53 protein-coding genes and 1 other RNA gene (2 of these 54 running past the window's edge) are annotated in these 57043 nt (G+C 57.0%); 23 read left to right on the forward strand and 31 right to left on the reverse strand.

What is annotated here, in order from left to right; translation table 11 throughout:
* Together AACY26_RS11005 and AACY26_RS11010 are read right to left on the reverse strand one after the other, a co-directional pair.
* Window positions 1-1047, reverse strand: the 5' portion of a protein-coding gene (locus AACY26_RS11005) for a sensor domain-containing diguanylate cyclase (protein ID WP_339513908.1). 789 nt of this gene lie to the left of the window's left edge; only the first 1047 of its 1836 coding nucleotides appear in the window; the start codon lies at window positions 1045-1047; its stop codon lies beyond the left edge, outside the window.
* A 95-nt stretch (window positions 1048-1142) separates the two neighbouring features.
* Window positions 1143-1598, reverse strand: a complete 456-nt coding sequence (locus AACY26_RS11010; RefSeq protein ID WP_339513910.1) for an EVE domain-containing protein — start codon at window positions 1596-1598, stop codon at window positions 1143-1145.
* A gap of 237 nt (window positions 1599-1835) precedes the next feature.
* Between AACY26_RS11010 and AACY26_RS11015 the strand changes: the two genes are divergently transcribed.
* On the forward strand, window positions 1836-1967 hold the full coding sequence (locus tag AACY26_RS11015; RefSeq protein ID WP_339513911.1) for a hypothetical protein: 132 nt from the start codon (window positions 1836-1838) through the stop codon (window positions 1965-1967).
* Between the two features lie 33 nt (window positions 1968-2000).
* On the opposite strand, the gene AACY26_RS11020 is transcribed toward AACY26_RS11015, so the two are convergent.
* The 4 genes from AACY26_RS11020 to AACY26_RS11035 all read right to left on the reverse strand — a co-directional run bounded on the left by AACY26_RS11020 (window position 2001) and on the right by AACY26_RS11035 (window position 3383).
* Entirely contained in the window at window positions 2001-2597 is a 597-nt protein-coding gene (locus AACY26_RS11020; protein ID WP_339513913.1) for a 5-formyltetrahydrofolate cyclo-ligase, read from the reverse strand.
* Window positions 2598-2652: 55 nt separating this feature from the next.
* Window positions 2653-2831, reverse strand: a non-coding RNA gene (ssrS, locus tag AACY26_RS11025) — 6S RNA.
* A gap of 31 nt (window positions 2832-2862) precedes the next feature.
* Entirely contained in the window at window positions 2863-3177 is a 315-nt protein-coding gene (locus AACY26_RS11030) for a cell division protein ZapA (protein WP_087518675.1), read from the reverse strand.
* Window positions 3174-3383, reverse strand: a complete 210-nt coding sequence (locus tag AACY26_RS11035; protein WP_339513916.1) for a TIGR02449 family protein — start codon at window positions 3381-3383, stop codon at window positions 3174-3176. The genes AACY26_RS11030 and AACY26_RS11035 overlap by 4 nt, the downstream gene beginning before the upstream one ends.
* 282 nt (window positions 3384-3665) lie before the next feature.
* On the opposite strand from AACY26_RS11035, the gene AACY26_RS11040 reads away from it, so the two are divergent.
* The 10 genes from AACY26_RS11040 to gcvP all read left to right on the forward strand — a co-directional run bounded on the left by AACY26_RS11040 (window position 3666) and on the right by gcvP (window position 16221).
* Window positions 3666-4220, forward strand: coding sequence for a YecA/YgfB family protein (locus AACY26_RS11040; RefSeq protein WP_339513917.1), 555 nt, complete (start codon window positions 3666-3668; stop codon window positions 4218-4220).
* Between the two features lie 32 nt (window positions 4221-4252).
* Entirely contained in the window at window positions 4253-5584 is a 1332-nt protein-coding gene (gene pepP, locus AACY26_RS11045) for a Xaa-Pro aminopeptidase (RefSeq protein WP_339513919.1), read from the forward strand.
* Window positions 5577-6776: a 2-octaprenyl-6-methoxyphenyl hydroxylase gene (gene ubiH / locus AACY26_RS11050; RefSeq protein WP_339513921.1), complete on the forward strand. Its 1200-nt coding sequence runs from the start codon at window positions 5577-5579 to the stop codon at window positions 6774-6776. Before pepP ends, ubiH begins: the two co-directional genes overlap by 8 nt.
* The gene (locus AACY26_RS11055) at window positions 6773-7261 is read left to right on the forward strand and encodes a DUF4442 domain-containing protein (protein ID WP_339513923.1); all 489 of its coding nucleotides are present in this window, start codon (window positions 6773-6775) and stop codon (window positions 7259-7261) included. Before ubiH ends, AACY26_RS11055 begins: the two co-directional genes overlap by 4 nt.
* 9 nt (window positions 7262-7270) lie before the next feature.
* Window positions 7271-8491, forward strand: a complete 1221-nt coding sequence (locus AACY26_RS11060) for a 2-octaprenyl-3-methyl-6-methoxy-1,4-benzoquinol hydroxylase (protein WP_339513925.1) — start codon at window positions 7271-7273, stop codon at window positions 8489-8491.
* Between the two features lie 138 nt (window positions 8492-8629).
* Window positions 8630-9631, forward strand: a complete 1002-nt coding sequence (locus AACY26_RS11065) for an extracellular solute-binding protein (protein ID WP_339513927.1) — start codon at window positions 8630-8632, stop codon at window positions 9629-9631.
* Between the two features lie 76 nt (window positions 9632-9707).
* Window positions 9708-11324, forward strand: coding sequence for an ABC transporter permease (locus tag AACY26_RS11070; RefSeq protein ID WP_339513929.1), 1617 nt, complete (start codon window positions 9708-9710; stop codon window positions 11322-11324).
* 204 nt (window positions 11325-11528) lie between these two features.
* On the forward strand, window positions 11529-12611 hold the full coding sequence (gene gcvT / locus AACY26_RS11075) for a glycine cleavage system aminomethyltransferase GcvT (RefSeq protein WP_339513931.1): 1083 nt from the start codon (window positions 11529-11531) through the stop codon (window positions 12609-12611).
* Between the two features lie 141 nt (window positions 12612-12752).
* Window positions 12753-13136: a glycine cleavage system protein GcvH gene (gene gcvH, locus AACY26_RS11080; protein ID WP_339513933.1), complete on the forward strand. Its 384-nt coding sequence runs from the start codon at window positions 12753-12755 to the stop codon at window positions 13134-13136.
* Window positions 13137-13344: 208 nt separating this feature from the next.
* Window positions 13345-16221: an aminomethyl-transferring glycine dehydrogenase gene (gcvP, locus tag AACY26_RS11085; protein WP_339513935.1), complete on the forward strand. Its 2877-nt coding sequence runs from the start codon at window positions 13345-13347 to the stop codon at window positions 16219-16221.
* 35 nt (window positions 16222-16256) lie between these two features.
* Here gcvP and AACY26_RS11090 read toward each other — a convergent pair whose 3' ends face one another.
* The 3 genes from AACY26_RS11090 to AACY26_RS11100 form a co-directional block, all read right to left on the reverse strand.
* Window positions 16257-16706 (reverse strand): NfeD family protein, encoded by a 450-nt coding sequence (locus AACY26_RS11090; protein WP_339513937.1) that lies wholly within the window; start codon window positions 16704-16706, stop codon window positions 16257-16259.
* Entirely contained in the window at window positions 16706-17629 is a 924-nt protein-coding gene (locus AACY26_RS11095) for an SPFH domain-containing protein (protein ID WP_339513939.1), read from the reverse strand. Before AACY26_RS11095 ends, AACY26_RS11090 begins: the two co-directional genes overlap by 1 nt.
* 156 nt (window positions 17630-17785) lie before the next feature.
* Complete coding sequence (locus AACY26_RS11100) at window positions 17786-19570, reverse strand: GspE/PulE family protein (protein WP_339513941.1); 1785 nt, start codon at window positions 19568-19570, stop codon at window positions 17786-17788.
* Between the two features lie 300 nt (window positions 19571-19870).
* On the opposite strand from AACY26_RS11100, the gene AACY26_RS11105 reads away from it, so the two are divergent.
* Complete coding sequence (locus AACY26_RS11105) at window positions 19871-20368, forward strand: hypothetical protein (protein WP_339514115.1); 498 nt, start codon at window positions 19871-19873, stop codon at window positions 20366-20368.
* 307 nt (window positions 20369-20675) lie between these two features.
* A complete protein-coding gene (locus AACY26_RS11110) occupies window positions 20676-21335 on the forward strand; it encodes a tetratricopeptide repeat protein (RefSeq protein WP_339513943.1) in 660 nt (219 codons plus the stop codon).
* Window positions 21336-21678: 343 nt separating this feature from the next.
* Here AACY26_RS11110 and AACY26_RS11115 read toward each other — a convergent pair whose 3' ends face one another.
* The 4 genes from AACY26_RS11115 to AACY26_RS11130 form a co-directional block, all read right to left on the reverse strand.
* The gene (locus AACY26_RS11115; protein WP_339513945.1) at window positions 21679-22005 is read right to left on the reverse strand and encodes an antibiotic biosynthesis monooxygenase family protein; all 327 of its coding nucleotides are present in this window, start codon (window positions 22003-22005) and stop codon (window positions 21679-21681) included.
* A 30-nt stretch (window positions 22006-22035) separates the two neighbouring features.
* Window positions 22036-23025: a zinc-dependent alcohol dehydrogenase family protein gene (locus AACY26_RS11120; protein WP_339513947.1), complete on the reverse strand. Its 990-nt coding sequence runs from the start codon at window positions 23023-23025 to the stop codon at window positions 22036-22038.
* 152 nt (window positions 23026-23177) lie between these two features.
* On the reverse strand, window positions 23178-23480 hold the full coding sequence (locus AACY26_RS11125) for an ArsR/SmtB family transcription factor (protein ID WP_339513949.1): 303 nt from the start codon (window positions 23478-23480) through the stop codon (window positions 23178-23180).
* Between the two features lie 206 nt (window positions 23481-23686).
* Entirely contained in the window at window positions 23687-24304 is a 618-nt protein-coding gene (locus tag AACY26_RS11130) for a LysE family translocator (protein ID WP_339513951.1), read from the reverse strand.
* Window positions 24305-24367: 63 nt separating this feature from the next.
* On the opposite strand from AACY26_RS11130, the gene AACY26_RS11135 reads away from it, so the two are divergent.
* Window positions 24368-25282: a LysR family transcriptional regulator gene (locus AACY26_RS11135; protein ID WP_339513953.1), complete on the forward strand. Its 915-nt coding sequence runs from the start codon at window positions 24368-24370 to the stop codon at window positions 25280-25282.
* 106 nt (window positions 25283-25388) lie between these two features.
* Here the strand turns inward: AACY26_RS11135 and AACY26_RS11140 are convergent, their stop codons facing one another.
* A complete protein-coding gene (locus AACY26_RS11140; RefSeq protein ID WP_339513955.1) occupies window positions 25389-26555 on the reverse strand; it encodes an MFS transporter in 1167 nt (388 codons plus the stop codon).
* 94 nt (window positions 26556-26649) lie between these two features.
* On the opposite strand from AACY26_RS11140, the gene AACY26_RS11145 reads away from it, so the two are divergent.
* Window positions 26650-27543: a LysR family transcriptional regulator gene (locus tag AACY26_RS11145; protein WP_339513957.1), complete on the forward strand. Its 894-nt coding sequence runs from the start codon at window positions 26650-26652 to the stop codon at window positions 27541-27543.
* Between the two features lie 153 nt (window positions 27544-27696).
* Entirely contained in the window at window positions 27697-28671 is a 975-nt protein-coding gene (locus tag AACY26_RS11150; protein WP_339513959.1) for a serine hydrolase domain-containing protein, read from the forward strand.
* A gap of 58 nt (window positions 28672-28729) precedes the next feature.
* On the opposite strand, the gene AACY26_RS11155 is transcribed toward AACY26_RS11150, so the two are convergent.
* Complete coding sequence (locus AACY26_RS11155) at window positions 28730-30049, reverse strand: serine hydrolase domain-containing protein (protein ID WP_339513961.1); 1320 nt, start codon at window positions 30047-30049, stop codon at window positions 28730-28732.
* Between the two features lie 382 nt (window positions 30050-30431).
* On the opposite strand from AACY26_RS11155, the gene AACY26_RS11160 reads away from it, so the two are divergent.
* Window positions 30432-31148, forward strand: a complete 717-nt coding sequence (locus AACY26_RS11160; protein WP_339513963.1) for a class I SAM-dependent methyltransferase — start codon at window positions 30432-30434, stop codon at window positions 31146-31148.
* Window positions 31149-31205: 57 nt separating this feature from the next.
* On the opposite strand, the gene AACY26_RS11165 is transcribed toward AACY26_RS11160, so the two are convergent.
* On the reverse strand, window positions 31206-32570 hold the full coding sequence (locus AACY26_RS11165) for a CYTH domain-containing protein (RefSeq protein WP_339513965.1): 1365 nt from the start codon (window positions 32568-32570) through the stop codon (window positions 31206-31208).
* A gap of 110 nt (window positions 32571-32680) precedes the next feature.
* On the opposite strand from AACY26_RS11165, the gene AACY26_RS11170 reads away from it, so the two are divergent.
* The 4 genes from AACY26_RS11170 (at window position 32681) to argA (ending at window position 37535) form a co-directional block, all read left to right on the forward strand.
* Window positions 32681-33358: a TIGR00153 family protein gene (locus AACY26_RS11170; RefSeq protein ID WP_339513967.1), complete on the forward strand. Its 678-nt coding sequence runs from the start codon at window positions 32681-32683 to the stop codon at window positions 33356-33358.
* Between the two features lie 39 nt (window positions 33359-33397).
* Window positions 33398-34666 (forward strand): inorganic phosphate transporter, encoded by a 1269-nt coding sequence (locus AACY26_RS11175; RefSeq protein WP_339513969.1) that lies wholly within the window; start codon window positions 33398-33400, stop codon window positions 34664-34666.
* A gap of 240 nt (window positions 34667-34906) precedes the next feature.
* Window positions 34907-36073 carry an acetylornithine deacetylase gene (gene argE, locus AACY26_RS11180; RefSeq protein WP_339513971.1) on the forward strand — a complete coding sequence of 389 codons (1167 nt, stop codon included), beginning with the start codon at window positions 34907-34909 and terminating at the stop codon, window positions 36071-36073.
* Between the two features lie 163 nt (window positions 36074-36236).
* Window positions 36237-37535: an amino-acid N-acetyltransferase gene (gene argA, locus AACY26_RS11185; RefSeq protein WP_339513973.1), complete on the forward strand. Its 1299-nt coding sequence runs from the start codon at window positions 36237-36239 to the stop codon at window positions 37533-37535.
* A 115-nt stretch (window positions 37536-37650) separates the two neighbouring features.
* On the opposite strand, the gene AACY26_RS11190 is transcribed toward argA, so the two are convergent.
* From AACY26_RS11190 to AACY26_RS11220, 7 genes are all read right to left on the reverse strand, one after another.
* Entirely contained in the window at window positions 37651-39030 is a 1380-nt protein-coding gene (locus AACY26_RS11190; protein WP_339513975.1) for a nucleobase:cation symporter-2 family protein, read from the reverse strand.
* A 140-nt stretch (window positions 39031-39170) separates the two neighbouring features.
* Complete coding sequence (ilvD, locus tag AACY26_RS11195) at window positions 39171-41018, reverse strand: dihydroxy-acid dehydratase (RefSeq protein WP_339513977.1); 1848 nt, start codon at window positions 41016-41018, stop codon at window positions 39171-39173.
* Between the two features lie 303 nt (window positions 41019-41321).
* A complete protein-coding gene (locus AACY26_RS11200) occupies window positions 41322-42173 on the reverse strand; it encodes an ABC transporter permease (protein ID WP_339513979.1) in 852 nt (283 codons plus the stop codon).
* A 3-nt stretch (window positions 42174-42176) separates the two neighbouring features.
* Window positions 42177-43409, reverse strand: a complete 1233-nt coding sequence (locus tag AACY26_RS11205; protein WP_339513981.1) for an ABC transporter permease — start codon at window positions 43407-43409, stop codon at window positions 42177-42179.
* Window positions 43410-43489: 80 nt separating this feature from the next.
* Window positions 43490-44563 carry an ABC transporter substrate-binding protein gene (locus AACY26_RS11210; RefSeq protein ID WP_339513983.1) on the reverse strand — a complete coding sequence of 358 codons (1074 nt, stop codon included), beginning with the start codon at window positions 44561-44563 and terminating at the stop codon, window positions 43490-43492.
* A 127-nt stretch (window positions 44564-44690) separates the two neighbouring features.
* A complete protein-coding gene (locus AACY26_RS11215; protein ID WP_339513985.1) occupies window positions 44691-45809 on the reverse strand; it encodes an ABC transporter ATP-binding protein in 1119 nt (372 codons plus the stop codon).
* Between the two features lie 373 nt (window positions 45810-46182).
* Complete coding sequence (locus AACY26_RS11220; protein ID WP_339513987.1) at window positions 46183-47379, reverse strand: class I SAM-dependent rRNA methyltransferase; 1197 nt, start codon at window positions 47377-47379, stop codon at window positions 46183-46185.
* A gap of 121 nt (window positions 47380-47500) precedes the next feature.
* On the opposite strand from AACY26_RS11220, the gene mutM reads away from it, so the two are divergent.
* Both mutM and AACY26_RS11230 read left to right on the forward strand, forming a co-directional pair.
* Complete coding sequence (gene mutM / locus AACY26_RS11225) at window positions 47501-48313, forward strand: bifunctional DNA-formamidopyrimidine glycosylase/DNA-(apurinic or apyrimidinic site) lyase (RefSeq protein ID WP_339513989.1); 813 nt, start codon at window positions 47501-47503, stop codon at window positions 48311-48313.
* Window positions 48314-48497: 184 nt separating this feature from the next.
* Complete coding sequence (locus tag AACY26_RS11230; RefSeq protein ID WP_339513991.1) at window positions 48498-48845, forward strand: multidrug transporter; 348 nt, start codon at window positions 48498-48500, stop codon at window positions 48843-48845.
* A gap of 230 nt (window positions 48846-49075) precedes the next feature.
* On the opposite strand, the gene AACY26_RS11235 is transcribed toward AACY26_RS11230, so the two are convergent.
* From AACY26_RS11235 to doeB, 8 genes are all read right to left on the reverse strand, one after another.
* The gene (locus AACY26_RS11235; protein WP_339513993.1) at window positions 49076-49846 is read right to left on the reverse strand and encodes a maleate cis-trans isomerase family protein; all 771 of its coding nucleotides are present in this window, start codon (window positions 49844-49846) and stop codon (window positions 49076-49078) included.
* 1 nt (window position 49847) lies between these two features.
* The gene (locus tag AACY26_RS11240; protein ID WP_339513995.1) at window positions 49848-50792 is read right to left on the reverse strand and encodes a cyclodeaminase; all 945 of its coding nucleotides are present in this window, start codon (window positions 50790-50792) and stop codon (window positions 49848-49850) included.
* On the reverse strand, window positions 50779-51774 hold the full coding sequence (gene eutB / locus AACY26_RS11245) for a hydroxyectoine utilization dehydratase EutB (protein WP_339513997.1): 996 nt from the start codon (window positions 51772-51774) through the stop codon (window positions 50779-50781). The genes AACY26_RS11240 and eutB overlap by 14 nt, the downstream gene beginning before the upstream one ends.
* A 68-nt stretch (window positions 51775-51842) precedes the next feature.
* Window positions 51843-53249, reverse strand: coding sequence for an aspartate aminotransferase family protein (locus AACY26_RS11250; protein WP_339513998.1), 1407 nt, complete (start codon window positions 53247-53249; stop codon window positions 51843-51845).
* 47 nt (window positions 53250-53296) lie between these two features.
* Entirely contained in the window at window positions 53297-54769 is a 1473-nt protein-coding gene (locus AACY26_RS11255; RefSeq protein ID WP_339514000.1) for an NAD-dependent succinate-semialdehyde dehydrogenase, read from the reverse strand.
* 182 nt (window positions 54770-54951) lie between these two features.
* Window positions 54952-55428 (reverse strand): Lrp/AsnC family transcriptional regulator, encoded by a 477-nt coding sequence (locus tag AACY26_RS11260; RefSeq protein WP_339514002.1) that lies wholly within the window; start codon window positions 55426-55428, stop codon window positions 54952-54954.
* Window positions 55429-55553: 125 nt separating this feature from the next.
* The gene (locus AACY26_RS11265; protein WP_339514004.1) at window positions 55554-56588 is read right to left on the reverse strand and encodes a TRAP transporter substrate-binding protein; all 1035 of its coding nucleotides are present in this window, start codon (window positions 56586-56588) and stop codon (window positions 55554-55556) included.
* A 38-nt stretch (window positions 56589-56626) separates the two neighbouring features.
* Window positions 56627-57043, reverse strand: partial view of a N(2)-acetyl-L-2,4-diaminobutanoate deacetylase DoeB gene (gene doeB, locus AACY26_RS11270; protein ID WP_339514006.1) — the 3' end only. It continues 642 nt past the right edge of the window; only the last 417 of its 1059 coding nucleotides appear in the window; its start codon lies off the right edge, out of view; its stop codon occupies window positions 56627-56629.

Consider the following 57043-nt stretch of genomic DNA (forward strand, 5'->3'; position numbering starts at 1 on the left):
ATGGTTCATGTAGAGGATTTCGCGGTTATGCGGGTTGACGATAAACAAGCCATCCGTACTGGAGTCCGTCAGGTCAAGAACCAGCTGCAAGCGTTCGCGGCTCTCTAGAAGCACGCTTTCTATATGTTCGCGGTGTGATATTTCCTGGTTGAGGCGTCGGTTGGTGCGTTGCACGTCGGTTGCGCGCTGATGGCTTTGCAGCGCCAATGCCAGCGCGGCAACCAGCAAGGTGCTGATGATTAGGCTGGCGCTGAGGACAAAGGTCGGCAGGGGCGAACGCAGCTCATCGAGCAGTCTTTGGCTGGGTTTCAAGATGATAGAGAAATTCTGGTTATTGAGCAGGTGCAGGGCAATGACCTGTTCAAAATCAGCCTCTGTGCTGGGTTGTTCGCGGCTGTAGATGGGTTTGCCGTTTTCCATCAGGTAGGCGCTGAAATAATCGCGATCAACTTCTGATAGCAGTTGATCCATGAGTTGTTCGACTTTGAATACACCTTGGACAAAGCCATCGAATACCCGCTGGCCTTGCTCATTTTTTATAAATAACGGGGTGTACAAGACGAAGCCGCGCCCGCCTTGAACCAGGGCAAAGCTGTTTGAAAACTGGGCAGTGCCGGTATCGCGGGCGCGTAATGCAAGTGGGTAATTGGGGTGATCGGGTTTGAGGACGAAGTCGAGCGCCGCTTCGTTGCCGCTAGTGGGCACCACCCAACGCATGTGCAGGTCTGGGCCAAGCCACTGAATCGATTGGTAAGCCTTGAAGTGATCCAGGGAAAAGCGGCTTTCAAGCAGCCATTCATCTTGTGGGATACGCCCACGGTGATTCCATAACTGGGCGATGCGATGCAGGTCATCAACCTGTTCATGCAGGCTGCCTTGCAAGCGTCTTGCGAGATCTTTAGCCTGGAAATCGACGCGTTCGGCAATGGACTTCTGTTGGTCTCTAACCATCTGCTGCCAAACGGTCAGGCTGGCAAAGTAAAGCCCACTTAATAGCACTGCCAGTGCAAATCGAGCAATCCATGTCTGTGGCAGGCGTTGCGCCATATAGCTGAGTCCGATGTGTGGGTGGTGGGCGTCTTGTTGTTATTGGGTTGGAACAGCCAAGGCTGGCAGCCCTCAAGGCGAGCGCATCCTTAGGTTTAGCCTGGACGCATGTGCATGATTGTTTGCCAGTGGGTATCCGCGACCGGCATGACTGAAAGACGGCTACCTTTTTGCACAAGCGGCAAGTCGATTAGCCCTTGCTGTGCTTTCAGGTCGGCAAGGCTAATAACCTGCTTGAAGGCTTCTACGAATTCGATGTCGACGGCACTCCATGGATTTTTCTCGGCAGTGGCTTTTGCATCAAAGTAATGGCTTTTATCATCAAGTGCGGTTGGGTCGGGATAGGCTTCGCGGCTGATGCGCGCGATGCCTGCAATACCGGGTTGTGGGCAACTTGAGTGATAGAAAAAGAATAAATCCCCGGTTTTCATGCTGCGCATAAAGTTGCGTGCTTGATAATTACGCACCCCATCCCAGCGTGCAACCGTTAAGCGTTGCAGGTCATGAATTGAAAATTCGTCCGGTTCTGATTTCATCAGCCAATTGGGCATGAACTTTGCTCCATCAATTTAGTCCCTAACTCGTTAAGGATACCTGCATAGCGGTAAGTCGCAGGGTCTCGGATCGTAAGGCGTCCAGCAGTTGACCGTTGGGCACTTGCAATTGCCGGGCGCTAAGCACAAGTCCACAATGCCAGCGCTTTTGTGGGTTTGGTAGTTGCTAGTTCTATAAAAAAAAATGCCGCCGGTAACACCGTGCGCAGATTGCCTCAAAGGGGGAGGCATTCAATGAGACGTAAACCAGATTTGTTGTGGGTGTTAGTGATTTTGTTTGGCTTGGGTGTGGTTACAACCGGTTATACACAGAGCCTGTGGGATCGTCAGGCTGATACTGCAGTGAGTGAGTCACAGCAGTCCTAGTTTTGTGGAAGGCGCTGCAGGACGCAGCGCTGCTCAATACCACTTCCGGTCCGTTACCGTCGCATTAAGCGGTACATCCCAACTGGCCATGGCCAGTCTTTTTACCTGCTGGCATTCATGGGCGAGACCCAGAAGTGTCGGTTTGTGACAATTCTTGCGCCTTGTGCGATAAGCCAAGCTGCGATCATAGAAACCGCCACCCATGCCGAGGCGTCCGCCTTCGCTATCAAAGCCGACCAACGGTAGCAAAATTAAATCCAGCGCCCAGACCTTGCGTTGTTGCGCAGGATTGGCGCGTGGCTCGGGTATCCCAAAACGATTGGCTCGCAACTTATCTGCTGGGCGAATGCGCTGGAACACCATTTTGGTGCGTGGCCAGGCATTGAGAACGGGCAGGTAAGTAGCTTTGCCGCGCCTCTGGGCGGCGCGCAACAGCAGTTGCGGATCTATCTCGCCATCATTTGGCAGATACAGGGCGATGTGCTTGGCGCGGCGAAATACGGGGTGCTGCGCGAGTTGCCGATACAGGTTGCGTGCCGCGCGACGTTGCTCGCAAGGCGAGAGGTCGCGCCGCGCCTGACGTAATGTTCGGCGTAACTGGTTGCGACTGAGAAGGGCTGGATCGAGCATCAAAAACATCTGCAAGATCGCGTGCTGCCAAGGTCGGCAACACACATGAATGGAGTGACTCCCCGACGTGCCGCTGTCGGTGTAGCCCTTGAACCCGAAAGTTCAAGGTGGAGGTTGAAGGAGGCGTTAAGGCTTTCCGTCGAGCGGACATGCACACCGGCCCCAGCTTGCAACCCCCGGGGTTGTGCGTATCGGCTCAGGGACATGACCAACTGGCGCACACTTCAGGGAGCGGGGGCCAGTATACCTGAAAGCATCGCTTTGATCAGCCCGGCTGACCACCTACGTCATCTGCCAGTGCGTTATCGACCCTTTGCAGCAGGTCACGTACCTGTTCGCGGGTTGATGAAGTCTGCTGATCCAGGTCGCTTTGCTTGTGCAACAGTTCGTGGGTGATATTAAGTGCAGCCATCACCGCTACCCGGTCGGCGCCTATGACTTTGCCACTGCTGCGAATCTCACGCATTTTGGCGTCCAGATAGCGCGCGGCGCCCTCTAGATTGGCGCGTTCGTTCTGCGGGCAATTGATGCAATATTCTTTATCGAGGATCTGAACGTTTACGGTATTCGACTGTGTCATGAGTCCTGCTCCAGGGCTTTAAGGCGCGAAATCATTGATTCGACCTTATGCCGGGCCAATTCGTTCTTTTCAATCAGATGAGCGCGCTCCCCGCGCCATGCTTGCTCGTGTGCAATCAGTACTCGGTTTTGAGCCTTGAGCTGCTCGACACGCTGGACAAGTAGTTCCAGTTTACTCGTCAGGGCTTGCAAATCGGCGTCTTCCATGGGGTCTCGCTAGGGCAAGGATTGATATTGGGCTAGAAGCGTTTAACTTTAGGATATAGGCGTGATGCGGTTCGGGGTCAAACTGCATGTGCCAATATACGACGCGGTGGTCATCCTGCAGGCCTTGGTCGGTAGTTGCAATGTCCCTGGCTGGCAACTTGAGACTGCCGATCAGCAATTTGGTTGCCCACTGGCGTAGCGTCGATGGTCTTGGTGTGCCTGCCAATGCTAGGATACCAAGCCTCTATTCTAGTGATTGCGCCGTCTGGCGCCTAGTAATCTATGCCAACTTCTAGCTCTCCCTATTCTGCATTCGCCGCGTTGCTGACCAGCAACGGTTTTTCTATTTCTCCTGCTGAGCTGCAAGGCTTGCTGCTGGGTCGCAGCTGTGCCGGTGCGGGGTTCGAGGTCGACAGCTGGATGGTCGATGCCGCCGAGCTGCTCGGTGCCGCGCCTGTTGATAACGTGCGCCAGGCGCTGATCGGCCTGCAGGAAATGGTCAAGACCGAACTCACCGGCAGTGAGGTCACCGTCGTCTTGTTGTTGCCATCCGATGATGCACCGCTGAGCGAGCGTGCTGCGGCCCTTGGTCAGTGGTGCCAGGGCTTCCTGGGTGGTTTTGGTCTGGTGGCCGGTGACACCGCGCTAAGCACTGAAGCAATGGAAGTCTTGCAAGACCTGTCGGCAATCGCCCAGGTGCAAAACGCCTTGGAAGAATCCGAGGAAGGTGAAAGTGACTATATGGAAGTCATGGAATACCTGCGCGTAGCGCCGTTGCTGTTGTTCAGCGAGTTTGCCAAACCTGAAGCGCCGGCCGAGAAGCCGTCGCTGCATTGATTTTAAGTCTCAACGAGCGGAATCCGTCAGCCATGATCAGCATCCCAAAGTCGGAATATGCCCGTCGGCGCAAGGCGCTGATGGCGCAGATGGAACCCAACAGCATCGCAATTTTGCCTGCTGCCCCGGTGTACATCCGTAATCGCGACGTCGAGCACATCTTCCGCCAAGACAGCGACTTTCAATACCTCTCCGGCTTTCCTGAGCCCGAGGCGGTGATTGCGCTGATTCCGGGGCGTGAGCATGGCGAGTACGTTTTGTTTTGCCGTGAGCGTGATCCCGAGCGTGAGTTGTGGGACGGTTTGCGCGCAGGCCAGGACGGCGCCATGAGCCGTTTTGGTGCAGATGACGCGTTCCCGATTGGCGATATCGACGACATCCTGCCGGGGTTGATTGAAGGCCGCGAGCGGGTTTATTACTCGATGGGCACCAACCAGGAATTTGACCGCCACCTGATGGACTGGATCAATGTGATCCGTTCCAAGGCGCGTCAGGGTGCGCAGCCGCCGAATGAGTTTGTCGCGCTCAACCACTTGCTACACGACATGCGCCTGTACAAGAGCGCCAACGAGGTCAAGGTGATGCGTGAAGCCGCCGAGATTTCGTCACGCGCCCATGTGCAAGCCATGCGCGTAAGTCGCCCCGGTTTGTTTGAGTTTCACCTTGAAGCCGAGTTGGATTACGAGTTCCGCAAGGGCGGGGCAAAAATGCCTGCTTACGGCTCCATAGTCGCGACGGGCAAGAACGCCTGCATCCTGCATTATCACGAGAATGATGCGGTGCTGAAGGACGGCGATCTGGTGCTGATCGATGCAGGCTGCGAGATCGATTGCTACGCCAGCGATATCACCCGCACATTCCCAGCCAACGGCAAGTTTTCGCCTGAGCAAAAAGCCATTTACGAGCTGGTGCTGGCCTCGCAAGAAGCTGCTTTCCTTGAGATCGCCCCCGGTAAACACTGGAATCAGGCGCACGAGGCCACGGTGCAAGTCATTACCGCAGGTTTGGTTGAGCTGGGTTTGCTTGAAGGCGATGTGGATGAGCTGATCGCCAGCGAAGCCTACAAGGCTTTCTACATGCACCGCGCCGGTCACTGGTTGGGCATGGATGTACACGATGTTGGCGACTATAAGGTCGGTGGCGAATGGCGCGTGCTTGAGGTCGGTATGGCGATGACGGTTGAGCCGGGTATCTATATTGCCCCGGACAATCAAAATGTCGCGAAAAAATGGCGCGGCATCGGCGTGCGCATTGAAGATGACGTGGTCGTCACCAAGAAGGGCTGCGAAATCCTTACCACCGGCGTACCGAAGACGGTTGCCGAAATCGAGGCCTTGATGGCTGGAGCGCCCCAACTTGCCTGAATCAACGCCGCGCGTCGAACTGGCAATCATTGGCGGCGGCTTGGTTGGCGCCAGCCTGGCGCTGGCGCTACAAGGCGAGGCGAAAAAACGTGGCTGGCAAATTTGCCTGATCGAAGCCTTTACGCCGGGCTCGGGTTATCAGCCCAGTTATGACGCCCGCTCGACGGCGTTGTCTTATGGCTCGCAGCAAATCTATCAGCGCCTGGGCATCTGGCCGCAAATTGCCAAGCATGCCGAGCCGATCCAGCACATCCATGTCTCTGACCGCGGGCGCTTTGCTGCTGCCCGCTTGAGTGCAGCAGAAGAGGGCGTACCCGCCCTGGGGTACGTGGTCGAGAACGCCTGGATTGGTGAGTGCCTGTGGCAGGCGCTGGACCAATCGGTAGTGAGCTGGCGCAGCCCTGCACAAGTTACTCGCCTTGACGCGTTGGGCGATGGCTATCGGCTCACCCTGCAGGATGGTGTTGTACTCGACTGCGACCTGGCCATTCTTGCCGAAGGCGGTCGCTCAGGCTTGCGCGAGCAGTTGGGCATCAACGTCAAGCAAACGCCTTATGATCAGAGCGCCTTGATCGCTAACGTCAGCACCCGCGAAGCCCATGCTGGCCAGGCCTTTGAACGGTTCACCGATGATGGACCTATGGCCATGCTACCGCTGGCGGGCAACCGCAGCGCATTGGTCTGGACCCGTTCAACCGCAGATGCCGAGCGCTTGCTGGGGTTGCCGGACGCTGCGTTCATCGCTGAACTGCAGCTGGCTTTTGGTTACCGTCTCGGTGCCATCAGCCAAATAGGCGAGCGGCATCTGTATCCGCTGGCGCTGGTTGAGGCACAAGAACAGATTCGCCCGCACCTTGTGGTGCTGGGCAATGCTGCGCACAGCCTGCATCCCATCGCCGGGCAGGGCTATAACCTGTCATTGCGCGACACCATCGCCCTGGCAGACTGCCTGCTTGACAGTGCCGCGCCGCTCGGTGATTTCACCACGTTGCAAGGCTATCTGCGCAGCCAGCAGCTTGATCAACAGTTGACCGTGGGGTTTTCCGACCAAGTGACGCGCTTGTTCAGCTCTGGCGAGCCTTTGCGTGTTGCCGGGCGTAACCTCGGGTTGCTTGGGCTTGATCTGTTGCCACCGGCCAAGCGCTGGTTTGCGCGTCAGGCCATGGGCTTGGGTACGCGATCGCAACCATGAGCCAACACTCGAAAAAAACGGCGCGCAAGGCGCGTTTGCTGCGTTGGGCGATGAATCTGTATCCGCCGTATTTGGGCGCGGGTATTCGTGTGCGGCATATCAGCGCTGACTTTCAGCGTGTCCAGGTAAAAATGGGCCTGGGCTGGTATAACCGTAATTACGTCGGCACCCAATTCGGCGGCAGCCTGTATTCGATGACCGACCCATTTTTCATGCTGATGCTGATGGAAAATCTGGGTGCTGATTACATCGTTTGGGATAAAGCTGCGAGTATTGATTTTATTGCACCGGGCAAAGGCCCGGTGTTTGCCGAGTTCAGCATTGATGATGGCCTGCTCGACACTATTCGCGCGCGCACTGCCGAGGGTGAGAAGTACTTGCCCGAGTTGCAGGTTGAGGTGCGTGACGGTGCAGGTACCTTGGTCGCCAAGGTGCACAAAACCTTGTATGTGCGGCTAAAACCGCGCGCCAGGCAGGCCGCTTAAGGAATGAATATGCACGCGGATATGATCATTGTCGGCGCTGGAATGGTTGGCAGTACGCTGGCGCTGGCCATGCAGTCGAGCGGCCTGGAGATTCTGGTTATCGACGGCGGCCCGATGCGCCTGGAACCATTCGATGCGGGTGCACCGTTCGAGGCGCGGGTCAGTGCCTTGTCAATGGCCAGCCAGCGGGTGCTTGAGCGGCTCAATGTGTGGCCGGGAATTGCCGCCCGCCGCAGCAGCCCATACCGCGACATGCATGTCTGGGATGGCGCTGGCACCGGCAATATCCACTTCAGCGCCGCCAGCGTGCATGCCGAAACACTGGGGCATATTGTCGAGAACCGCGTTGTGCAAGATGCGCTGCTTGAACAGCTGCATGAAAGCACTATCGGTCTGCTGGCCAACGCCAAGCTGGAGCGACTGCGCCGCTCTGGTCGTGAGTGGTTGTTGACCCTTGAAGATGGTCGCGAACTGCGTGCGCCGCTGCTGATTGCTGCCGATGGCGCCAACTCGGCGGTGCGTCGTTTGGCGGGCACTGCCACCCGTGAGTGGGATTATCTGCACCACGCGATCGTCACCAGCGTGCGCACTGAAAAACCGCATAAGGCCACAGCATGGCAGCGTTTTACCGATGACGGTCCGCTGGCGTTCCTGCCCCTGGTCAGTGACCAGCCAGATCAGCATTGGTCGTCGATTGTCTGGTCGGCAGTACCCGCCGAAGTTGAGCGCTTGATGGCGCTGGATGAGTCGCAATTCTGTGTCGAACTAGGCAAGGCCTTCGAGCAACGCCTGGGCAGGGTGCTGCATAGCGACCGCCGGGTTGCCATTCCGCTGCGTCAGCGCCATGCCAAGCGCTACATTGAGCAAGGACTGGCGTTGATCGGTGATGCCGCGCACAGCATTCATCCTCTGGCCGGGCAGGGCGTCAACCTTGGCTTCCTTGATGCCGCCGTGTTGGCGGATGTCTTGTTACACGCCCTTGAGCGGGGTGAGTCGCCAGCCGATGAGCGTGTACTGAGCCGCTACGAGCGTCGGCGCATGCCGCATAACCTGGCGATGATGGCCGCGATGGAAGGCTTTGAGCGCTTGTTTCAGGCCGACCCTTTGCCAGTACGCTGGCTGCGTAACGCAGGGCTCAACTGGGTTGATGACATGCCTGAAGCCAAGGCGCTGTTCGTGCGTCAGGCCTTAGGCTTGAGTGGCGAACTGCCAACGCTAGCCAAGCCTTGATCCGCATGGCCTGAAACCTGGGCGCGTGGTGCCGTGTAATTCGCCGTAACATCTGCGGGCAGTCGTTTGTTGTGATGCCAAATGCTATTCAATATCATTTGCGCCTTAACTTACCGACTATACCAAGAGGCAACGCCCATGCAGCCAAGCAAGCGATTACTCGCCGCCTTTACCCTGACAGCCCTTGCCGGTGGTGCTCAAGCCGCCGATGAAGTGGTGGTTTACTCTTCGCGGATCGACGAGCTGATCAAGCCTGTGTTTGATGCATACACCGCCAAAACCGGCGTGCCGATCAAGTTCATCACTGACAAAGAAGCGCCATTGATTGCACGGCTCAAGGCTGAAGGTGCCAACACCCCAGCTGACATGCTGATCACCGTAGATGCGGGCAACCTGTGGCAGGCTGAGCAGGCGGGTGTGCTGCAACCGTTCAAGTCGGCAACCATCGACGCCAACATTCCTGCTCAATACCGTTCCAGCACTGACAGCTGGACAGGTTTGTCGCTGCGTGCGCGGACCATCTTCTACTCCACCGAGCGGGTAAAGCCGAGTGAGTTGTCGACCTACGAAGCACTGGCCGACAAAAACTGGGAAGGCCGCCTGTGCCTGCGTACCAGTAAGAAGGTGTACAACCAGTCGCTGACGGCCACGCTGATCGAAACCCATGGCGAGGCGAAAACCGAAGAAATCATCAAAGGTTGGGTCAGTAACCTGGCCACCGATGTGTTTGCTGACGACACTGCGCTGTTGCAAGCAATCGATGCCGGTCAATGCGATGTCGGCATCACCAACACCTATTACTATGGCCGCCTACACAAGGCTAACCCGGATCTTAAGGTCAAGCCGTTCTGGCCTAACCAGCAAGACCGTGGCGTGCACGTCAACCTGGCGGGCGCCGGTATCACCAAGAATGCACCCCATGCAGAGGCTGCCAAAAAGCTGCTGGAGTGGATGACCACAGCAGAAGCCCAAGCATTGTTCGCGGGCCTGAACCAGGAGTTCCCGGCTAACCCGAAAGTCCCGGCATCTGAAGAGGTCCAGGCATGGGGTACGTTCAAGGCCGATGCTATCCCGGTTGAAGTCGCCGGTAAGCGCCAGGCTCAGGCCATCATGTTGATGGATCGCGCGGGCTGGAACTAAGCGCTGCTTTAGCCCGCCGATAGAACACGCCCCGGCATCGTCCGGGGCGTTGCTGTTTTTGCTTTGAGGATAGTGCGTGGCCCATCTTGCCCAGCGTCGCTGGTACCCCATCGCCTTTGTGGTCGCCTTGCTGGTGCTGTTGCCCTTGACGGTAATGCTGTTCAGTTGGCATGAGGTTGACCGCGAAATCTGGTCGCACCTGTGGCAAACGCAAATGCCCCGGCTGATTGGCAATACAGTGATTCTGGTTGTAGGCGTGAGTGCTGGCGTGACCCTGCTTGGTGTGAGTCTGGCGTGGCTGACCAGCCTCTGTGAGTTTCCGGGAAGGCGCTGGTTGGATTGGGCGCTGATGCTGCCGTTTGCGATTCCTGCTTACGTGCTGGCCTTCGTATTTGTCGGGCTGCTGGATTTTTCCGGGCCGGTCCAGACGCTGCTGCGTGAGTGGTTTGGCGCTGGTGTGCGTTTTCCGAGCGTACGCTCGACCGCTGGTGTGATCAGCGTTCTGGTGTTGGTGTTCTATCCCTACGTCTACCTGCTTGCACGCAATGCCTTTCTCGCCCAGGGTAAAGGCTTGATGGAAGCTGCGCGGGTGCTGGGGCATAGCCCTTGGCAGGCATTTTGGCGGGTGGCGCTGCCGATGGCGCGTCCGGCAATCGGTGCGGGTTTGGCCCTGGCGATCATGGAAACCTTGGCCGATTTTGGCGCTGTTTCGGTATTTAATTTCGACACCTTTACCACGGCGATTTACAAGACCTGGTACGGTTTCTACAGCCTGACCAGCGCCACTCAATTGGCCAGCTTGTTGTTATTGGTGGTCATGCTGGTGCTGTATGGCGAACGCCGCGCCCGCGGCGCCGTGCGGCCAGCCAATGAGCGCCCGCGCGGCCAAGCGCTTTACCATCTTCGAGGGTTCAAGGCTTTGGCCGCCAGCGGCTGGTGCCTATTGGTCTTTGCCTGCGCCTTTGTGATTCCAGTGCTGCAACTGCTGGTCTGGTTCTGGCAGCGCGGCCGTTTTGATCTGGACGAGCGCTACACTGCGCTGATCTTGCATACCCTGTATCTTGGCTGCCTGGCTGCGGTGTTGACGGTCAGCGTCGCCTTGCTGCTGGCCTTTGCCCGTCGTTTAACGCCGACCCGGCTGATGCGCTCCACCGTCAGCCTGGCCAACACAGGCTACGCCTTGCCCGGCTCGATGCTGGCGGTGGCGATCATGCTGGCCTTCAGCTATCTCGATAATGAGTTGGTCATTCCGCTTTCAACGCTGCTTGGCGGTGCCGGTAAACCACTGCTGCTCGGCAGCCTGGCGGCGCTGCTGCTGGCTTACTTGATCCGCTTTATGGCTGTAGCCTATGGCCCGCTGGAAAACAGCCTGGCGCGGATCCGGCCTTCACTGCCTGAGGCGTCGCGCAGTCTGGGCGTGGGTGGTGGCAGGTTGTTCTTCCGTGTTTACCTACCTTTATTATTGCCTGGGGCGTTATCTGCAGCATTGTTGGTATTTGTTGATGTACTCAAGGAAATGCCCGCTACCCTGTTAATGCGTCCGTTCGGCTGGGACACCCTGGCGGTACGGATTTTTGAAATGACCAGTGAAGGTGAATGGGCGCGCGCGGCACTGCCAGCGCTGACATTGGTGGCGGTAGGTTTGCTGCCGGTGATCGGCTTGATTCGTCGTTCGGCACAGACTCACGGCTGAGAACTAGGGGCTTGCAGCAGTTTGCAGGCCCTGATGCACATCCAAGATGACCCGCTCGCACCTTGTAGATACAATGCACGCCATTCACTGTAGCCAACCCCATTAGAATGGGTGTTTGCTGGCTGGCGCAAGGCCTAGACGATCAGGCCGTTGTACAGGCGCAAACAGTGTTGCAGTTTTGCCAAAGCCCGGAAGGAGAACCCCATGGGGCAGCGCACACCTCTTTATGACCTGCACCTTGCCTTGGGTGCCAAGATGGTCGATTTCGGCGGTTGGGATATGCCGCTTCATTATGGTTCGCAAGTCGAAGAGCATCACGAAGTTCGCCGAGACTGTGGCGTGTTTGATGTCTCGCACATGACCGTGGTCGATATCCACGGTGATCAGGCAAGACAGTATTTGCAGCATCTGCTGGCCAATGACGTTGAGCGCCTGCAAGAGCCGGGCAAGGCGCTGTATAGCAGCATGCTCAACACCGAAGGCGGCGTGGTTGATGACCTGATGGTCTATCTGACCGATTATGGCTACCGCGTGGTGGTCAACGCTGCAACGCGTGACAAAGACCTCGCCTGGATGAACCAGCAGGCCGAGGGCTTTGCTGTGCAGTTGCATGAGCGCAGCGATCTTGCGATGTTTGCCATTCAGGGCCCCCATGCGCGGGAAAAAACCTGTGAACAGGTCAGTCAGGCCAGTGCCGCGCTGATCAATAAGTTGCTACCTTTTCAGGGCTTGCCCGAAGGTGACTGGTTTATCGCGCGTTCGGGTTACACCGGCGAAGATGGCTTGGAAATCATGCTGCCGAGCGATCAGGCCGTGGCATTTTTCAATGACTTGGTCGGCGCTGGGATTTCGCCCATTGGCTTGGGCGCACGTGACACCTTGCGCCTCGAAGCGGGGATGAATCTGTACGGCCAGGACATGGATGAAAGCGTGACACCCCTGGCCTCGAACCTGGCCTGGAGTGTTGCCTGGGAGCCAGCTAACCGAGATTTTGTCGGGCGCAAAGCCTTGCAGCAACAGTTGCAGCGCGGTATTGCGACCAAGCTGGTTGGCCTGGTGTTGGAGGAGCGCGGCGTGTTGCGTGCTCACCAAGTGGTGCGTGTTGACGGTGTAGGTGAGGGTGAAATCACCAGCGGAAGCTTTTCACCGACCCTCAACAAGTCGATTGCCCTGGCGCGTTTGCCCGTTGCAACTTGTGAGCGGGCTGAAGTCGAAATTCGCGGTAAGTGGTATCCGGTTCGAGTGGTTAAGCCAGCCTTCGTTCGTCATGGCAAGGCGTTGATTTAACCCAGATTATTGACGGTTCTAAAAGACAATTGCAGAACCTTTTGTATGACCAACGGTTTGGCTGAAAGCTGTCGAAGTTGCCAAGCCCTGCTAAATTTTCATGACGGCGCGATCGCCGTCATGCCATATGAGGAATCCGACATGAGCAATATCCCCGCCGATCTGCGTTATGCCTCCAGCCACGAGTGGGCTCGTCTAGAAGCCGATGGCAGCGTAACAGTGGGCATTTCCGACCACGCTCAAGAAGCGCTGGGTGATGTGGTTTTCATTGAGTTGCCAGAGGTCGGCAAAACCTTGGCTGCGGGCCAGGAAGCGGGTGTGGTCGAGTCGGTAAAAGCGGCATCGGATATCTATGCTCCTATTGGCGGCGAAGTGATCGCGGTCAATGATTCGCTGGCTGACAGCCCGGAGAACGTCAACACTGATCCTTATGGAAGCTGGTTTTTCAAGCTCAAGCCGAGCGCTGCAGACGAGCTCGACAAACTGCTCGATGCGGACGCGTACAAAGCCTCTGCTGACGCTTAAACCGCTGCAAAGTCCTGGCTCGCTGCGAGCCGGGACTGCGGCTGGGCACTTTATGTCCAGCCAATCAACGCAGGTTTGAAAACCTTCGTGCAGATAGTTGAGAGTTTTCTAAGCTAATAAGGCCTCGTATTGCAGCGGATGAAAGCCCTGTTGGGTATTTCAGGCGTGCGCAATGGCGAGGTCTTGTCATTTCTAGAGGCTCTCAACCATGTCTGCAACGCCGTCATTGTCGCAACTCAAGCAGCCGGATGCATTTCTACGGCGTCACATTGGTCCTGATGCTGCAGAGCAACACGCCATGCTCGGCGCATTGGACCTGCCTAGCCGAGCGGCATTGATCGAACAGACCGTGCCGCCATCAATCCGCTTGAATCGCCCATTGGCACTGCCTGCTGCGTTGGATGAGCAAGCAGCGTTGGCCAAGCTGCGTGGCTATGCGCAGCAGAATCAGGTGTGGACCAGCCTGATCGGCATGGGTTACCACAACACCATCACGCCGACGGTAATAGTGCGCAATGTGCTGGAAAATCCGGGCTGGTACACCGCCTACACCCCGTATCAGCCAGAAATTGCCCAAGGTCGGCTCGAAGCGCTGCTCAATTTTCAACAGTTGACCATCGACCTGACCGGGCTGGAGTTGGCCAGTGCATCACTCCTGGATGAAGCCACGGCAGCGGCTGAAGCCATGGCCTTGGCCAAGCGGGTCGCCAAGTCCAAGAGCAACCTGTTTTTTGTCGATCACAATTGCCACCCGCAGACCATCTCGGTGGTGCAGACCCGGGCCGAGGGCTTTGGTTTTGAGCTGGTGATTGCCGATGTTGCGACACTCGGCGAGCATCAGGTCTTTGGCGCGCTGCTGCAGTATCCGGACAGCCATGGCGAGATCCGTGATCTGCAGCCTCTGATCGGCCAATTACACGCCCAGCAAGCGCTGGCGTGCGTCGCGGCAGACCTGATGAGCTTGCTGCTCTTGACTCCGCCGGGTGAGCTGGGGGCTGATGTGGCGTTGGGTACGGCGCAACGCTTTGGCGTGCCTATGGGTTACGGTGGGCCGCATGCCGCGTTCTTTGCCACGCGCGATGTATTCAAGCGGGCGCTGCCGGGGCGCATTATCGGTGTGTCGAAAGATTCGCGCGGCAACATGGCGTTGCGCATGGCGCTGCAAACGCGTGAGCAACATATTCGCCGCGAGAAAGCCAATTCAAACATCTGCACTGCGCAGGTGCTGCTGGCCAATATCGCCAGTTTTTATGCGGTATATCACGGCCCGCAAGGGCTCAAAGCCATTGCCCAGCGGATTCACCGGCTCACGGCAATCCTTGCTGCCGGCCTGAAAGCCAAAGGCATCGAACGGGACAATCAGCACTTTTTCGACACCCTGACCCTGGAAGTCGGCGGCAGCCAGACGGCGATTATTGAGTCGGCACACGCGGCCGAAATCAATCTGCGTATTCTGGGCCGTGGCAAGCTTGGCGTTAGTCTTGATGAAAGCTGCGATGAACACACGGTCGAGCGTTTGTTTGCAATATTTCTAGGCGCTGATCATGGCTTGAGTGTCGATGAAATCGACTCTGGCGAGGTCGAAGAGGGTATCCCAGCTAACCTGCAGCGCAGCTCCGCCTACCTGACGCACCCCGTGTTCAATACCCATCACAGCGAAACCGAGATGCTGCGCTATATCAAGCAGCTTGAGAGTAAAGACCTTGCGCTCAACCAGGCGATGATCCCGCTGGGCTCGTGCACCATGAAACTCAACGCCACCAGCGAGATGATCCCGATTACCTGGCCCGAGTTTGCCAATCTGCACCCCTTTGCACCGCAGGACCAGGCCCATGGCTATGCCTTGATGATCAATGAGCTGGAGGAGTGGCTGCGGGCGATTACCGGCTTTGATGCGATCTGCATGCAGCCCAACTCCGGTGCGCAGGGCGAATACGCAGGCCTTTTGGCAATCAGCAAATACCACCAGAGTCGCGGCGACACGCAGCGCAATATCTGTTTGATTCCGGCCTCGGCGCACGGCACCAATCCCGCCTCGGCACAGATGGCCAGCATGCGCGTGGTGATTGTCGAGTGCGACGCTCAAGGCAATGTCGACCTTGCCGATCTCAAGCTCAAGGCGGGCGAGGCGGGTGATCGCTTGGCGTGCCTGATGGCGACATACCCTTCAACCCACGGTGTTTATGAAGAGGGTATTGTCGAGATCTGCGAGGTCATCCATGCCCACGGCGGCCAGGTCTACATGGACGGCGCCAATCTCAATGCCCAGGTCGGACTGGCGCGCCCGGCAGATATAGGCGCCGATGTGTCGCACATGAACCTGCACAAAACCTTTTGCATTCCCCATGGCGGCGGTGGCCCTGGCATGGGGCCAATTGGTGTGCGTGCCCATTTGGCGCCCTTTGTCGCCAATCATCCGGTAATTGAGCTGAAAGGGCCAAACCCGGAAAACACCGCGGTCAGCGCGGCGCCTTGGGGCAGCGCGAGTATTTTGCCGATCAGCTGGATGTACATCGCCATGATGGGGCCGCAGTTGGCCGATGCCACCGAGGTGGCAATCCTCAGCGCCAATTACCTGGCCAATAAACTCAAGGATGCATTCCCGATACTGTTCAGCGGTCGCAACGGTCGGGTCGCCCATGAATGCATTATTGATATTCGCCCACTCAAGGCGCAGACCGGCGTCAGCGAGGAAGATGTCGCCAAACGTTTGATCGATTACGGGTTTCACGCGCCAACCATGTCATTCCCGGTGCCGGGCACGCTGATGATCGAGCCTACCGAGAGCGAGTCAAAGCATGAGCTGGATCGTTTTATCGAGGCCATGCTGTGCATCCGCGCGGAAATCGCCAAGGTGCAAAACGGTGACTGGCCCGAAGATGACAACCCACTGGCGCGCGCACCCCATACGCTGGCAGACATGGTTGGTGTTTGGGAGCGCCCCTACAGCATTGCCCAGGCGGTGACCCCAACTGAGCACACTCGCCTGTACAAATACTGGCCGACGGTCAATCGGGTAGACAACGTCTATGGCGACCGTAACCTGTTCTGCGCCTGTGTGCCGCTGGACGCGTATCGCGAATAGCTGCGACGCTGTGGCTGGCGCGGTAGGTTCGCCGGTTATTTGATGGGCTCAACCAGGAGCAATACACCATCTTGACCGGTGACTCGTACTGCGCTGCCTGCAGGCAAGTCCGGGCCGCTGACCAACCACAGCGTGTCGCCCGCCTTGATTTTGCCGCGCCCGCTGTTGATGGCTTCATGCAGGGTGAACTGGCGACCCAGTAATTCGCTGCCGCGATCATTCAGGCCGGGTTGATCGGAGACCTTCCCGGCGGTGCGCTGGCGTTTCCACCATAAAACCGCGCTTAGTACCGAGAACACAGCAAACAACACGAATTGCAGCGCCCAAGGCAATGTCGGAACCACATAGGTGATGATTCCGACGCCTGCTGCGGCAACGCCAATCCACAACAGGTAACCACCGGCACCGAAAACCTCGAGTATCAACAGCAGGGTGCCTAGCGCCAACCAATCCCAGAACGACAGGTGTTGTAGAAAGTTGAGCATTACTTGGCCTGCTTGTCGCCGAAGGTGGCTTTGATGATTTCGCCAATGCCGCCGACCGAGCCGATAATCTGGCTGGCTTCAAGCGGCATTAGCACCACTTTGCTGTTGTCGGCGCTGGCCAGTTTGCCCAAGGCATCAACGTATTTCTGCGCAACGAAATAGTTGACCGCCTGGACGTTACCATTGGCGATTGCCTCGGACACCATGCGCGTTGCCTCGGCTTCTGCCGCAGCGGCTCGCTCACGGGCCTCTGCTTCAAGAAAGGCGGCTTGGCGTTCACCTTCGGCCTCGAGAATCTGCGCTTGCTTCTTGCCTTCAGCGGTCAGGATCGCAGCGGAGCGCGAACCCTCGGCCTCAAGGATTTGCGCACGCTTCAAACGCTCGGCCTTCATTTGGCTGGCCATGGCGTTGACCAAGTCGGCGGGCGGGGTGATGTCCTTTATTTCAATACGGGTGATCTTGATGCCCCACGGCGCGGTGGCTTCATCAACGGTGCGTAGCAGGCGCTCGTTGATGGCATCACGCTGGCTGAGCATGGCATCGAGTTCCAGCGAGCCCAGCACGGTACGGATGTTGGTCATCACCAGATTGCGGATGGCGTGATCGAGGTTGTTGACCTCATATGCGGCCTGCGCGGCATTGATCACCTGGGAGAAACACACCGCATCGATTTGTACGATGGCATTGTCGGCGCTGATCACTTCCTGCGGCGGAATATCGAGCACGGTTTCCATCACGCTGAGCTTACGGCCAATGCGGTCTACCAGCGGCACAATGATGTTCAAGCCTGGCTTGAGTGTGTTGGTGTAGCGTCCAAAGCGTTCAACCGTCCATTGTGAACCTTGGGGTACAACTTTGAAGCCCATGAATACGACGGCAATCGCGAGGCCGACGAAGAGAAATATGACGCTGCCGATTTCCATACAATTAATCCTTAATGTGGTCAGGCGTTGTTAGCCGAACATCTAAGCACAACTGAATTTTCAATGTCGCCAAGTGGCTCTCAGCAGAGGCATCGCGGCATCATAAAACCTGCAGGTTTCAGCTTTATAGCATTGCTCTTGTTGCCGTCGGCCCGGCTAGCGTTGTTCGCTTTGCGGGGTCACGCGCAGCACTTCCTCGATTGTGGTCAGCCCGGCAGCAACCTTTTGCGCGCCAGATAAACGCAGGCTGCGCATGCCTTCCTTGAACGACTGGCGACGCAATGCAACCAGATCGGTCTCGGCGCTGAGCAGGGACTTGATTCCGTCATTAAGCAACATGATTTCGTAAACCCCGGCCCGGCCGCGATAACCGGTGTCCCTACATTCCAGGCAACCCACGGCCTTGTGCGCACCGGTCGGCAGGGGCGCGTTCCAGGGTTTGGTCAGGCTTTGCCAGTCACTCTCGTCCAGTTCGTGCGGGGTTTTGCAATGCGGGCAAAGCGTACGCACCAGGCGCTGCGCCATGACGCCCAGCAGCGTTGCCTTGAGCAGGTAATGCGGCACGCCCAGTTCAAGCAGGCGAGTGATTGCGCTGGGAGCATCGTTGGTGTGCAGCGTGGACAACACCAAGTGCCCGGTTAGCGCGGCCTGGATCGCCATTTCAGCGGTTTCAAGGTCACGAATCTCGCCGACCATGATGATGTCGGGGTCCTGACGCATCAATGAACGCACACCGCTGGCGAACGTCAGGTCGATATTGCTCTGCACCTGCATTTGATTGAAGGCCGGCTCGATCATTTCGATCGGGTCTTCAATGGTGCAGACGTTGACTTCATCAGTCGCCAGTTGTTTGAGAGTGGTGTACAGCGTGGTGGTTTTACCCGAACCGGTCGGGCCGGTGACCAGAATGATGCCGTTGGGTTGGCCGGTCATGCCGGTCCAGCGCTTGAGATCATCTGCCGAGAAACCTAACTGGTCGAAGCTCTTTAGCAGCACTTCCGGGTCGAAAATCCGCATCACCAGCTTTTCCCCGAACGCGGTCGGCATGGTCGACAGACGCAATTCGACTTCGCCGCCATCCGGGGTTTTGGTCTTGATCCGGCCGTCCTGGGGTTTGCGTTTTTCGGCAACGTTCATCCGCCCCAAGCTTTTCAAGCGGCTGACCACCGCCATCGTTACCTGCGGTGGGAATTGATAAACCGTGTGCAGCACGCCGTCGATACGAAAACGCACGCTGCCTTGCTCGCGGCGTGGCTCGATATGGATATCACTGGCGCGCTGTTGATAAGCGTACTGAAACAGCCAGTCGACGATATTGACGATATGCGCATCGTTGGCGTCGGGCTCTTGGTCTTGCGCGCCCAGATTAAGCAACTGCTCGAAGTTGCCGGTGCCGCTGACCTTCATGTCCACCGCAGTGGCGCCGGTGACCGATTTGGCCAGCCGGTAGAACTCGACGGTGAAGCGCTGGATATCAACCGGGTTGGCCACCACACGCTTGATGGGGCGCTTGAGCACATGGCGCAAGTCATCTTCCCAGCTGCGCATCAACGGCTGGGCACTGGCGATTGTCACCGCTTCCTGATTCACCGCCACCGCGAGAATCTTGTGACGCTGGGCGAAGGCGTAAGACATCAGCGGCGTAATTGCGGCAACATCAATTTTCAGCGGGTCGATACGCATATAGGGCTGGTTGGCATATTCCGCCAGCCAAACGGTGAGGCTTTCCAGGTCGAGTTTCTTGCCGGGTCGCGCGAGATCGTCGAGTTGTTGCGCGGCGAGAAACTCCAGCGGGTGTTGTTGGTTCTTGACTGCACTGCGCCGGATCGCCAGGCACTGCTCGGCATTGTCTTGATCCACCCGGCCTTGGGTCACCAGCTCACGCAGCAGGTCGCCAAGATCAAGAACGCGGTCGGGTGTGGACGAAGTCAATACGGACATGGAGTTTCCTGCAGTCATTACGTGATGCACCTAGCTTGAAGCCAAGCGCGTGTCTTGTCAGCAAGCAGCTACTGATTCTGTAGATTAGTCGGCTGCGCGAATCTGCGCTGGCGGCGGATGGGTTTCAGCTCAGGCGCGGCGCAGGCTTGCCACCTAGCATGCTTGAAAGCGCAGGGCTCAACAACATGGCTTGGGCAGGGGAAATAAATCTGCCTGCTCACCCGGCCAGGACTGTTTACAATATGGCTGTGATTATTCCGGGCCATAAATATGGCTGAACCCAACAAGGAACCCAGCGCCATGGCCTCGCCAGACAAACAGCAAAAACGCGCCCAGCGGGCCAAAGCCAAGGCCAAGCAAAACCGTTCAGGCAAGGCCAAGCCGAATGTCGTGCATCCGGTGCTGGCCAACCCGTTGATCAACGAGCCGTTCGATGATGTTGCCATCGACCTGAGCACCTTCGACTTCAAGGACATCGAAGAAAATGGCTTCGACCCGGCGCATTTCGACGACCTTTTTGAAGCGATGAAATATGGCGAAGGCATCAGCCTGCTCGCAATGTGCCTGGTGTTTTTGCAATACCCGGTACTGGAACTGGTGATCGCCGAGGAAGCGCAAGACTCCGCCACCGACTTTATGATGGGCCTGCTGATCACCTATCGCGCAATCTTCCACGATGAAGACGAAGACACCGCAGTCCAATGGATCGGCGGCGACGCCTTCCAGAAGGCCTACGACGAAGCATCAATCATCCTGCAAAAGAAAAATGCCCGCAGCGGGTCAGGTGTTCGCACTTAAAAGTGGGGAAGGAGGGAGATGCAGAACTTTGTTTTGGGTAAGAGGCTATATCTGTTGTAACTGTCCGCTGTCGGCCAAAAGCCTCCGGTCGCAACTTGCAAAATTGCAGGGGCTTGACCTTAGTATTTGGCTGTACGAGAAGTGAGCGGTAAGACCGGAAAAGCTTTGCGAAAGAGGTGTGGGGGCGGGATAGAGTAGGATTAATCCGTAACAGGCTTAACCCTGATCTGCATCTGGTTGCTATCAGACGTGTTAATTATAGGTCAGCGGTCTTAACCAACTAACCAGAGTCTTTCACATGAAAGCGATGAATCGAATACTTCAGCCCATCACGGCCCTAGCGCTCGTGACGATCTTCAGCTTCCTGAGCGGGCCAGTGCAAGCCGGTTTGGAGGAGGGCGTTGCGGCCTATCAAGCCGGTGACTTGCCGCTGGCTTTCAAGGAATTTAGTGCCGTTGCGGACACAGGCAACGCCGATGGCCAGTTCAATGTGGCGCTAATGTACGAGCAGGGCATCGGGGTCGCCAAGGACGAAACACAAGCACTTAGTTGGTACGAAAAATCTGCGCAGCAAGGCAACTCCAACGCGCAATTCAATCTCGGTGTGCTTTATGAAAACGGTCGTGGCACTGCCGTGGATTTTGCGCAGGCCAATCAGTGGTATCGCAAGGCAGCAGCGCAAGGCGATGCGTTAGCCATTGGTAATCTGGGCATGCTCTATATGCGCGGCGATGGCGTGAAGGTGGATAAAAATCTCGGCCTGGCTCTGCTTATACTGTCGGCAACCATGGACAACTCGCCTGCAAACAATGCCAAAAAGAACATTGCAACGACCAAGGGGTTAACCACCAACATGATCACAACAGCCCAAGCACTTTCGGCTGAACTGGGCCAAGCCCCAAATCTGCTGATACCGCTGGATCAATACTTGAAAGCCAAGACGACGGCAGGCAACGAATCGCAGTAGGCTGAAACACGTGCCAATAAGGGACAGGCTAGGGTTATGAGGCTCTTGAACGGCTCTAGTCGATCACGCTTGGCGGTGAATGACCTAGCGCGGCCCGTCTCGAAAGGCAGCAGCCTGCCAAGCGTAGCCAATCGATATAGTCCAGATCAGTGCCTACGTGGCTTGATCGCAATAAAATCATCGTACTGAACAGCTGAATTTGACCTGACAGTCTTGTGTTGAAGTCTACGACTGTCAGATCAAATCGCGATCACTGCAAATTAGCCACATCAAGTTTGTATATTCCTTACCGCGACCAATTGTTTAAAGCCATTAAACCGCCTAAGACGCAGGCAACACCCTGTCAAAAAAAGCTGTGTTGATCATCATCTTCTCCCATCGTAAAAGCGGCGCCCTCAATGTGGTAGACCGTCGTTTCTTCCGAGAAGTATTGCTCTAAACGTGCCATGAACACCTGATGGTCTTCACTCGCTTCGAAGCCCTTGTGATCCTCAAGTGATTGCCAGCGCACAATCAGGTTGAATCGTTCGGGCGTCTCTATCCCTTGGGCGAGCATGTGCCCGCCGTAACCCTTTGCGCGCCTGAGCAAAGGCGCGACCTCTGCAAAGGCGTGTCTGAAGCTTTCAATCTGTTCTTTGTGAACGGGCAGCAGAGCGATTTCATAAATCATGGTGCATTCCCTCTAATCGAGTTAAATGGTTTAGATATTCGCGCTGACGAGATGAGCCTGTGGCTCGACTGCAATCGCGATTTTTCCCCGGAGACCATTGTTGCGACTCTCCAGCAGAGCGTGGGCGAGGCCGATGTCGGCAAGGGAGTAGACCGCGCCTACATGGGGTCGCAGCTGACCGCGTTCGACCAACGCGCTCAACTCATCGAGCTTGCCGCGGTTTTGTCTGGTGAAAACGAAGTGATAACTGGCGTTCTTACCCCAGGCCTGCACCAGGTTTTGTGGCTGGGCAATGTCCACAATCGAGACCACGCGGCCAAGTTGTGCGAGCGCGTCGGGGCTACGCGCCAATGTGTTGCCGCCGATGGTGTCGAACACCACATCGACTCCGTTGCCATCGGTTTCCCGCAGGATGGCGTCGACGTAATCCTCTTTCTCGTAGTCGATGACCACATCGGCACCCAGGCTTCGGGCGAACTCAAAGTTTGCTTCGCGCACGGTGGTGAACACTTTGGCGCCCATGGCTTTTGCCACTTGGATAGCGACATGACCGACGCCTCCTGCGCCGCCGTGGATCAAGATGCTTTCTCCAACCCTGAGCGCCGCACGCACGACTAATGCTTCCCATGCTGTCCCGCCAACCAGAGTCAGGCTGGCTGCTTCGAGATGGCTCAGCGTCGAGGGCTTCTTGCCGATGATGCTTTCGGCTGCAACGTGGTACTCGGCATAACTTCCAGGGCCGTCAAAAATTTGCGGGGTGTACCAGACTTCATCGCCAGGCACGAAGCTCGTCACACCCGGCCCGACGGCTTCAACAACGCCGGACACGTCATGCCCGGTAATGGCCGGCAGGGGCACATAATCGGAATAGTCGCCACGTCGAACCTGGAAATCCAACGGATTGATTGAGGTTGCGTGTACCCGCACCAGAACTTCTCCAGCGTTTGGCACTGGCTTGGGTACGTCGCTCAGCTCGAACGCTTCTGGGCCACCAAATGATTTAAGTATTTGCGCTTTCATTGTAGATCCTTGTTTCGGTAAAAAGAGATATCGAGATTTTTCGATATGCAATGGCAAAAAATTTACGGGTTTTTCTCTTGGCTCAATCCATTTTGAATGTCCTCTTCGATAAAACGGAATATCGGGATTTATCGATTTACCATGATAAAAAATTACAGCTCCTTGCCTATGATCTCGGCAAGAGCACTGATGTTTGCTTCATTGCGCTTGTAGTAGGTCCATTGCCCGATGCGACGGACTTCGACCAGGCCCACTCGTTGCAGCGTCGCCAGGTAATCGGACACCGTCGATTGCGACAGGCCGACGCCTTCTTGAATGCTGCTTACGCAAACCCCGACCGTATGAACGTCTCCTTCATCTTGTGGGGGGAAGTTTTTCTCCGGATCTTTCAACCCCTTGAGGATTTCAAGACGCGTGCGATTGGAGAGAGCTTTGAATATTTCGATTAAGTTCATGGTTGTGATGATATCGATATTTACCGATATATCAATGCGGGAATCAACCGCCTGTCGGACATGTAATTTGAGGGTTGCTGTCTGTAAGGCATTCAGGGACCGGCCACGATTATGAAACTTTTGAGCGGCCCTAGCCGATCATGCTTGGCAGTGATTGACCCAACGCGGACCCTTTCGGAAGGCCGCAACCGGCCAAAGTTTTACGTTCATTGATTGTGCTGAGCGCTCGCCAGCATCACGCCAAAACTCACCAGCAATCCACCAAAAGCGCGATCTACCCAATGCCGAACCGCAATCAATTTGTCCCGAATTCGGCCGCTCGAAAAAAACATCGCAACCAAACTAAACCAAGTGATATGCGCGACTGAAATGAATACTCCGTAGGCAATCTGGATGGGTAAGGTTGTATCGGGCCCTACCACACCGATGAAAAGGCTGACGATGAAAATAGATGTTTTGGGATTCAGTGCATTGGTCAGGAACCCCGTACGAATAACTGCGAGATCAGACAGTGCAGAGGCTGGAATTGCGAATTGACCTACGGCGGGCGTCGCCGCCAGCATTTTTATTCCGAGATAAATCAAATAGGCTGCCCCGGCCATCTTCAGCACACTGAATAACCAAAGCGAGTGTTGAAGAACCAGTCCAAGCCCCAGCAGGGTGTAGCAGACATGCACAGCGACCCCAAAACCGATACCGGCTGCCGTAAGGACTCCGGTACGGCGTGAAAACATCAGGCTGTTTCGAGAAACAAGGGCAAAATCAGGCCCGGGACTGATGCACGCCAGAAAAGTTATAGTGACTACAGCTATCCATTCGTTCATGGGGTCTTTTACCTATGCTTCGGAAAGGCCCATTATTTCTCTGTAAAAGGCGGATGACTAACGATGAATTCTCAAGAAAAAGGTGAGTTAGAATCACCATTACAGGTTTCTCACCTGCCCTCGCTGGTTGCTTTGCGCTGCTTCGAGGCCGCCGCCCGACTAGAAAACTTTGCACGCGCAGCCGAAGAGTTGCATGTCACTCCGGGCGCTATAAGCCGCTCTGTGCGCTCGCTGGAGGATGAGCTTGGCATCGATTTGTTCGAGCGTCGTAGTCGGCGTGTGTTCATCTCAGACGACGGGCGCAAGCTGGCGCTCGCGGTGAGCGAAGGCTTGGGCTTGATTACTCAGGCAGTAAAGGAAATACGTGTGAAGGCACGTCGCGATCGGCAAATAGTGCTTTCTTGCGAACCTACGTTGTTAATGCGCTGGCTGATTCCACGCTGGAGTGAGTTTCAGATGCGTCGCCCGGACTTAAACATTCATCTCGTGGCAGGAGGAGGGGCCTTCTCCTTCGATCACGGCATAGACCTCGCGATCCGCCGTGACGATTTCCCCCGTCCTGCTCATTACTGCGCAGAAGAGTTGTTTCGTGAGAGAGTTGCCCCGGTGTGCCGACCTGACAGGGTTTACGAGTGGTTCGCTGCCGACGGAGAGCTTGTTGCGACAGCACCTAAACTGCTCACCCGCACACGCCCTAACGCGTGGCAAGAATGGGCCGCTACTGCTGGCCGATCAGTGCCCACGGTGGAGGGGCAGAGCTTTGAGCACTTTTACTTTAGCTTGCAGGCAGCAGTCGCCGGCCTTGGTGTAGCTATTGGGCCCTGGCACTTGGTGCAAGACGATATTCAAAGCGGCGTTTTGGTCGCGCCTTCAGGGTTCGTTGAAGATGGTTCACGGTATTGCCTTCTTTCTGCGGCAGCACTCGAACCCGATAGCGCAGAGATGGAACTGTTGCAGTGGCTGCGAAGCTCAGGCTGAACAGACCCAATCTAGACGGTCCGAGACTCATCACCAAGCCCGTAACAGACAGCAGACCGCTAGCCGTCACTTCTCAATGGCGACTAACAGCCTGCTCATATCACCGTCACGCTACCGCAGCTGCAATCGTTCTGGAGCGCCAGGCAAAAGCCAATACCATCAACAGCCCCAGACTCGCCATTGCCGCTCCGGCTAAGGATATCGCTGGATAACCCAGCCCGGCGTTAATCACCGCTCCGCCCAGAGCCGCACCAATCGCGTTGCCGAAGTTGAAGGCACCGATGTTCGCCGCCGAGGCCAGGTTGGGTGCGTCCTTGGCAGCTTCCATGACGCGCATTTGTAGTGGCGGCACCAGGGCGAAACTGGCGATGCCCCAGATCAGGATGGCAACGGCGGCCGCCAGCGGCCAACGCATCAATACAGTGAACGCCAGTAAGACGAGAATCAGTACGCTCAGCGAAACGATCAGGGTGCGGTCGATCGAACTATCTGCGGCTTTGCCGCCCCACATATTGCCCAGGGTCAGGCCTACGCCGTACAACACCAGCATGGCTGTGATAAAGGCGGTAGACGCGTGGGTCTCGCTGCTGAGGATCGGCGCGATGTAGGTGAAGACGGTAAACATTGCACTCGAACCGACTACGGTGAGGGCCAAGGCCCCCAGCACCGGGCCACGGCCCAGTACCCGGATTTCAGCCAGTACACCGCCGCTTTGCGGCGTTTTCAGGTTGGGCAGGGCGAACCACAACGCGATCATTGCCACCACGCCGAGGCCGGTAATACCCCAGAATGCGGTGCGCCAACCGAACAGTTCGCCAAACCAAGCGGCCAGCGGCACACCGCCGATGGTCGCCAGGGTGAGGCCCATAAACATTGCTGCAACCGCCCCGGCACGCTTCTCCGGGGCGACTACGCTGGCGGCGACGATGGAGCCAACGCCAAAGAAGGCTCCGTGGTTCAGTGAGGTCACCACCCTGGCGAGCATGAGGCTGTAGTAATCGGTAGCCAAGGCTGACATCAGGTTACCCAGGGTGAAAATCGCCATGAGTCCGATCAGCAGATAGCGCCGGGGAATCCTGCCGGTGGTCAGGGTCATCAGCGGCGCGCCGAGCAGTACGCCCAAGGCATAAGCACTGACCAACAGACCTGCAGCGGGAATGGAAACGCCGAGGTCCGCAGCGATGCCCGGCAACATGCCCATGGGGGCGAACTCGGTAACGCCGATGCCAAAGGCACCAATAGCGAGTGCGACAAGTGGTGGATTGATACGCATGGAAGGCTCCTTATCTATGCCGCTAATGCTACGATCTGGTTATTTCAGGCGGTAGATAGCATTTCTGGCAATCACCTTTGCGTGAGGAGCACAAATGGACTTCAACGGAAGATCAGGTGAAATGGACGTGTTCGTCACCGTGGCGCAGGAAGGCAGCCTGTCGGCCGCTGCGCGTGCATTGGGGCTGACACCCTCGGCGGTCAGTCGGATCATCGCGCGTACCGAACAGCGTCTTGGCACCCGGTTACTGTTGCGTACTACCCGAGCAATCACCTTCACCGCCGAGGGCGAGGCTTTTCTGCGCGGCGCCCGGCGCATCCTGGCTGACATGGCTGAGGTCGAAGAAGCCATTGCCGACCAGGGCGTACCAAAAGGACGATTGCGGGTCAGCGCTGCCCTTGGCCATGGGCGGCAGGCCATCGTCCCCTTGGTGGCAGCATTCAGTGCCCGCTACCCGAAGATCGTCGTCGATCTCACCCTCGGCGATGAGGTGGTCGACATTCTCGGCGGCCAGGCCGACGTGGCGGTACGCTTTGGTCATTTGCCTGATAGCCCGCTGACCGCGCGCCGGATCGGCGACAGCGGCCAGGTAGTGGTGGCATCGCCCGAGTATTTGCAGCGCAACGGCATTCCCCAGGAGCCGGAAGACTTGCTGCAGCACAACTGCCTGCGCTTCAACTTCCGGCGGGCCGAACCCAACTGGCCGTTCATCCGCGACGCAAGAGAGTTTTCCCTGAAGGTCAGCGGCAATATCGAATGCAGCAGTGGTGAAGCGTTGGCACAACTCGCGCGAGTGGGTGCCGGCATTGCGCGTATCGGCGAGTTCAGCGTGAGCGAGGATCTGCAGCGCGGTGACCTGATACCGCTGCTTGAGGCTTGGAACCCCGGCGACAAGGAACCCATACATGCGGTGTTCGTAGGCGGCTCAACCATGCCCGCTCGGGTTCGGTTGTTCGTGGATTTCTTGCTGGAACATCATCGGATGTAAGCGAACCCTTCCGGATGCTCATGATGCTGTTCACATTAATCAAGTAGTGAGCGATACATCCTTGGGCACGGTTGCCTCGCTCAGGTACAAAACCGACCTTAAATTCGAGCAATGAGATATCTTGTTGGGCCGCTCAACCCCCCAAGGAAGCCAATGCTGAGCTCACTGGTGGTAAATGGTCTGCCACTAACCAATGACCGGTCAGAACCGGTGGTGCCGTGGTGGAGTTTTACTAAAACAGTTCTGGCAGCAACAGCCCTGACGCTGGTGCGTGATCGGCTGGTGGGCTTGGACGATAGCCTTGCTGATCAACCTTTTACCTTGCGCCAGTTATTGCAGCATGAGGCGGGGCTCGCCGATTATGGCGAGCTTGCGGACTATCACGTCGCCGTTGCCAACAATGAGTCGGCTTGGTTGGCGGATGAGATGATGCAGCGTCTTGATAGCGCTCGACTTCGATACAGCCCCGGAACCGGATGGCGCTACTCGAATCTGGGCTACTTGCTTGTGGGTCAGCTTATTGAACGACTGACAGGGTTGACGCTTGATGAGGCAGTGACTCAACGGGCGCTGGCGCCTTTGGGCCTGACAAATGTTCGCTTTGCCAAAACGCGAACAGATCTACAAGCCACCCATTTTGGACAGACAGATTATGACCCCGCGTGGGTCTATCATGGCTTGCTGATCGGCCCGGTTTCGCAAGCTGCGCTATGTCTGGATCGACTCTTCACCGGAGAATTGCTCTCCACGGATTTGCTCCGGCAAATGCAGAACGCACGAATATTGGGTGGCCCAATTCCCGGGCGTCCATGGATCACACCGGGCTATGGCCTGGGTGTAATGCAGGGTTCGATTGACGGCGGCTATTCCCTATGCGGACACACAGGTTGCGGGCCTGGCAGCGTTTTTGCTGCCTACCGTATCAGCCATGGGGATATTTCGGCGTGTTGCGCTGTTTTTGAGGCGGGCGCCAGTGAAGGGGCTGTCGAAGTTCAGGTTGTTGAGCGGCTAATGCAAGTCTTGCGGCAAGAGGGTGACAGAAGGCCTTCAGGTTGTCTGGACAACTGCCTGAATAACGCTCCGGATGAGCAACAAGAGCCAGTCAAGCGCTTCACAAAACCGTGTTAGGGCGAGAGATGATTGACCAGCGGCGGCAAGGCCACTGATCAATCAAGGGTTGAGCGATTTACTTGTCGCTTTCCATCAGGAAGTTGGCCAGGGCTGTATAGGCTGGCAGTGAAGTCGGATCGATCCGTGCGTTCGTCGCCACCGGGTAGGACGCAAAGCGGACAATCACCATTTCGGCCTTGGGGTCGACATAGATGGTTTGGCCGTAGATACCGCGCGCGGTAAATACCTGATGGTCATTGGTGGCGACCCACCACATATTGCGGTAACTCCAGTCGGGCAAGGTTTTGTAGCCTGCCTTGGCAAATTGGCTCTGGTCTCCACCCTTGCGGATATCGGCAACCACGGTTTCGGGGATGATCTGCTGGCCGTTGAAGCGGCCATTTAGGCGCATGGTTTCGCCGAATCGGGCCATATCCCGCAGGCTGGCATTGAAGCCACCACCGGCAAAGCCAGTGCCTACTTCATCAACCATAAGGTAGGCGTTCTGTTCGGCGCCCAGTTTGCTCCAGATTCGCTCTTGCAAGAGTTCGGCAAAGGGCTTGCCCGTTACCCGCTGTACCACCCAGGCCAGGGCATCGGAGTTGACGGTTTTGTAAGCGAACGTTTGGCCATGCTCGCCTTCGGCTTTGAGTTTTTGCAGGTAACCATACAGCGAGGTGGCGCCGGTGTAGCCCGCAGGACGAGGGATCAGATGCCCGGCACGACCGTATTCCCAAACCCCTGCCTTGGGGTCGGCGTAGTCTTCGGAATAATCGATGCTGGTGGTCATGTCCATCACTTGGCGCACGGTGGCATTGCCAAATGCGCTGTTTTTGAGCTCCGGTACGTAGCGTGATACCGGCGCGTTTTCGTCCAGGGTCCCGTCAGCCACCAGCATCGCCGCAAGAGTCCCGATAAAGGATTTGGTCACGGAAAAGGCAATGTGCTGACCTTCAGGTTTAAGCGCGCCAAAGTAACGTTCGTACACCCGCTTTCCGCGATGCAGCACCACAATGCCGTCGGTGTAGTTGGCCGCAAGCGACTGCTTCCAGGTCATGGGTTTGTCGCTGCCTATTGGGGTGAACGTCAGGCTGTCGATATCGTCTCGCTCTGCACGGGGCAGCACGCTGACTGCGCCGCTGCCGCGGGACACCTGCACCGTCGGCACCACTTCACGGATATGGGAGAACGACCAGCGGGTAAAAGGAAATTGCAGAAAGTTGGTGAAATTCACCACTTTTTCTGCCGTCGGCGGTATGCCCTGCATCAAGCCCAGCTGTTGTGGGGTACTGGTTTTGGCGTCCAGCGGTGCAGCTCCGGTGGCGGCAGAGATATTCTGGTTTGCCAGTAAACCTCCGATCAGAGCCAGCAACAGCGAATTGCGTTTAAAACTCATACAGTCATTCCTTTGGCAGTTTCGTTCGGCGCTATGTTGCGATCGCTAGGGTGTGCTTGATTCCCGTTTGAGCGGCGCCCTGAGCGCTAGAGCCTACTTGAGCAGTCTTATTGTCGCCTTGAGAACCATGCACAAAATACAAGTGCACTCACTCCACACAGAGCCAGTCTCCCATAAACACGGGGATAGCCCACGATTATGAAACGCTTGATTGTTCGTGCTTATCGTTAATGATCAGTCTCCTGCATCGGCTACCGAACACTTGGAACGCTGTTTTGAAGATTGATCCTGCATTCCTTTGGGGAATGCATCTTATAAAATTAATGAATTTTTATTATTCAAAAACGTGGCGTAGCTTGATTCAAGGACATGGAGAACAGCCTTGAAATCATCCTCTCTAAACTCAGCTGAAAAATTTGATACTTCACGCGCCAATGAGTACGCACGCCAGAGTCGTATTGCGCTCGCGGGTTATGACGCCTGCCAGGACTTGGCGGCTTGCATGCTTGCGGCAAGCCTGGGCAGTGCTCGGCCTGCGAACATACTGGTCGTTGGCGCTGGTGGCACGGCGCAGGAGATTATTGCAATGGCGTCGCTGGAGCCGGATTGGCGCTTCACCGCCGTTGATCCATCTGCACCGATGCTGGAGGCTGCGGCGCAGCAGTTGAAGGCCAATAACTTGCTTGGAAGAACAAACCTGCATCTTGGCCATGTTGAAGACCTGGCTGCGGATCAGTCATACGACGCTGCCACCTTGATCGGCGTGCTTCATCATCTTGATGGGGATGCTGCGAAACGACAGATCCTGCAATCCATTCAGGCCCGTCTGAAACCGGGCGCGCCGCTGATCGTCGCGGGCAATCACCATGCTTATGCCAGCCAACCCTTGTTGCTTGCAGCCTGGGGACAACGCTGGCGACAGCATGGTGCCAACGGCGATGAAGTGAAGGCCAAGCTGGGGAAAATCCTGCAAGGCGCTGATCCGCCACATTCGGAGGCAGCGGTTCAAAAGCTCTTGCATGAAGCCGGATTTGGCGATGCGACCCGCTTTTTCAGCAGCTTGTTCTGGGGCGCCTGGTTGGCCTGCAAAGAACCTTAGTTGATTCGCCGCCGCGCCCGTTGCAGGCGCGGCTTGTCGTATTGCAGTGGGCGCCGCTTATTTAACCAGTTGGCGCCAGGATTTAAGGCTGGCAACGGCAATTGCCTGGGCTTTGCGTGCGCTCAGGCATTCTTCGTCTATGTTCCGGTGGGCCAATTCGCTGAGTTTGATCATTTCGCCATACAGGCGATCAACCTCGGCCACCTCAAGGGTACTGCGCGCCAGACGCAACCATGCCAGCAGGCGTTCGATGCGGGGCAACTGCTCTGCAAGGTCTTCTGGTTGCTGTTGATAGCGCTTGAGTTGCAGGCTGGCGCCTTCTTCGGCGATCAGGGTTGGCAACCAGTTGGCCAGTGGCGCGGCGCCTTGGCGATTACCCCGGTTGTTGCGTTCAACCGTCCAGCTACGGGCTAGCAACCAGCGTGACAGGTTCAGCGACAGTTGCCCCCAACGTGTGTTGTTGAGTTCCTCGACAAACTGGGCCGGGGCGTTGGCGCGGGCAGCTTCATCCCACTGGCCCGCGTGCAGGCGTGGACGCCAGTCGTTCAGCAAACTGTCGAGTATCTGGCGCAGGTCGCTGCTGCTGGAGCGTGGCGCCGCTTGGCCCAGGCTGCCGAGCAGGGCGCGCAGGTCAATCAGTTGTTCAAACCAGTCGTTGAGCAAGCGCCAATGACCATTGAAGCGATATTGCTCAGCCAGACGCTGGCTGCTGGCGAGCAGGTGCCAGGCAATCGCACTAAAGGCATCATCAAGGCTCATTTCGCCGTTGAGCTCAGGGGCGGGCAAGCTCAGCGAGTAGCTCCCGGCATCGAATAAACGATAGCCGCGCTCGGCTTTGCTGATGTCGCAGGGCATCAAGGGCAGGTCTGCTGCCAGTTCGGCTGCCAGTTCGAGCAGTGCCTCTGGCTCGCCTTGGCGCAGTTCGAGTTCCAACTCGCAAATTTCTTCTTCTTTGCCGTCGGCAATGACTTTGCCCAGGTCCAGGGCCGCCTCGATCACCACTTTGCTTTTGCCACGGCCCCAGGCGATATCGGTTTTCTGGCGAGTAAAGTCAGTGGTGAAAATGGGTTTTAGCTGTTTTTTGTCGAGCTCGGCCAGCGCGGCTGGCCAGCAGCTGTCATCGAGTTTCTTCAGGTCTAGCTTGGCTTTAGGCAGGTGCCAGTCCCACTCATTGCGCTCCGACAGGCCGGCTATACTTTGGCCGCGAGTCTTTAGAGTTTGAATAAATGTTTCGCCATCACGGCGCAGGCGCAAAGCGACTTTTGCTTGAGCCAGATCACGATCAGGGGTATCAAAATATTGATTTAATAGCTCGTGCTGCTCCCAGCCTGCTTTACAGCGCTTTTTCAGCAAGGGGTGAGCGCGCAAGGCGTCTAGGGTCTCGCGGCTGATGCGTAACTTAATTTCTGTTTCTTTGAGCATGATGGTGCGTTTTACGCCTAGTATAAATTTATGACAGTCCGATGACCGTGCTGGCGAGCATAAGGTGTGATCCGTATACTTGCCGCCTTCTTTAATCAGGGGTCCACCCTATGCCAATCAATCCGTTTGTAAGCCTGTTCGGTCGTTCACCCATCGGCCCTATGCAGCAACATATCGCCAAAGCCCACGAATGCGCGGCGAACCTTGTGCCATTTTTCGAAGCCGTTATGGCTGAAGACTGGGACAAGGTAGAACAGGTACAACAGGAAATGGCGCGGCTTGAAAACGAAGCCGACAAGCTCAAAAAGAGCGTGCGCTTGCACTTGCCAAAAAACTTGTTCCTGCCTGTGCCCCGTTCGGATCTGCTTGAACTGCTCAGTGTACAGGACAAAATCGCTAACCGGGCCAAGGACATTGCAGGCTTGATGCTTGGCCGGCGCATGACCATTGCCGCATCGCTGCAGCCCGAGATGCGCGCTTATGTGCAGCGCTGTGTTGATGCCAGTGCTCAGGCGCTCAAAGCGATGAAAGAACTCGACTCGTTGCTTGAGGCCGGTTTCGGCGGTCGCGAGGCGACGCTGGTTGAGTCGATGGTCATGGAGCTTGAAGAAATTGAGCGCGAAACAGACGTGATGCAAGTGTCTGTTCGTCGTGCGCTGTTCAAACTGGAAAAGGATCTTCCTGCGGTCGATGTAATGTTTCTCTACAAGATTATCGAATGGCTCGGCGATGTGGCCGACCGCGCTGAACGTGTAGGTAACCGACTGGAACAACTGCTGGCGCGCTAAGCGTTAGTACTCTTTTCTAGGAATGACGGAAATTAATTTATGTCTTTGATTGCGGACTACGGCTTCGTGCTACTTGTCCTTGCCTGCCTTTTCGGTTTTTTCATGGCTTGGGGTGTCGGTGCGAACGATGTTGCCAATGCCATGGGGACCTCGGTTGGCTCACGTGCCCTGACCATTAAACAAGCGATTTTCGTCGCCATGATCTTCGAGTTCGCTGGTGCATATCTCGCCGGTGGAGAGGTGACTGAAACCATCAAAAGCGGGATTGTCGATGCGTCGATGATCAGCCCCGGCTTGATGGTGCTCGGGATGATGTCGGCGTTGCTGGCGGCTGGAACCTGGCTGTTGGTGGCCTCGACCAAGGGCTGGCCGGTTTCGACGACTCACTCGATTGTCGGTGCGGTTATTGGTTTTGCCGCGGTAGGCGTGTCCTTTGATGCCGTGCATTGGTCTGGCGTAATGCCGATCGTGGCCAGTTGGGTCGTGTCGCCGGTGTTGTCAGGCGTGGTCGCATTTGGCGTGTTCATGAGCGTGCAGAAACTGATCATCGACACTGATGAGCCTTTTGCCAACGCCAAGCGCTTTGTCCCGCTGTATATGTTCGCCACCGGCTTTATGGTTTCGATCATGACAATGACCAAAGGCCTCAAGCACATCGGCCTGGACCTTACCGCGGGTGAAGGCTTTATGCTTTCGGTCGCTGTCGGCGCGGTGGTGATGATCTTGGGCATCATTTTGCTCAGCCGGATCAAGATTGACGTTGAAGCGGATAAAGCCTTCCACTTCGCCAGTGTTGAGAAAGTGTTCGCAGTGCTGATGATTTTCACCGCTTGCTCCATGGCTTTCGCCCATGGCTCCAATGATGTGGCTAACGCCGTTGGCCCGCTGGCTGCCATTGTCGGAGTGATTAACTCAGGCGGTGAAATGGTCGGTGCCAAAGCGGCTCTGCCAAGCTGGGTGCTGCTGCTGGGCGCGGTGGGTATCGTGATTGGTCTGGCGACCTACGGCTACAAAGTTATCGCCACCATTGGTAAAGAAATCACCGAGCTGACGCCAAGTCGTGGCTTTGCCGCTGAACTGGCGACTGCGACCACTGTGGTGGGGGCTTCGGCGATAGGCTTGCCAGTATCGACCACCCATACCTTGGTCGGCGCGGTTCTGGGCGTTGGTATTGCCCGGGGCATTGGCGCCTTGAACCTGGGCGTGATCGGCAAGATCTTCATGTCGTGGTTGATCACGCTGCCGGTTGGCGCTGCGCTGTCGATTTTCTTCTTCTACATCCTGCGCGCTATTTTCGGCGGGGCTTGATAACACCCGGCCATCAACCCGCTAACCTGGGTTGATGGCCGATAAAAACCCTATGGCCCGTAGGGCGCGACAACGCGAAGCTTGCCCACCATTGTTCAAACGGGTTTAGCTATATAACGGTGGTTCGTAAGCTGGTCCTTTTGGCCGTATAAGTCTTGGCTTGTGCGGTGAAATCAATTCGGTGGTTTCATCTCGGTCAACCTTGCCTCTATGATGGGGGCTCGCAAGCGGAGGCTGGCCATGAATCTACCGAGCTTTAAAGAGCAATTTGCCGCGCTGATTGCCGCACCGTCGGTGAGTTGCACCCAAGCCCATTGGGATCAGACCAATCGTCCCGTGATCGAGCTGTTGTCGAGTTGGCTGGAAAGCCTTGGCTTTACCTGTGAGACGCAGGAAATCACCCCCGGTAAATTTAATCTGCTCGCCAGCTACGGTTCTGGCCCAGGCGGCTTGGTGCTGGCTGGACACAGCGACACCGTACCGTTTGACGCAGCTCTGTGGCAGACCGACCCGCTGAAACTGACGGAAATCGATGGCCGTTGGCTGGGGCTTGGCTCGTGCGACATGAAAGGCTTTTTTGCGCTGATCATCGAGGCCGTGCAGCCCTTGCTTGACCAGCCGTTCAAGCAGCCTTTGTTGATTTTGGCCACCTGCGATGAAGAGAGCTCGATGTCCGGCGCCCGCGCCTTGGCTGATGCCGGGCGACCGCTGGGGCGAGCGGCGGTGATTGGTGAGCCGACAGGCTTGAAGCCGATCCGCATGCACAAAGGCATCATGATGGAGCGCATTGATATCCTCGGCCAGAGCGGTCATTCATCCGACCCGAATCTTGGTCACAGCGCACTTGAGGCCATGCAAGCGGTGATGGGCGAGCTGCAACAACTGCGTAAACAGTGGCAAGCCGAGTACCGCAACCCGCAGTTCACTGTGCCCCAGCCCACGCTCAACCTGGGCTGCATCCACGGCGGCGATAATCCCAACCGCATTTGTGGCCAGTGTTCGCTGGAGTTCGATCTGCGCCCGCTGCCCGGCATGCAGCCTGAAATGCTGCGCGCGGCGATCCAGCAACGGCTAAAGCCCTTGGCCGAGCAGCATCAGGTCAAGATTGATTACGCGCCGTTATTTCCCAGTGTGCCGCCATTCGAGCAAGCGGCCGATGCCGAGCTGGTTCGGCTGGCCGAGCGTTTAACCGGTCATCAAGCTGCAGCAGTGGCGTTTGGTACCGAAGCACCTTATCTTCAGCAACTCGGCTGTGAAACACTGGTGTTGGGGCCAGGTGACATCGACTGCGCACATCAACCGGGTGAGTTCTTGGAAATGTCACGTCTTGAGCCGACAGTACGTCTGTTACGTGAACTGATTAAAAGCTATTGTTTGAACCCATCCAGCGAGCAGCCAAAACCTTGAGAATCAGCTGCTGCAATTAACCTGTATCAGGAGGAGCGTACGCGTGACGAAGTCTCAACTGCGACGATAAAACGGCAAGGCTTTGCTTTTTCATCTGTCTGGCGCCGCAAACGTATAGCGCGCCGTGTTCTGCGTCATGTACTCGACTCACAGGTTTTAGGGAATGCACGATTACGTCAATTGGTTGCGTCACGCTTCGCCTTATATCAACGCCCACCGGGACTGCACATTCGTTGTAATGCTGCCCGGCGACGGCGTTGCCCATGCAAATTTCGGCAATATCGTTCACGACTTGGTGCTGTTGCACAGCTTGGGCGTGCGCCTGGTGCTGGTCCACGGTTCGCGCCCGCAAATTGAAGCGCGGCTCAACGCACGTGGGCTGACGCCGCATTTTCATCGCGACCTGCGCATCACCGACAGCCCGACGCTGGAATGCGTGATTGATGCTGTGGGCCAGCTGCGCATTGCCATCGAGGCGCGCCTGTCGATGGACATGGCTGCCTCGCCGATGCAAGGCGCTCGCTTGCGCATTGCCAGCGGTAACTTCGTTACAGCGCGGCCGATTGGCGTAGTCGATGGCGTGGACTATCACCATACTGGCGAGGTTCGGCGTATCGACCGCAAAGGTATTGGTCGCTTGCTGGATGAGCGCAGCATTGTCCTGCTCTCGTCGCTGGGCTATTCACCGACTGGCGAGATCTTCAACCTGGCCTGTGAAGACGTTGCCACGCGCGCAGCTATTGACCTGTCAGCCGACAAGCTGATCCTGTACAGCCCGGAACAAGGCTTGCTCGATGAGAACGGCAAGCTGGTGCGTGAGCTGTTACCGCAACAGGTGCCAGCCTATGTGCAGCGCCTTGGCAGTAATTATCAGGCGGAGTTGCTCGATGCGGCCGCCCAGGCCTGCCGCGATGGTGTGCGGCGCACCCACATTGTCAGCTATATCGAAGACGGTGCGCTGCTCAATGAGCTGTTCACTCGCACGGGTAACGGCACCTTGGTTGCGCAAGAGCAGTTTGAGTCGATCCGTGAAGCGACCATTGAAGATGTCGGTGGCTTGATCGAGCTGATCAGCCCGCTGGAGGATCAGGGCATTCTGGTGCGGCGCTCGCGTGAAGTGCTTGAGCGTGAAATCGAGCAGTTCAGTATCGTTGAGCGCGAAGGGCTGATCATCGCCTGCGCCGCGCTGTATCCCATTGCGGATTCCGATTACGGCGAGCTGGCGTGCCTGGCGGTCAATCCAGCCTATCGCCACGGCGGTCGCGGTGATGAGCTGCTTGAGCGCATTGAAGAGCGGGCGCGGGCCCTGGGTCTGAAAAACCTGATGGTGCTCACCACCCGTACCGCCCACTGGTTCCGCGAGCGTGGCTTCAGCCCGAGCGGGGTCGAGCGTCTGCCAGCGGCAAGGGCATCGCTGTATAACTTCCAGCGCAATTCCAAGGTGTTTGAAAAGCCGCTGTGAGGCTGTTCTGGTTAGCGGTTGGAGTGGTGGATGGATAAAGCGTCATCCACCCATGCGTGTAGGGTGGGCAACGCGAAGCTTGCCCACCGATGTCCAAGCCACCACTGGCGCCGGGCTACTTCTGTGATGGCTGCTCTGGCAAAAACCAGTTGAGCAACAGCGCACTGATGCCGCCGGTTGCCACGCCAGACTCCAGCACATTGCGCAGCGCCGCAGGCATGTGCGCAAGGAATTCCGGCACTTGCGAAACGCCCAACCCCAGCGCCAGCGACACCGAAATAATCAGCAGGGCACGACGGTCAAGCTGGATGCTGGCGAGAATATTGATCCCCGAAGCCGCCACTGCGCCAAACATCACCAAGGCGGCACCGCCCAATACTGGCTCCGGTACGGCTTGAATCACCCCTGCAACGCTGGGGAACAGGCCAAGCAGGATCAACATCGCGGCAATCCAAAGACCGACATGCCGGCTGGCCACGCCGGTAAGTTGGATCACGCCGTTGTTCTGCGCAAACACCGAGCTGGGGAAGGTGTTGAATACGCCCGCCAGCAACGAGTTGGCACCATTGACCAGCACGCCGCCCTTGATGCGTTGCATCCATTGCGGGCCGTCAACCGGTTTGCCGGAAATCTTGCTGGTGGCCGTGATATCACCAATGGCTTCGAGCGAAGTCACCAGATAAATCACCAGCATCGGAATAAACAATGACCAGGAAAAGCCCAGGCCAAAATGCAGCGGGACCGGCAGTTGAAACGCAGCGGCCTGATGCATGCCGCTAAAGTCCAGGCGACCCATAGAGGCCGCCATTGCGTAACCGGCGGCCAAGGCGATCACAATCGCGCAACTGCGCATCCACACAACCGGAATGCGGTTGAGTATTACGATGATCGCCAACACGGTGCCCGACAGCATCAGGTTCTCGGCATTGGCGAAGGTGCCATTGCCCATCGCGGTAAAGCCGCCGCCCATGCTGATCAAGCCAACCTTGATCAGCGTCAGGCCAATCATCAGCACCACGATGCCGGTCACCAGCGGCGTAATCAGGCGTTTCACAAAGGGCAGGATGCGCGACACGCCCATCTCTACAAATGAACCGGCGATTACCACGCCGAAAATCGCCGCCATCACCGCTTCTACCGGCGTGCCTTGCTTGACCATCAATGCGCCGCCTGCAATCAGCGGCCCGACGAAGTTGAAGCTGGTGCCTTGCACGATCAACAAGCCAGCGCCAAAGGGGCCGAAGCGTTTACATTGGACAAAGGTGGCAATTCCGGAGATCACCAGTGACATCGACACAATCAGGTTGGTGTCGCGTGCCGACACACCCAGCGCCTGGCAAATCAACAGGCCGGGAGTGACGATGGGAACGATGATTGCCAGCAAGTGCTGGAGCGCCGCGACCAAGGCGATAAACGGCTTGGGCCGGGCGTCGGGGCCATACACCAGTTCGCTTTGAGTCGGCTCAGGTAGGGGAGAATCTGCTAGGGAAGTCATACAGCCGTCCGCCAAAAAGCCGCGATTCTACAGAATTGTGCTTGGGCGGACGATGCTTGGCTGACCTGAGGTCAGCCGTGGCTTGTTCAACGCTGTGGGTAAAATGACGGAGGCCGCTATAAAGCGGCTTCCGGTGTGGCTTAGGGCACTAGCTTGTCGAGCAATGCCTTGTCGCGCACTGCACCTTTGTCGGCGCTGGTGGCGAGCAGGGCGTAGGCCCTGAGCGCCGTGGTCACCTTGCGGGTGCGTGGCGCTTCGGGTTTCCAGCCTTTTTTGTCTTGCTCGGCGCGGCGTGCGGCCAGTTCCTCATCGCTGATCAACAGGTTGATGCTGCGCTGATGAATATCGATAAGGATCTTGTCGCCTTCCTGAACCAAGCCAATCGCGCCACCGGCAGCGGCTTCTGGCGAAGCGTGTCCGATGGACAAACCGGAGGTGCCACCCGAGAAACGACCGTCGGTGAGCAATGCACAGGCTTTGCCCAGGCCTTTGGATTTCAGGTAGCTGGTTGGGTAGAGCATTTCCTGCATACCCGGGCCACCTTTCGGGCCTTCGTAGCGGATGATGACGATATCGCCTTCCTTGACTTCGTCATTGAGGATGCCTTTAACCGCGCTGTCCTGGCTTTCGAAGATTTTGGCGCTGCCTTCAAACACATGGATCGACTCATCGACCCCTGCGGTCTTAACCACGCAGCCATCCAGTGCGATATTGCCGTAGAGCACCGCCAGGCCGCCTTCTTGCGAATAGGCGTTGGCCACGCTGCGGATGCAGCCGTTGGCGCGGTCGTCATCCACGGTATCCCAACGGGTCGACTGGCTGAATGCCGTTTGCGTTGGGATGCCAGCCGGGCCTGCACGGAAGAAGGTGTGCACCGCTTCGTCCTGGGTCTGGGTGATGTCCCACTGGGCGATCGCCTCAGCCATGTTCGGGCTGTGGATGGTCGATACGTCGGTGTGCAGCAAGCCGCCACGCGCCAGTTCGCCGAGGATCGAGAAGATGCCGCCGGCACGGTGCACGTCTTCCATGTGATATTTCTGGATGTTCGGCGCCACTTTGCACAGCTGTGGGATCTTGCGTGACAGGCGGTCGATATCACGCAGGTCAAAGGCAATCTCGCCTTCTTGCGCGGCGGCCAGCAAGTGCAGGATGGTGTTGGTCGAGCCGCCCATGGCGATGTCCAGGCTCATGGCGTTTTCGAACGCCTTGAAGTTGGCCACGTTGCGCGGCAGCACCGAGTCGTCGTTCTCGCCGTAATAGCGTTGGCACAGTTCAACGGCCAGACGACCGGCGCGCAGGAACAGTTGTTCACGGTCCGAGTGCGTGGCCAGGGTCGAGCCGTTGCCCGGCAAAGCCAGCCCCAGCGCTTCCATCAGGCAGTTCATCGAGTTGGCGGTGAACATGCCTGAGCAGCTGCCGCAGGTTGGGCAAGCGCTGCGTTCGTATTCGGCGACTTTCTCATCCGATGCGGTTTCGTCAGCAGCGATCACCATGGCGTCAACCAGGTCAAGGCCGTGGCTGGCGAGCTTGGTTTTACCTGCTTCCATCGGTCCGCCGGACACGAATACCACCGGGATATTCAGGCGCAAGGCGGCCATCAGCATGCCGGGGGTGATTTTGTCGCAGTTGGAGATACAAACGATGGCGTCGGCGCAGTGGGCGTTGACCATGTACTCAACCGAGTCGGCGATGATTTCGCGACTTGGCAGCGAGTAGAGCATGCCGTCGTGACCCATGGCGATGCCATCATCGACTGCGATGGTGTTGAATTCCTTCGCCACGCCGCCGGCTTTTTCGATCTCGCGGGCGACCAGTTGGCCCATGTCCTTGAGGTGGACGTGGCCAGGTACGAACTGGGTGAAGGAGTTGGCGATGGCAATAATCGGCTTCTTGAAATCCTCATCCTTCATGCCAGTGGCACGCCATAGGGCACGGGCGCCAGCCATGTTGCGGCCGTGGGTGGAGGTTTTCGAGCGATAATCAGGCATGACGGGTTCCTGCAGCTAATAACGGTTGGCGGGAGCCTGTGAAAACAACTGCGGCGGGTAACTCAGTGGTTTTTACAGGCGCCCTTATATACGTAGGGTGAGCCGGGTTCAGGCACAACGCAAACGGAAATGTCCGGGTGTTGGTCTGAGGCCGCTTGTGGCGCAGGGTTAGCGCGGCAGCGACCAGCTCCGCCGAGGTGTGGCAGGAGACTTCTGATTCTAATCCCTGCAAGCGGTTTGGCGAAAGGGTTGCTGCAACTTACGGACGGGTTGTTCGCCGCTGCCGATGGGGCAATCGGCTGATCAAGCCTCGACGCCGCGCAAACGGACTGAGCGGCGGCGCAGCAGTTCGATGGTCACCAGCATGATGATCGAGAGGATGATCAGCAGTGTGGCTATGGCCAGAATGCTCGGGTTGATCTGCTCGCGCAGGCCCGAGAACATCTGCCGGGGAATGGTGCGTTGCTGCGGCCCGGCCATAAACAGGATCACCACCACTTCGTCGAACGAGGTGATAAAGGCGAACAGTGCGCCGGAAATTACCCCGGGGCGAATCAGCGGCATGATGATGTCCCAGAACACGCGTACCGGCCGTGCGCCCAGGTTCAAGCCCGCGCGTACCAATGAATAGTCGAAGCCCGCCAATGTCGCCGTCACGGTGATGATGACAAAAGGCGTGCCGAGCGCGGCGTGGGCCAGGATCACCCCAAGGTAATTACCCGCCAGGCCAAGGTCCGAGTAAAAGAAAAACATACCCGCGGCGGTAATGATCAGCGGCACAATCATCGGCGACAGTAGCAAAGCAGTAATCAAGCGCCGCGCCGGCATATCATCGCGGGCCAGCCCGACTGCGGCGCAGGTGCCCAAGACCGTGGCGATAATCGTTGCGCAGATGCCGATAAAGAAGCTGTTCTGGATCGCCAGGATCCACTTTGAATCACTAAAGATCGCGCTGTACCAACGCAACGAATACGCCTCGGGCTGGAACGTCAGCATGCCCTTGGTAAAGCTAAAGAAAGGCTCGGTGTTAAACGACAGCGGGATGATCACCAGAATCGGCATGATCAGGAAAAACAGCACCAACCATGAAGTGCTTTTGAGCAGCCATGAGCCGAGCCGATACCAGAAACCGTAATATGCAGGAGCCTTGGCCATGATCTAACCCAACTTGATATTGCTGGCGCCGACGAAACGGTCGTACAGCCAGTAAAGCAACAGAATCAGCGCGAGCAGTAACGAGCCCAGCGCGGCGGCCAGCTCCCAGTTGTTCGAGCGCTGCATGTGGAAGGCGATGATGTTGCTGATCATCTGGCCGTCGGTGCCGCCGACCAGCGCCGGAGTGATGTAGTAGCCGACCGAGATGATAAAAACCAGCAAGGCGCCAGCGCTCAGTCCGGGCAGGGTCATTGGCAAGTAAATCTTGGCAAAGGCCGGGATGGGTTTATCCCCCAGCGACAAGGCGGCGCGCATGTAGCTTGGGTCAATGCCGCGCATCACGCTGTACAACGGCAAGATCATGAATGGCAGCAGAATGTGGGTCATGGCGACAACGGTGGCGAACGAGGTGTAGAGCATCTCGAACGGCTCATTGGTCAAGCCGACGCCCATCAGGAATGAGTTAATCACTCCGTTTGTCTGCAACAGTGCAATCCATGCCGTGGTTCGCACCAGCAGTGATGTCCAGAATGGCAGCAACACCAGCACCAGCAGCAGATTGGCGCGGTTCTCCGAAAGGCTGGCCAGATAATAGGAAAGCGGATAACCCAGGGCGGCGCAGAGCAGGGTAATGACCAACGCCATGGTCAGGGTCTTGCTGTAAAGCTGAAGGTAGATTTGGGTTTCTTCGCGAACCTGGATGCCGGTGTCGGGTTTCAACTCAAGGTCGAGCGCGGTCAGGTAATAGTCGTAGGTGTATTCTTCACCGGCGCGCTGGATGGCGTACCAAAGATCGGTACGTTGCCACTTCGGGTTGGCGTCGAGCAAGGTTTGGGCGCCTTTGTCTCTAAGGTCATCTGCCTTGAGCTTGGCGACTTTACGGGCGGTGGATTTAACCACGCTGGACATGCCGGTGTAGGCGCGGTTGAACTCCTCTGCGAGCTTGCCCGACAGGCGTTCCTTGGCCAGGCCATTGAGCTCGACAGCAAAAATCTGCAGGGTGTGTTGGTCGGGTACGGCCTTGCCATCCCAATCTTTCAGGGCTTCGAGGGTGTGCGGAATCAGCTCGGCCACAGTCGGATGATGCACGCTGCGCCAGAGCATGCTGGCGATAGGTGCAACGAAGGTCAGCAAAATAAACACCAGCAGAGGCACCACGAACATAAACGCAGTGATGCGTTTCTTGCGTTGTGCGCTGGCTGCTTGCTTGGCTTCAGTGGTGGTTAACGATGACAAGCCTGAACTCCGTCGTTCCTGAATAAATGGTCAAACCCGCTGAGCCGTGATGTCACTGGCCCAGCGGGTGGCGGATTAACTTACTTGAGCAACCATTCGTTGAACTTTTCACCGAGCGACTCACCGTAGTCGGCCCAGAACTCAGAACCGGCGCGGATGCCTTTGTCCAGGTGTGCTGTTGGCAGGTGCGGCGCGGCGGCTGGGTCCATCATTGGCGTCGAAGACTTGCGGGTTGGGCCGTAAGCCACGTCGCTCATGCCCGCCAGTGGCTTGGATTGGGTGGCGTAAGCGATGAACTTGAATGCCAGGTCTTTTTTCGGCGAGCCTTTCAGCACTGCCCAGGCGTCGAGGTCATAGACGTGGCCGTCCCAGACGATAACGAAAGGCTTGCCTTCCTTGCGGATCGAGTCATAGAAGCGACCGTTGGCCGACTGCACCAGCACGGCACCGCCGTCGTTGAGCAGTTGTGGTGCTTGCGACCAGGAGTCAAACCAGACGATATCCTTCTTGATGGTGTCGAGCTTTTTGAAGGCGCGTTCCTGACCCTCAGGTGTTGCCAGCACTTCGTAGACATCTTTAGGTGCAACGCCGTCAGCCAGCAAGGCCCATTCCATGTTCACCTGCGGACGCTTGCGCATGGCACGCTTGCCCGGGATCTTGGCCGTGTCGAAGAAGTCAGCAATGCTGGTGGCCTTGGTGTCGCCGATGGTTTTTTCGTTGTAGGCAAAGACCACCGACCAGACAATGTTACCGATGGCGCATTCGTTGGACAGGGCATCGGGGATAAAGTCTTCTTCAGCCGGTGTGCCGTCTACGCCAGCCGGAAGAATGTCATGTGGAATGGTTTCCAGCAGGCCTTCGGAGCAGGCACGCTCAAGGTCGATAACCTCAACGTCGACCACGTCCCACTGGATATTGCCGGACTCGACCTGAGCCTTCATCTCGGCAACGCCACCCGAATAATCCTCAAACAGGACCTTGACCCCAGTGTCTTTCTGGAACGGATCAATCATGTGGTTTTTTTGCGCAGCGCCATACGAGCCGCCCCATGAAACTACAGTCAAGCTTTCCTCGGCGTGCGCACCCAGCGACGCCAAACCCATGGCGGCCGTTAAGGCGAAAGCGGAAATACTGGTGCTTAGTGATCTAGCCATATCAGTGCTCCATTACCTGTTTTTATGTGGTGGAAAACTACTGCTCTAGAGGTTGTTGCTGCAGTCCATTGCGTTGTTGATCGGTCATGACCTCGCTCGCGTATAGCGCGGCTATGCTCAGCCATCCCTAGGACGCTGCTTGAGTTTCCGGTCGGTCCAGCGCCTGGCTGTCTATTGCCAGCCAGGCCAGCGCGACTTCTTCCTGAGCGCTGAACTGCGGAGCAGAACTGTCGTTGAGGTTCTTGACCACCAACTCGGTGCGGTCTGCAGTTTCGAACTGGTAGCGAATGTATTCACCGACATAGTGACGAGCGACGAAGCGGGCCTTGATCTGGTTGCCCGTGGCGCCAAGCCGATCGGTAAAGGTGAGTTTCTCGGGACGGATCGAGATGGTGGTCGGCGCGCCAACTTCGGTGCAGTTGGCCTTTAGGCAACTGACGTGTGCGCCGTCTTCGAGGCGTACGGTGACGGTGTCAGACTCGACCGAAGCAATGGTGCCCTTGAGGGTATTGCTCTCGCCGATAAAGCCCGCAACGAACAGGTTGGCAGGGCGCTCATATAAAACGTGCGGCGCCGCGCATTGCTGGACGATGCCATTGTTGAACACCGCAATGCGGTCGCTCATGGTCAGCGCTTCGGTCTGGTCATGGGTGACGTAGATGACGGTAAAACCCAATTGATCATGCAGGCGCTTGATTTCAAACTGCATCTGTTCGCGCAGCTTCTTATCCAGTGCGCCAAGCGGTTCATCCATCAATACGATATCGGGGGCAAAAATCAGCGCGCGGGCCAGTGCCACACGCTGGCGCTGACCACCGGAAAGCTGGCCGGGATGACGATTACCAAAGTCCTGTAGTTCAACCAGCGCCAGGTATTCATCGACCTTGGCGTTGATTTCATCCTTAGCCATCTTGCGAACTTTCAAGGGGTAGGCGAGGTTTTCACGCAGGGTCATGTGCGGAAACAGCGCGTACTGCTGGAAGACCATGCCGATATTGCGTTGGTAAGGTGCAATGCTGGTCACCGAGCGACCGTTGATAAGGATTTCGCCGCTGGTCACGTCTTCGAAGCCAGCGAGCATCATCAAGCAGGTGGTTTTACCTGAGCCCGATGGGCCGAGCAGGGTGATGAATTCGCCCTTGGCTACATCGAGGTTGAAGTCTTTGACCACAAGGCTTTTGTGATCGTAGGTCTTTTTTACGTTGGTGAATTGCAGGAACGGTTTGTCCCCAGCTTGCTCAGCCATACATCTCCCCGCCCGAAAACAAAACAAGCGCCGGCTCATGGCCAGGACCTGTGTATTTTTGCCAGCAGTAGCGCCTGCTCATCTGCGATCTGCTGTTATTGACTCGCTTATGCTCAGAACAAAGCAATTACTACGCCAAGCCAAACAGATGGCCCATTTGAAGCGGCGCTTTATTGGTAAAGGCTAGCCGGTTCTTGGCGTTTGGCCATCAGGGTGTGGGAAGCGGTAACAGTCACCGGACAGTCAGTCAGTGGCAGGCACCCATTTACTCGCACAGTATTAGTGCGTGGATGGGTATGGCTGAAAGCGGAGGCGTTGGCGGGCGCAGCCACATTCAGCGGTTGTGAATGTGGCTGGTGCAAGGCGGGATTTTTTAGCTATTTGGCAGCAAACGGCAAGTCAGGCTCTTGATATAGCGTGTCTCGACTATGGCTGGGTGCACCGGATGATCCGGGCCTTGCGCGCCGCGTTCGAGCAACTGGATATTGCGGTCCAGGTGACGAGCGCTGGTCAGCAAGATGTTCTGCAGGTCGTCTTCCGGCAAGTGCATGGAGCACGAAGCGCTGACCAGGATTCCGTCTTTGTTGAGCAGACGCATGGCTTGTTCATTGAGGCGGCGGTAAGCGGCTTCACCGTTCTTCATGTCTTTTTTGCGCTTGATAAACGCAGGCGGATCAACAATCACCACATCGAAGCGCTCTTCCGCTGACTTCAATTCCTTGAGCGCGGCGAAGGCATCGCCTTCAACACAGATCACTTGTTCAGACAAACCATTGAGCGTGGCATTGCGCTCAACGCCGTCCAAGGCAAAGCTTGAAGCATCGACGCACATGACTTCAGTGGCGCCAAATGCAGCGGCTTGCACGCCCCAGCCGCCGATATAGCTGAACAGGTCCAGCACGCGTTTGCCTTTAACGTACGGCGCCAGGCGAGCACGGTTCATGCGGTGATCATAGAACCAGCCAGTTTTCTGGCCTTCGATGACCGGCGCCTCGAACTTAACGCCGTTTTCTTCCAGCGCGACCCATTCAGGCACCACGCCAAAGGCGGTGTCGACATAACGCTCAAGGCCTTCGGCGTCGCGCGCGGCGGAATCATTCTTGAGCAAAATACCGCTTGGCTTGACCACCTGAATCAGCGCGGCGAGCACATCATCCTTGTGTCGTTCCATGGTCGCGGAGGCCAATTGCACCACCAGAATGTCGAAGAAACGATCAACCACCAAACCAGGCAGCAGGTCAGAGTCGCCGTAGACCAAGCGGTAGCAAGGCTTGTCGAATAGGCGCTCGCGCAGGCTCAGTGCCACGTTGATGCGGTGCACCAGCAAGGATTTATCCAGCACATGCTTGACGTCACGCGACAGCAGGCGCGCGCAGATCAGGTTGTTTGGGCTCAGAGCCACAACCCCGAGCGGCTTACCGCCAGCGGCCTCGAGAATCGCCTGGTCACCGGCGGCAAAAGCGTTGAGCGGCGTGGCGGCGACATCGATTTCGTTGCTGTAGACCCAAAGATGGCCGGCGCGCAGGCGTCGGTCGGCATTGGCTTTCAGGCGCAGGCTGGGCAGGGACATTGGGCACTCTCCGAAAAAAGAGCGAAATTATAGCGCAGACGCCTTAGGGCTGCGCCAGCTGGTTTTAGCCATAGGATAATGTGAAAATTAATCGCTGAAATATCCACTGAATTGGCGGCCCATGCCTGAATTACCTGAAGTCGAAACCACCCGTCGCGGAATTGCGCCTCATCTGGTCGGCCAGCTTATCCGCCGGGTCATAGTGCGTGACCGACGTTTACGTTGGCCGATCCCGGAAGATCTGGATATCGTGGTTTCCGGGCAGCGTATCGAGTGTGTTGAGCGTCGCGCCAAGTACCTGCTGATCAAGCTCGAAACCGGTAGCTTGATCAGCCACTTGGGCATGTCCGGCAATTTACGCCTGGTGCCTTGTGGTACGCCTGCCGCCAAGCACGAGCATGTCGATATCGAGCTGGAGTCGGGGATGGCGCTGCGCTACACCGACCCACGTCGTTTCGGTGCCTTGCTGTGGAGCCAGACGCCACTCGAGCATGTGCTGCTGAGCAAGTTGGGACCAGAACCGCTGACTGATGCTTTTAGCGGCGAGCGTCTGTATGAGAAGTCGCGGGGGCGCTCAATGGCGGTCAAGCCGTTCATCATGGATAACGCGGTGGTGGTCGGCGTGGGCAACATTTACGCGACCGAGGCCTTGTTTGCCGCCGGGATTGACCCACGTCGCGAAGCCGGCAGTATTTCCAAGGCGCGCTACGCCAAGCTGGCGGTGGAGATTAAACGCATCCTCGCCCATGCCATCGAACGTGGCGGCACCACCTTGCGTGACTTTATTGGCGGTGACGGCCAGCCCGGTTACTTCCAGCAAGAACTCTTCGCTTATGGCCGTGGCGGTGAGTTTTGCAAGGTCTGCGGCAGCACATTGCGCGAGCTCAAATTGGGGCAGCGGGCCAGTGTCTATTGCGCTCATTGCCAGCGTTAACTGGCGCTTGCTGACTTTTCAGAGGCGACTGAGCGTGGCTAAAGAGTGATGCAGTCTGCGTTATCAAGGCAAAAAGGCAGTTCAGCAGGGCTTGTGTGCGGATATTGAAGTTAATCACGCTGACAATTGGCGCAGCGCTGATATAGTTATAAGCACTGACTCTGTATCGTTGAAGGATTACTCCATGAATCTGTTTCGCTCGATCGCTGTTGTCCTGGCGCTTTCCTCTGGCCTGCTGGCACTACCGGCGTCGGCTGAAGTGGTTCAGGAAGACGTCAATACCAGCGGTGACCCGATCTACACCGCCAACGCCCCCAAGGCCTATTCAATGATTGGCGACCTGCTGATCGCCCGTCCACTGCTGATTGGCGCGACCATCATTGGTACGGCTGCATTTATCGTCAGCCTGCCGTTTACCGCTCTGGGCGGTAATATTGATGAAGCCGCCACCGCGCTGATTCAAGAGCCTGGCCGCGAGGCTTTCCAGCGTTGCCTGGGTTGCACCAGTGTAGGTTACAAAGGCAATAACTGAGTTCTACTCAAGACAAAAACCGGCGATAAAACGCCGGTTTTTTTGTGCCTGAAGAAAGTAGGGCGGCCAGCACTTTTTTGTCTGTCGATTTTGGCGCATCTGGCTTGTGGATTAAATTTCAGGTTTGCGGCGATTGAGTGGTAGTGGGCAAGCTTCGCGTTGCCGCACCCTACGTACAGTTAGGGCGGACAGCGCTTCATTGTCCGCCATTGGGGTTGGAAATGATTGGCTCAACGCAGCAAGCTGCCAAAGTTTTGCGGACGGTGAATGCAGTTAGTCAGTTGCAGTGCATGCCAAAACATCGCCTGGTTGCTGGAGATGACTGGCAAACCCAAACGCTGCTCCAGCTCATCAAGCAGCTCAAAGGTGTGCAGGTTGGTACATGACAAGAACAAGGCGTCCGCCTTGCTGCCAAGCAACAGCTGCTCCGCTGCGTGGGCGATGGCATCTGCTGGAATCCGTGGGATCAAGGCATCATCGAGCACGGCAAAGGTGCCAAATGCGCTGACCTCCAGTCCCGCTTGTTGCAGACCCAGGTATATCGGGTAATTGACCTCGCCAATATAGGGTGTGAGCACCGCTACTTTTCGTGCGTTCAACTCACGCAATGCCGATTTGACCGCGCTCCACGGGTTGGTCACTGGTATGCCCGGATGCGCTTCATTAATCAGCCGGCTTACCTCCTGCTCGCCAATCAAGATGCTGCCTGAGGTGCAACCGAACGCCAGTACATCAAGGGTCATTCCCGGTACTAACAAGGCGGCGGATTGTGTCAGGTCCTGCGCCATTTTGCGCAAACCGTCTGGGGTGACCGTCGGGCTGCAGGGGGTTCGCGTGCTGTATAGCTCAACACGCTCGCCGAGTAGCTGGCGCCATTCATTTTCCAGGGTGAAATCGCTGGCCAACTGGACCAAACCAATACGCACGCGACCATTATCGCAGGCGCTTTGATGCTCGAACTGTTGTTGCAGGGCCTGAAACTCGGCGAAGGTTTCGATCATTTCAAGCGCCCTCAAGCAGGCGCGCGGCATAGTTGGCGATTGCGGTGTCCTGCACGCCGGTGCCGGTCAGGTCGCAGACTGTGATCTGTTGGTCACTGCTGCGCACAGATTGCTGGTTGCTGATCAAGCTGCCGAGCTCTAAAACTTCGCGCTGCAGGGCGGGCGCGTGATGCAGTTCGCCGAGCGCGCGCGACTGGCTGATCCGATCGACCACCAACACATCGGCGCTGGCCAGAATCGTCGGATGCAGTTCGTTCTTGTGCGGATTGTCCGAGCCCATGGCCGTGACGTGAATGCCTTTTGGCAGATCCGACCAATTCAGAACCGGCTCCCGTGCGGGGGTGGTTGTGACCACGATGTCAGCTTGTGCGCAGGCGCTGGCGGCGCTGTCATGCACGCTCACGCTGAGGCCGTATTGCGCCTGCATGCGGGTCGCGTAAGTTTGCGCCTTGCTGCGGTCGCGGGTGTACAGATGCACCTCGCGGATATCGCGCACCAGGCGTAGGGCAGCGACTTGCAGCTCTGCCTGCACGCCAGCGCCAATCACCGCAACGCGTTGTGAGTCGGAGCGTGACAGGTGTTTGGCGGCAATAGCGCCAGCCAGCGCGGTACGAATATCGGTCAGGTAACCTTCGTCAAACAACACCGCATCAACCAGTCCGGTCTTGGCTGAAAACAGCAACATCAAGCCGTTGAGACTGGGCAGACCGAGTGCCGGGTTGTTGAAGAAACCGGGGCTGATCTTGATCGCGAAGCGGGGCCAGCCATGGATGTGCGCGGTTTTGACATCTACCTCGCCGTTGTTTTCGGCGATGTTCATGCTCAGGATCGGTGGCATTTCAACCTCTGCACGGCCAAGCGCAGCAAAGCCTGCTTCCACCGCCTCAAGTGCTGCGGAGTCGAGCTTGACCACTTCGGCAATCTGTTGCCGGTTATAAATCTGCATAGTTGGGCTCTCCTGCAAGATGACAGGCATTGGCAAAGGTGTTGTTGGATAGATTCTGGCCGCTGATAACCAGCGCTATATGTTTGCCGCGCAGGTCTATTTGATGCTGCTCAATGGCTGCGATGCCGACTGCCGCTGCGCCTTCGACAACCAGGCGCTCATGGTTGAACAGGTGCAGCATGGCGCGGGCAATCTGTTGCTCATCCACGCGATAGCCGCGATCCATGTAGCGTTGCGTCATGGCGAATGTCCAAGCGTTATCAAGACCAATGCCGCCACCCAGGCTATCTGCCAGCGAGGCGACTTCCTGCACTTGCACCGGCTTGCCAGCGGCCAGACTTTCAAGCATCGCCGCGCCTTGGTTCATGCTCACGCCAATCACCTCTGCGTGCGGGTTGACCGACTTGATGGCCAGACCAATCCCTGCGATCAAGCCGCCACCTGAAAGCCCAGCGAAGACAGTGTCGATCTGCGGTTGTTGCTGGATGATCTCCAGCCCGCAAGTGCCTTGCCCAGCGATCACCAGTGGGTCATCAAAGGGTGAGATATAGGCCAGACCTTCTTCCTGTTGCAGGCGTCGCGCTTCGATGTCGGCGTCATCTTGGGTGTCACCGACAATGACCACCTGCGCACCGCTTTCGCGCAAGGCTGCAACCTTGTTGTCCGGCACCAGCTTCGAGATGCAAACCGTCACCGCAATGCCCAGGTGCTGGCTTGCATAGGCCAGCGCGCGACCAAAGTTGCCGGTCGACATGGTTACCACGCCGCGTTCACGCTGGGCGTCATCCAGACCAAGCAATGCGTTGACTGCACCGCGCAATTTGAACGCGCCCGTGGGTTGCAGGTTATCGAGTTTGAGCCAGACATCGCAGTCCCAGCGATGGGAAAGCGATTCGCTGCGCAGCAAAGGCGTGTATTCAGCCAGCCCGGCAATTCGTTGCTGCGCGAGGTAAATGTCTTTCAGGGTTAGTTCGGTGTGCATGTTATTTCCCGTCCCAACAATTAAAAGGCCGGAGGCTGAAAGCGTCCGGCCAGGTTAGCTGGCGGGTGTTACTTGGCTTGCCAGTCGCCGCTGCTGATCAACTTGTCGGTGACCTTGTTCACTGCGCGCTCGGCACGAGCGACTATGTCATCGACGTCATCACGGCTGACGATCAGCGGCGGGGCGAAACCGAGAATATCGCCATGCGGCATGGCGCGAGCGATCAGGCCTTCTTCCAGACAGGCTGCAGAGATCTGCGCCCCGACTTTCAGGTTCGGGTCGAAGTGCTGGCGCTTGCTGCGGTCACTGGAGAACTCCAATGCAGCCAGCAGGCCAATGCCTCGGGCCTCACCGACCAGCGGATGATCACCGAAGGTTTGCTGCATGCGTTGTTGCAAGTAAGCGCCGGTATCGCGGGCGTTACCGGTGAGGTTTTCACGGTCGATGATGTTCAGGTTGGCGATTGCCGAGGCGATCCCCATCGGGTGGCCGGAGTAGGTGTAGCCGTGGCCGATGGCGCCGTAGGTGTCGGTGCCTTGTTCAAGCACTTGCCACACACGTTCGCCAACGATTACACCGGAAAGCGGTTGGTAGGCCGAAGTCAGGCCTTTGGCTACGGTGATCAGGTCGGGCTTCATTTCATAGTATTGCGAGCCGAAATCCACACCCAGGCGGCCAAAACCACAAACCACTTCGTCGGCGATCAGCAGGATGTCGTACTTGTCCAGCACCTTGCGGATTTCAGTCCAGTAGCCCTTTGGCGGCGGCACGATACCGCCGGTGCCGAGTACCGGTTCACCGATCATTGCCGCCACGGTGTCCGGGCCTTCAGCGAGGATCATTTCTTCAAGTTTTTGCGCGCAGTAAACCGAGAATTCCTGCTCGCTCATGGCATCGTCTTCACGGCGATAGTAAACCGGTGCGACCGTGTGCTTGATGCGCTCAAGTGGCAGGTCGAAGTGGGCGTGGAAGACTGGCAGGCCCGTCATCGAACCTGACGCGATGCTTGAACCGTGATAGCCGCGATCACGGGAGATAACTTTCTTTTTGTCCTTACGGCCGAGGATGTTGTTGTAGTACCAGACCAGCTTGAGCTGGGTTTCGTTGGCATCGGAACCGGACATGCCGTAATAGACTTTGCTCATGCCTTGACCGGCGAGTTTGACGATGCGCTCCGACAGCTGCGCCATGCCTTCGGTCGTGTGGCCAACGTAGGTGTGGTAATACGCCAACTGCTTGGCCTGCTCGTAAATGGCTTCGGCCATTTCAGTGCGGCCATAGCCAATGTTCACGCAATACAGACCGGCAAAGCCGTCGATAAATTCGTTGCCGAGCGAGTCCTGAATACGGATGCCCTGGGCACCGGTGATGATGCGCGCCGGACTTTCACCATGGGCATGCTGCTTGAGGTGAGTAGAGGCGTGGAAGACGTTTTGGCGATCAATCTCGATGATTTTCTGGGTGTCGAGGGTCATGATTATGTCCTTGGTTGATAGGTTGGCGTTCAATTGACCGAACACAGTTAATTGCCGCTGACACTGGGCAAATTACCCAGGCAGTAGTATTTGATCTGGGTGTATTCATCGAGGCCGTGACTTGAGCCTTCACGGCCCAGCCCTGACTGCTTGACGCCGCCGAAAGGCACCGGTGGGCCGGTCATCTTCACCGAGTTGACGCTGACCATGCCGAACTCCAACGCGCGCAGCAGTTGCCAGATCTGGCGGATGTCGTAGCCGTACACATAGGCGGCGAGGCCGTACTCGGTGTCGTTGGCCCGGGTGATCAATTGCTCGATGTCGTCCCAGGGCAGCACGCCTGCAATAGGTGCAAAATTCTCTTCGCGGTACACGCGCATTTCAGGAGTGACGTCGGCCAGCAGGGTTGGTACGAAGAAGTTGCGACCGGGTGCCTGATCCTGATCGCCAACCAGCAGGCGAGCACCTTTGGCCAAGGCATCCTCGACCAACTCTTGCGCTTTGCTGACGGCCTTTTGGTTGATCAACGGGCCCTGATTGACGCCACGCACCAGGCCGTTGCCCAGCGTCAGCTCGCCCATGCGCCGGGCGAAGCTTTCAAGGAATGGCTGGTACAAGGAGCGGTGTACAAAGATTCGGTTAGCCGCCAGGCAATCCTGGCCGGTGGTCTGGAACTTGGCGTCGATGGCGGCTTGCGCTGCCTGTTCCACATCCATGTCGGGCAGCACGATAAAGGGTGCGTTGCCACCGAGCTCCATGGAGCACTTCTTCACTGTCGCTGCGGATTGTTCCAGCAGCAGGCGACCTACGCGGGTTGAGCCGGTGAACGACAGGGCTTTGACCTTGTCGCTGGCGCAGAGCACCTTAGAAACCATTTCGGGCTCGCCGACGATGACGTTGAATACACCCGCAGGAAATCCTGCGCGCTCAGCCAGCTCGGCCAGGGCCAGCGCCGAGAAGGGTGTTTCTCCCGCAGGCTTTACCAACACTGTACAGCCGGCGGCCAAGGCTGCAGCGGCTTTGCGGGTGATCATCGCGCAGGGAAAATTCCAGGGCGTGATAAGTGCGGCGACGCCGATGGGCTCGCGGACGCTGCCGAGTTGCGCATTGCTGATATGGCTCGGGATCGTCTCGCCATAACTGCGGCGTGCCTCTTCTGCGAACCAGGTAATAAATGAGGCCGCATAGTCGATTTCGCCCAGGGCCTCGAACAATGGCTTGCCTTGCTCCAGGGTCATGAGCCTGGCTAGGTCTTGTTTATGTTCGAGCAGTAGATCGTGCCATTTCTTGAGAATCTCGCCGCGGGCTTCAAGTGACATCGCCCGCCAGGCTGGAAATGCATCATTGGCGGCCTCGATGGCCTGCACCACCTGCGGCTCGTCGAGTTGGGTGCAGCGGCCAATGATTTCTTCTGTTGCGGGGTTGATCACCGCTTCATCGCGACCGGATGTGCCTGCGGTCCATTTGCCGTTGATGTAGGCCAGCTGGCGAATCAAGCGTGGATCTTCGAAGTTGTGCATGGATGCATCCTCTCTACTGGCCTGCGCGGAGTCACTCAGCTCAGGGCGTGGTGCGTTTTATGGCTTCCACTTTAGGAGGGATTAGCGATTGGTTTTTTCTCTTCGCAATGGTTCTGCCCGAGGTTTTTTTGCTTTACCGGTGTTTAATCGGATGTTTTTTTGGCTGGAAACAAAACGGCGGCTCAAGTCAGTTCGTTGTCTATTTCCAGCGGTGGTTCGCAGTGCTTGATGGTTTTGGTCACTATGTAGGTGAAGTAGCGTTCAATGCCCAAATCGGCCATTAGCCAGCGGTCAATCAAGCGCTGGTATTGATCAATATCGCGGGCCATGACCTTGATGATGTAGTCGATACCGCCGCCGGTGGCATAGCATTCGGTGACCTCGGCGCACTCGTTGATGGCCCGTTCGAAACGTTGGAAAGCTTCGCGGTTGTGCTGCTTGAGGCTGATCTCGACCAGCACCGACGCACGCTTGATCAGCACTTCAGGGTTTAACTGGGCGCTGTAGCCACGAATAATCCCGGCTTCTTCAAGGCGCTTGACCCGCTCCCAGCAAGGACTGATCGACAGGTTTATCGCTTCGGCCAAACTGGATTTTGTGATGCGGCCATTGTTCTGCAGGATCTGCAGAATCTTCAGGTCGTAACTGTCCAGACGCATGCTTGTGCTCCGGCGCAGAGCACCTGCGCTCCTGATGTAAATAGGCCGACGAGATCTTGTCGGCCAGAGCACCGCTGTAAAGTCATGCCAATGCCGCTCTTTTCAGCGATGCCCTTGTGGGTTGTCTACTGGTTTTCCAGGTCGGCAATTTCTTTCTGCAAGGCTTTAAGGGTTTTGCCCGCATCTTCGCCAGCCAGTTCGACCAGTTTGTCGCGCAGTGGCATGCTCGCCTTGCGGAACACCTCTTTCTCTTCTGGCGTCAGGTGCACGATCTTGATACTTGGCTTGGCTTTCTTGATTTTCTCCAGGCGAGTCTTGCTGAACTCCTCCTGGGTTTTGAAGATATATGGAGCGAGTTCGGCCACGGTTTCATCGATAATCTTTTTCTGGTCATCGGGCAGGCCCTGGTACCAGGATTCGCTCGACAATACGGCTACGGTGAACTGCTGCTGGCCCGACCAGGTCAGCACATCGTTGACCTCGTAGAACTTCATCTCTTCAATGGCGAAGATTGGGTTTTCCTGACCGTCGACCATCTTCAGCTGCAGCGCACCATAGACTTCGGAGTAGGGAAGCGGCGTGGGAACGGCGCCGAAGGCTTTGTAGGCTTCGACCAGCATGGGTGAGGCCATGACGCGCATTTTTACGTTTTCGAAATCCGCGGGCTTGTGGATTTCCTTGTTGGTGGTCCAAACCATTTCACCTTCTGGGTACATGGTCAGCAGTCTCAGGTTGCGTGTCTTCAGTTTGTCAGCCATCGGTCCGTAGATGGTCGGGCTTTCCGTCAGCACCTTGAGGTTGACCTTGTTGTCTTGCGACAACAGGTAAGGCACAGAGAACACCTGCATGGATGGCGCGGTTGAGCCGAGAATCCCGGTCGAGCCGTGAGTGAACTGAATGACGCCATTGGCGACCAGTTCGGTCAGGTCTTCCGATTCGCCCAGTGAGCCGTAGGGATAAACCGTGACGGTGATTTTGCCGTCGCTTTTCTCTTCGACCAGTTGTTTGAATTTCTGTGCATAGGCGTCTTGTACGCTGCCGCTGATTTCTTCGAGTGCAAACTTCCATTCTTCTGCTGCTGCAAGGCCCGCCTGCCCCGCCAGAACCAAGCCCATGGCGGCTGCCAAAGCTGCTTTTTTCAAGGTGCTGAACTTTCTCATGGTGCTTTCTCCATTCTTCTTTTAAGTGCAGGTTGTTGTCAGTTTTCCACTATGTCGGCAATCACTGCGAGGGTATCGCCTATGTCCACCAGCGCCGGAAAGCGCCTTGCAACCAGCAAGCCATCACGTTCGGCGTGATACTCAACGGCTGGTGTGCCTGTGCGTTCAAATGCATGTACCCGGGCAACCAGATCGCCACGACGCACGCGGTCGCCAATGCTCAGGTTGAGTTCGAGAATGCCGCGATGCAGGCTTTGTACGTAGCAGCTCGCATCCGGCATATCCAATAACATCTGTGGTTCGTCCGCAGGCTCAAGCTGGCCTTGGGTGATGCCTGCAAATGTGAGGAAGTTACGTACGCCGCGGTCGGCCAGCGCCATGGTTTGCGGGGTGCTGGTGCCGCCGCCGCCCAGTTCGGTGGTGACGAATACCTTGCCCTGAGCTTCGACTGCGGT

The organism is Pseudomonas sp. RL_15y_Pfl2_60, from assembly GCF_963970595.1.
Taxonomy (GTDB): Bacteria; Pseudomonadota; Gammaproteobacteria; order Pseudomonadales; family Pseudomonadaceae; genus Aquipseudomonas.

Bases quoted from the DNA above. Each gene is read 5' to 3' on its own strand.
- AACY26_RS11010 (WP_339513910.1), bottom strand. From the start codon at position 1,598: ATGCCCAATTGGCTGATGAAATCAGAACCGGACGAATTTTCAATTCAT.
- AACY26_RS11015 (WP_339513911.1), top strand. From the start codon at position 1,836: ATGAGACGTAAACCAGATTTGTTGTGGGTGTTAGTGATTTTGTTTGGC.
- AACY26_RS11020 (WP_339513913.1), bottom strand. From the start codon at position 2,597: ATGCTCGATCCAGCCCTTCTCAGTCGCAACCAGTTACGCCGAACATTA.
- AACY26_RS11030 (WP_087518675.1), bottom strand. From the start codon at position 3,177: ATGACACAGTCGAATACCGTAAACGTTCAGATCCTCGATAAAGAATAT.
- AACY26_RS11035 (WP_339513916.1), bottom strand. From the start codon at position 3,383: ATGGAAGACGCCGATTTGCAAGCCCTGACGAGTAAACTGGAACTACTT.
- AACY26_RS11040 (WP_339513917.1), top strand. From the start codon at position 3,666: ATGCCAACTTCTAGCTCTCCCTATTCTGCATTCGCCGCGTTGCTGACC.
- pepP (WP_339513919.1), top strand. From the start codon at position 4,253: ATGATCAGCATCCCAAAGTCGGAATATGCCCGTCGGCGCAAGGCGCTG.
- AACY26_RS11055 (WP_339513923.1), top strand. From the start codon at position 6,773: ATGAGCCAACACTCGAAAAAAACGGCGCGCAAGGCGCGTTTGCTGCGT.
- AACY26_RS11060 (WP_339513925.1), top strand. From the start codon at position 7,271: ATGCACGCGGATATGATCATTGTCGGCGCTGGAATGGTTGGCAGTACG.
- AACY26_RS11065 (WP_339513927.1), top strand. From the start codon at position 8,630: ATGCAGCCAAGCAAGCGATTACTCGCCGCCTTTACCCTGACAGCCCTT.
- gcvT (WP_339513931.1), top strand. From the start codon at position 11,529: ATGGGGCAGCGCACACCTCTTTATGACCTGCACCTTGCCTTGGGTGCC.
- gcvH (WP_339513933.1), top strand. From the start codon at position 12,753: ATGAGCAATATCCCCGCCGATCTGCGTTATGCCTCCAGCCACGAGTGG.
- gcvP (WP_339513935.1), top strand. From the start codon at position 13,345: ATGTCTGCAACGCCGTCATTGTCGCAACTCAAGCAGCCGGATGCATTT.
- AACY26_RS11090 (WP_339513937.1), bottom strand. From the start codon at position 16,706: ATGCTCAACTTTCTACAACACCTGTCGTTCTGGGATTGGTTGGCGCTA.
- AACY26_RS11095 (WP_339513939.1), bottom strand. From the start codon at position 17,629: ATGGAAATCGGCAGCGTCATATTTCTCTTCGTCGGCCTCGCGATTGCC.
- AACY26_RS11100 (WP_339513941.1), bottom strand. From the start codon at position 19,570: ATGTCCGTATTGACTTCGTCCACACCCGACCGCGTTCTTGATCTTGGC.
- AACY26_RS11105 (WP_339514115.1), top strand. From the start codon at position 19,871: ATGGCCTCGCCAGACAAACAGCAAAAACGCGCCCAGCGGGCCAAAGCC.
- AACY26_RS11110 (WP_339513943.1), top strand. From the start codon at position 20,676: ATGAATCGAATACTTCAGCCCATCACGGCCCTAGCGCTCGTGACGATC.
- AACY26_RS11115 (WP_339513945.1), bottom strand. From the start codon at position 22,005: ATGATTTATGAAATCGCTCTGCTGCCCGTTCACAAAGAACAGATTGAA.
- AACY26_RS11120 (WP_339513947.1), bottom strand. From the start codon at position 23,025: ATGAAAGCGCAAATACTTAAATCATTTGGTGGCCCAGAAGCGTTCGAG.
- AACY26_RS11125 (WP_339513949.1), bottom strand. From the start codon at position 23,480: ATGAACTTAATCGAAATATTCAAAGCTCTCTCCAATCGCACGCGTCTT.
- AACY26_RS11130 (WP_339513951.1), bottom strand. From the start codon at position 24,304: ATGAACGAATGGATAGCTGTAGTCACTATAACTTTTCTGGCGTGCATC.
- AACY26_RS11135 (WP_339513953.1), top strand. From the start codon at position 24,368: ATGAATTCTCAAGAAAAAGGTGAGTTAGAATCACCATTACAGGTTTCT.
- AACY26_RS11140 (WP_339513955.1), bottom strand. From the start codon at position 26,555: ATGCGTATCAATCCACCACTTGTCGCACTCGCTATTGGTGCCTTTGGC.
- AACY26_RS11145 (WP_339513957.1), top strand. From the start codon at position 26,650: ATGGACTTCAACGGAAGATCAGGTGAAATGGACGTGTTCGTCACCGTG.
- AACY26_RS11150 (WP_339513959.1), top strand. From the start codon at position 27,697: ATGCTGAGCTCACTGGTGGTAAATGGTCTGCCACTAACCAATGACCGG.
- AACY26_RS11155 (WP_339513961.1), bottom strand. From the start codon at position 30,049: ATGAGTTTTAAACGCAATTCGCTGTTGCTGGCTCTGATCGGAGGTTTA.
- AACY26_RS11165 (WP_339513965.1), bottom strand. From the start codon at position 32,570: ATGCTCAAAGAAACAGAAATTAAGTTACGCATCAGCCGCGAGACCCTA.
- AACY26_RS11170 (WP_339513967.1), top strand. From the start codon at position 32,681: ATGCCAATCAATCCGTTTGTAAGCCTGTTCGGTCGTTCACCCATCGGC.
- AACY26_RS11175 (WP_339513969.1), top strand. From the start codon at position 33,398: ATGTCTTTGATTGCGGACTACGGCTTCGTGCTACTTGTCCTTGCCTGC.
- argE (WP_339513971.1), top strand. From the start codon at position 34,907: ATGAATCTACCGAGCTTTAAAGAGCAATTTGCCGCGCTGATTGCCGCA.
- argA (WP_339513973.1), top strand. From the start codon at position 36,237: ATGCACGATTACGTCAATTGGTTGCGTCACGCTTCGCCTTATATCAAC.
- AACY26_RS11190 (WP_339513975.1), bottom strand. From the start codon at position 39,030: ATGACTTCCCTAGCAGATTCTCCCCTACCTGAGCCGACTCAAAGCGAA.
- ilvD (WP_339513977.1), bottom strand. From the start codon at position 41,018: ATGCCTGATTATCGCTCGAAAACCTCCACCCACGGCCGCAACATGGCT.
- AACY26_RS11200 (WP_339513979.1), bottom strand. From the start codon at position 42,173: ATGGCCAAGGCTCCTGCATATTACGGTTTCTGGTATCGGCTCGGCTCA.
- AACY26_RS11210 (WP_339513983.1), bottom strand. From the start codon at position 44,563: ATGGCTAGATCACTAAGCACCAGTATTTCCGCTTTCGCCTTAACGGCC.
- AACY26_RS11215 (WP_339513985.1), bottom strand. From the start codon at position 45,809: ATGGCTGAGCAAGCTGGGGACAAACCGTTCCTGCAATTCACCAACGTA.
- AACY26_RS11220 (WP_339513987.1), bottom strand. From the start codon at position 47,379: ATGTCCCTGCCCAGCCTGCGCCTGAAAGCCAATGCCGACCGACGCCTG.
- mutM (WP_339513989.1), top strand. From the start codon at position 47,501: ATGCCTGAATTACCTGAAGTCGAAACCACCCGTCGCGGAATTGCGCCT.
- AACY26_RS11230 (WP_339513991.1), top strand. From the start codon at position 48,498: ATGAATCTGTTTCGCTCGATCGCTGTTGTCCTGGCGCTTTCCTCTGGC.
- AACY26_RS11235 (WP_339513993.1), bottom strand. From the start codon at position 49,846: ATGATCGAAACCTTCGCCGAGTTTCAGGCCCTGCAACAACAGTTCGAG.
- AACY26_RS11240 (WP_339513995.1), bottom strand. From the start codon at position 50,792: ATGCAGATTTATAACCGGCAACAGATTGCCGAAGTGGTCAAGCTCGAC.
- eutB (WP_339513997.1), bottom strand. From the start codon at position 51,774: ATGCACACCGAACTAACCCTGAAAGACATTTACCTCGCGCAGCAACGA.
- AACY26_RS11250 (WP_339513998.1), bottom strand. From the start codon at position 53,249: ATGACCCTCGACACCCAGAAAATCATCGAGATTGATCGCCAAAACGTC.
- AACY26_RS11255 (WP_339514000.1), bottom strand. From the start codon at position 54,769: ATGCACAACTTCGAAGATCCACGCTTGATTCGCCAGCTGGCCTACATC.
- AACY26_RS11260 (WP_339514002.1), bottom strand. From the start codon at position 55,428: ATGCGTCTGGACAGTTACGACCTGAAGATTCTGCAGATCCTGCAGAAC.
- AACY26_RS11265 (WP_339514004.1), bottom strand. From the start codon at position 56,588: ATGAGAAAGTTCAGCACCTTGAAAAAAGCAGCTTTGGCAGCCGCCATG.